The organism is Nereida ignava (assembly GCF_001049735.1).
GTDB lineage: Bacteria > Pseudomonadota > Alphaproteobacteria > Rhodobacterales > Rhodobacteraceae > Nereida > Nereida ignava.
In genome coordinates, this window is sequence record NZ_CVPC01000008.1 from 1 (window position 1) to 57,671 (window position 57,671).

Here is a 57,671-nt window from a genome sequence, read left to right on the forward strand (position 1 = left end):
CTGCCCGAAAGCATGGGCGGCGCCCCTACTGCCGGCTTCACACCCAAAGTTATTGATGGTGACCGACCTGATCAGACGCCACCACGGGCGCAATCTGTGCAAATTCAAGCAGTTGAACTACCTGTAATGGGTAAAATTGCCGCCGGTGTACCGATTGAAGCGATCCAACATGCCTCGCACAACGTGGCTGTGCCCGGAACAATGCTGTCGGGAAACGGTCATCACTATGCGCTTGAAGTTAAAGGCGATTCAATGATCGACGCGGGCATTAACGACGGTGACGTGGTTGTGATCCGCGAGACATCTACGGCAGACGATGGAGACATTGTTGTGGCCTTGGTCGAAGATCAAGAAGCAACCCTAAAGCGTCTGCGCAAAAACGGTGCATCAATTGGGCTGGAAGCGGCAAACCCCGCGTATGAAACACGCATTTTGCCGGCTGATCAGGTCAAAATTCAGGGGCGTTTAGTCGGTTTGATCCGCAGCTACTAATCAGTTCGCCAAAGATTTTTTCCGCGTAGATCGGCCTCAATTTGAGCGTGCACATTAGCTAGCGCTGTTGGATCGTGCGCGCTCCAAGGTCGATTGCTAGAGATCCCGTTTGCGGTTTGGATGCGCCAGCTTACAGATCCACCGTGTAATGTGGCTCTGCTAAGTTGCTCCTTTTGCAGTGCATAGATTGCGACACTACCAGTAATGCGCAGCATGTCTTGTCCCCAAATCGCACAATCACTGCTCTCAGGCGCTTGCACTTTCACAACATAAACATCCTCAGGATCACAGCTTTCCAGCAGCCCGAGTTGTCTTTTTCCAACTAAATTGATGATTACACTATTAGGCAAGTTATCCGCCAAGTCACCACGATCAAACGACAATACCCCATCGTTTTCGAGCCAGTTTTGAACGGCAAACCCCTCCCCCTTCTCGCGGCTTAACCGCCGTGTCCCGTCGTGCATAATGCCCACTAAGCCGCCGGAACTCGCGATTAACACATCTGGTCGTTCTGAATTGCCCCATCCAAACAACGCGCCACACACGACGAACACCCCTGCCCATCTCCCGCGCCCCACCCAAAGCACGGCGACCACCCCGCCAAAGCCGATCAGCGGCAAGACCCACAACGGCGGGGACGGTACGCCAGATACAGCACCGTTCAGCGACGCAAAAAACGCAGCTACTTGCAGGATCCACCAACAGCCAACCGACATTACTTTAAGTCCAATCCACCCCAACCCGATCGGTGCAAAAAGGGCGCTTAACACCGCACCGGGGATCACAACGGCACCCATCACCGGGACTGCGATCACGTTGGCAAACAAGCCCACGTGGACAAATTGATTAAAATGCGCAGCCGCCACCGGCGCTGTGGCCAAACCCGCCACCGCAGAGGTTATCACCACCCCCGCCACGGATTTCACAAAGCGCGACCGCCGTTCAAGCCATGCAATCGGGCGGTCTTTTAGCACCCGAAACGCCACCACAAGCGCGATGGTCGCCGCAAACGACATTTGAAATCCCGGCCCAACCAATGCTTCTGGGCGCAGCACCAGCACGATCAGCGCGGCTGTGGCAACGGACCGAAGGCTTAGCACACGCTGGTCCAAAACGACGGCCAACAACATCACCAACGCCATAGCAAACGCCCGTTCTGTTGCGACCGAACCACCAGAAATTGCCAGATAAACCGCTCCCGCTACCATCGCGACGATTGCCGCGATTTTCTTTGTCGGCAGACGCAACGCGAGGCTTGGGATCAACGCGAGGCCCCCGCGCACCAACGCGAACACAAACCCCGTTAGCAACCCCATATGCAGGCCAGAAATTGCCAAAAGATGCGCCAAATTCGTGCGGCGAAGATTTTGCAGAACCTCTTGGGGCATCGCGGAACGATCGCCCGTAGTCACCGCAGTTGCAAAAGCACCAAGCTCCGGCGCCATATCCCGCTGCACCGCTTGGGAAATTTTCTGCCGTAACGCGGACGTAAATAGCGCCACTCCGCTTCGTTCAGCAGGCGACAAAGTCAGCACTTCGGTGCGGGTATAGCCAAAACCGCCCAACTTCAAAAACCACGCGTGGCGGCGAAAATCAAAACCCTCGGGCTCAACAGGACCATTTGGCGGAGACATATTTGCGGTCAGCAGCACTGTCTGACCAATTTCTAATGCGCCATGTTCCGCGCCCTGCTCAGCCGCGTCGCCGTGCAGACTGACCCGAACGCGGCGTGGTGTGTCCTGCGGAGGCAGTCGCGCCATCACAACGCGGTCCAGTGTCAGCCGCTTAGCATCGGACGTGCTTTTATCCGTATGGATAATGCGGCCCTGCACGCTGCCGTAACTACGCCATTCAAGCACGGGCCCCGCCACAAAATGCGAGCGCGCCGCCGCCGTTAGAAAGCCAGAAAAAATGACGACGGTCAGCACGAGAAGTGGCGCAAACCTTGGGGTTAGAAACGCTGCGACAGCCAGCGTTACAACACCAGCCGCCACCAGACCAAGCAGCATAAAATCCGGCTCGAACAAAAGGCTAAAATACGCACCGATGCCGCACGCAAAGGCCACGGGCACCCACAAAAAGACCCGTTCACGCTGAACTGCGAATGCTTCGACCAGAAGGGCCGCTGCCGCCACTTGTCACCGCCTTCCCGCCAGATTAGACCGATGCGCAACTGCTCCCCTATTCTCTTGCTCAAAGGTTAATTCCACATGACCGTCGTGACCCGTTTCGCACCATCGCCCACTGGTTATTTGCACATTGGTGGCGCGCGGACTGCGCTGTTTAACTGGCTTTACGCGCGCGGCCGTGGGGGCAAATTCTTGCTGCGGATCGAAGACACTGACCGCGCCCGTTCAACACCCGAAGCGACTGCGGCGATCTTGCAAGGAATGGCATGGCTTGGCCTAGACCACGACGGAGATGTCATCAGCCAGTTTGAGCGCGCCGACAGACATGCAGAAATCGCCAACACCCTGCTGGCCGAAGGCAAAGCCTATAAATGCTTTGCGACCCAAGATGAAATTTCCGCGTTCCGTGATGCAGCCCGTGCTGAAGGCAAAAGCACGCTGTACCGTAGCCCGTGGCGCGATGCCCCTTCGGATCAGCACCCCGATGCGCCCTTTGTGGTCCGCATCAAGGCCCTTCAAGATGGCGCCACAGTAATCCACGATGAGGTTCAGGGCGACGTCAGCATTCGTAACGAACAGCTTGATGACATGATCTTGCTGCGCAGTGATGGCACGCCCGTCTACATGTTGGCAGTGGTTGTGGATGACCATGATATGGGCGTGACGCACGTTATTCGCGGGGATGATCACCTCAATAACGCGGCGCGTCAGATGATGATCTATAACGCCATGGGTTGGCCGGTCCCGACATATGCGCACATCCCCCTGATCCACGGTCCCGACGGTAAAAAGCTGTCCAAACGCCACGGTGCGCTTGGCGTTGAGGAATATCAGGTCATGGGCTATCCGGCCGCGGGTATGCGCAACTATCTCGCCCGTTTGGGGTGGAGCCACGGCGATGATGAGGTCTTCACAGACGCCCAAGCGCGCGAGTGGTTCGACCTTGGTGGCATTGGCAAAAGCCCTGCGCGGTTAGACTTTAAGAAACTGGAATCAATCTGTGGCGCACAGATCGCTATGGGCGATGACGCCGCATTGCGGCAAGAAGCAGAGGCATTTTTGGCCGCAGCAAGCCTTCCCGCGCTTACTGACGCGCAGTCAACTGCATTTGAGCGGGCGATGTATTGCCTTAAAGAACGTGCCAAGACCTTCCCACAACTTATTGAAAAAGCGCACTTTGCACTTAGTGCGCGCCCCTTGGATATAGAAGAGAAAGCGGCTAAGGTGCTTGATACGGTATCCATTGGTATACTGGAAGAATTGACGCCGCAGTTGCAAGCTGTTAGCTGGGAGCGTGACCAACTGGAGGCCGTGGCCAACGCGCTTGCGGCATCGCACGACATCGGTTTTGGCAAGCTTGCAGCGCCGCTGCGTGCCGCCCTTGCCGGACGTGCAGCCACACCATCGGTCTTTGATATGATGCTGGTTTTGGGCCGCGAGGAAACGCTCGCGCGCTTGGGTGACGCAACACAATAATAGACGGAGCCGTTTACAAATCTGTAACGAAGCCCGCTCAACATACGAAAATGGCGCACTGCGCCGCTGCTGGATAATGAGGGAACATATGGCCGAAACGACAAAGAACGCGACGCTTACTATTGGCGACAAAACAATCGAACTGCCGATTTACTCGCCTACTGCGGGTCCTGATGTGCTCGACATCCGCAAACTTTACGCCCAAGGCGACGTGTTCACCTACGATCCCGGCTTTACCTCAACTGCGGCATGCGACAGCACCATCACATTCATCGATGGCGCCAAGGGCGAGCTGCTGCACCGCGGCTATCCTATTGATCAGCTCGCGGAAAAATCACACTACCTCGAAGTGTGCTATGTCCTGCTGTACGGCGAGCTTCCCTCCGCGGCCGAGTTGGAATCCTTTGAGAGCATGGTGACAAACCACACCATGCTGCACGAGCAAATGATCAACTTCTTCCGTGGTTTCCGCCGTGACGCGCACCCGATGGCCATCATGACCGGCGTTGTTGGTGCAATGTCTGCGTTCTACCACGACAGTACCGACATCACTGACCCCCACCAGCGCGAAGTGGCAACGATCCGTTTGATCGCCAAAATGCCAACAATCGCAGCGATGGCGTTCAAATATACTGTCGGTCAGCCATTCGTGTATCCGCGCAATGATCTGGACTACGCGTCGAACTTCCTGCGCATGTGCTTTGCAGTGCCTGCCGAAGATTACGAAGTGAACCCGATCCTGAGCCGTGCCATGGACCGTATTTTCACATTGCACGCAGACCATGAGCAAAACGCATCAACATCGACTGTACGTTTGGCTTCATCTTCTGGCGCGAACCCGTTTGCCTGTATCGCCGCCGGTATTGCCTGTCTTTGGGGCCCTGCCCACGGTGGTGCGAACCAAGCATGCCTCGAAATGCTTAAAGAAATTGGCAGTGTTGACCGCATTCCTGAATTCATCGCCCGCGCGAAAGACAAAGACGATCCCTTCCGCCTGATGGGCTTTGGTCACCGCGTTTACAAAAACTTTGACCCCCGTGCGAAAGTTCTGAAACAATCTGCGGATGAAGTTCTGGACCTACTTGGTGTAGAGAACAACCCGATCCTTCAGGTCGCCAAAGAGCTTGAAAAACAAGCGTTGGCCGATCCATATTTTGCAGACAAGAAACTGTTCCCGAACGTGGATTTCTATTCAGGCATTATTCTTGAAGCGATGGGCTTCCCCACATCCATGTTCACGCCGATCTTCGCACTTGCGCGGACTGTTGGTTGGATTTCACAGTGGAAAGAACAGATCAGCGATCCAGCGCTCAAGATCGGTCGCCCTCGCCAACTTTACCAAGGCGAAACCCTGCGCGATTACGTGGACATCGAAAAACGCTAGGCTTTCTGGCAAGTAGACACAAAAAACGCCACCGAGTAACATCCTTCGGTGGCGTTTTTATTTGAGTATTTTTGACCAAAGCGAAGACAACCCGCAGTCATTTTATCGGACGAACTTGCATTAGAGTGCTGATTGCATATCCTGTGCGGGTATTTTGTTCTCAGGTTCCCCGCCATGTTGGCCCTTGCTCTTTTGCTTCTTATCCCTCTTGCCCTTGATGTGGCGCTTCTTGATCAGTCACTTGATGCGCTGCGTGGTGACGATGACACGGGCGGCAGGTCGGAGGATGAGACCATCGATGAGCCCCCTCAAACCACAACCGACACAATTCGTCTTGGCGACCGGTCTGATGACTTTGAAGGCAGCTTTCGTGGAGAGACGATTTTCGGCAATTTAGGGGATGATAAGATCGACGGGCGCGGCGGGGACGATACACTTTTTGGGGGTTCTGGGACCGATCTGTTTGACGGCGGCGCAGGTGATGACGCCCTGAACGGCAATGTAAACGACGACATTCTGGCTGGTGGTCCCGGAGCAGATACGCTGCGGGGCGGCAACAATGACGACACACTTTTTGGGGATAGCGGTTCTGACTTGTTGCTCGGCGAGACCGGCGACGATGTGTTGATTGGCGGCGTAAATGCGGACGTTCTTAATGGCGGCGGCGGAACGGATGTGCTGTGGGGTGGCGCCATTTTTGACAGTGATACTCTTGAGACGGACAACCTTTCAGCGCTGCAATCCGGACCACCGCTAATCACCCGTCCGGAAGGTGAAACACCCACTTGGGGCGGCAATTTCCGTGATGACGGCGTGGAAGACAAGCTGACCGGCGGGGCTGGCACTGACACGCTGTTTTTGGCACGAAATGATATCGGCACAGGTGGCGGTGACGCGGATGAGTTTGTCTTGCTGCTGGAGCCAAGTAGCGATGATGGCAGCGCAAGCGAGACAGGCATGCGCGTCACTGATTTTTCAAACGACGATGTTTTGATGATTGCTACGCAGACCAGCGCGCCCGACCCTGCAGTGAGCGTTACCCAAACAGGTACAGTCGTGACTGTATTCGCCGATGATTTCAAAGTTGCGGAGGTGCAGCTTGGACCTGAGTTTGACCAAAACGCACAGCCATTTGAGAACTATATCCAGTTGGTCAGTTACAGCGCGCCTGTCGTCCTTGCCCCGCCTGTCTGATCCCTAACGGCCTTCGAACTTTGCAGGACGCTTTTCAAGGAAAGACAGTACGCCTTCTTTGAAATCACGCGTTTCACCACAAGCCCCCTGAAGCGATGCTTCAAGGCCCAATTGCGTTTCAAGGTCATTGCCAAAACTTGCCCGAAGCGCAGATTTCACATGTTCATAGGCAACTGTCGGCCCCTTGGCCAAATGCGCGGCACGGCCGCGCCAATGGGCGTCAAATTCGACATCGGGCACAGCTTCCCAAATCATGCCCCAATCACTGGCTTGCTGTGCAGAAATACTGTCACCAAAAAGTGCGGCTCCCATGGCTTTCGCCATCCCCATTTGACGAGGCAGATAGTATGTACCGCCCGCGTCAGGGATAAGCCCAATGCGTGTAAACGCTTGAACAAAAACAGCCTTTTGAGACGCAATCACCACATCCGCAACCAACGCCAGATTTGCACCTGCACCCGCTGCCGCACCGTTAACAGCCGCAATCGTTGGAACAGGACACTCAATAATCGCACGCAGCATCGGGACGTATTCGTCGCGCAAGGTGCGCTCAAGATCAAGCTGGGCCGCTGAACCACCGTCGCCCAAATCTTGGCCCGAACAAAACGCATCCCCCGCCCCTGTCAGGACAACAACACGAGCCTCAGTACTTGCTTTTTTCACGGCATGGGTGATCTCGGCGCGCATCTGACCGTTCAAAGCGTTCTTCACCTTTGGGCGGTTCAAAGTGAGCGTCGCAACACCGTCGTTTAGCTCATATTCCAGCGCGTCGTACATCATGGGAGCATCCTCATTAATCCATTCGTTAGAAGGGACAATAGGGCCATGCGCCAGAGTTGCCAGCGGAACTAGGCACTGTACGCAAGAACGTCACGACACCGCTTTTGTGCCAGCTTATTTATTCAGCAGCTCAGTGAGGCGTTTTGTTTCATCCGCGCTTAGCTCATCCGCAGGTACAGGAGCTGCGCGCCCGCGCAAATAGGCCGCAGCCCCAATGCCGCCGATCAAAAGCATCGCAGGTCCTGCAAGCCACAAAATCAGGGTTGAGCCTTTTGCAGGCGGGTTGAGCAAAACAAACTCGCCGTACCGCGCAACAATGAACGAGAGCGCCTCGTCGTTGCTATCGCCCGCCGAGACACGTTCACGGACCAGCAGGCGTAGATCACGCGCCACCTCCGCATGAGATTCATCGATGCTTTCGTTCTGGCACACAGGGCAGCGCAGTTCTTTGCTGATAACTCGTGCGCGCGCCTCCAGCGCGGGATCATCCAAGACCTCGTCGGGCTGTACGGCAAACGCAGGCATGGCCATCAAAGCGATCAGCCCAACCAGTCCGTATAGGCGTGAAGCAACTGCGATCATGATGTAACCGCCTTTGACCGTTGACCACCCGCAACACGCATCCGCCGATCCGTCAGCGACAACGTACCACCAAGCGCCATGATGATTGCGCCCGCCCAAATCCAGTTGGCGAACGGCTTAATATACGTGCGCACCGCCCATCCCCCATCATTCTGAGGATCGCCAATCACAACGTAGAGGTCACGCAAGATACCGTTTGAGATTGCCGCCTCGGTTGTGGGCATATTCGCCACAGGATAGACGCGTTTTTCAGGGAACAAATGCGCCACTTCGCGGCCACCGCGGTACAGCTTCATCTCGGCCATGGTTGAGATGTAATTTGGCCCATCGACCTCACGCACGTCGATCAGCTCAACCTGGTGTTGGCCAACTTCAAAACGGTCACCGATCTGTGCAATACGAATGTCCTCGATCTGCCAAGCAAGCATCGCGGCAATCCCGAACGTGGTAATTCCCATGCCCGCGTGGGCAACGGCCTTGCCCCAATCGGCGCGAGGCAACCCTTTGAGGCGCGCAATCTTATTGGCCTTGCCCGCTCTCTGCCAGATTTCAAACGCAGCCCCCAAGACGAGCCATGAGCCAAGGATCACACCAATCGGTCCCAAAGCAGAACCGCCAGTTTGGATCGCAAATGCCAATCCACCCAAGGCGACCGACACCACCAAAACAGGCATCAACGATACAGTGATCCGCTTTAGCTTGGCCCGCTTCCACGACATCAGCGCACCGACAGGCAAGATCACCGACAAAGCGACCATGAACGGCGTGAAAGCTGCATCAAAAAACGGGGGACCAACGCTGAGTTTGCGGTCAAAAAACATCTCCGCCACGAGGGGCCAGATGGTGCCGATAAAGACGACGAAACAAGCAACCGCCAGCAAAATGTTATTTGCGACCAATGCGCTTTCACGGCTCACGACAGAAAAGACACCCTTGGCCTCCATCTGCTCTGCGCGCAGGGCGTAAAGCACCAACGCGCCACCCATGAAGATACCCGTGATCAGCAACAGGTAAACACCGCGTTCAGGGTCTGTGGCAAACGCATGGACAGAAGTCAGCACGCCAGAGCGCACAATAAATGCGCCAATCAAGCTGAACCCGAATGCAAGAATAGCGAGCAAAATGGTCCAGCTTTTCAGCGCCTCGCGTTTCTCAACGACAATAGCGGAATGCAGCAGTGCCGCCGCGATTAGCCACGGCATGAAGCTGGCGTTTTCGACTGGATCCCAGAACCAGAAACCACCCCAGCCAAGCTCGTAATAGGCCCACCATGAGCCTAACGCGATGCCAACAGTCAGAAAAACCCACGCTGTCAAAGTCCACGGACGGACCCACCGACCCCATGCCGCATCGACTTTTCCCTCAATCAGCGCAGCAACAGCAAAGCTAAACGCCATGCTGAGCCCGACGTAGCCAACGTATAAAAATGGCGGGTGAAAAGCGAGGCCAGGGTCTTGCAAAAGGGGGTTCAAGTCTTGCCCGTTGAGCGGCGGAAACGCCAAACGTTCAAAGGGGTTAGACGTAAAAATAAGGAAGATAAAGAACGCAACGGCGATGGCTGATTGCACCGACAAGACACGGGCTTTCAACCGTGGCGGCAACCCTTGGCCAAACCAACCCGCCATCGCACCAAACAGTGTCAGGATCAAAATCCACAACAGCATAGACCCTTCGTGGTTCCCCCAAACGCCCGACACTTTGTAGAGCATCGGCTTGGCTGTGTGACTGTTGAGGGTGACCACTCTGAGACTAAAATCCGAGATCACGAACGCGTAAGTAAGTGCGGCAAAACTGGTCAGCGTCAGGCCAAATTGAACAGTTGCCGCGGGGGTGCCCGTTGCCATCCAGCCAGCCCAATTCTTTTGCGCACCAATCATCGGCACGATCATCTGAAAAACAGCCACCATCAGGGCCAAAATCAGGGCGAAATGTCCAAGTTCTGTAATCATAAACTTGGTATAGTCTGCCGCAGCCCCCTCGCCAATGGGCTGCGACAACACGGCCGCGTCAGACGGCTGATTTACGTAACAAATTCACGGATCATTGGGTTTGCCGCGCTGTCTGGCCCAATCGCGCAGGGCTGCGTTATCCTCAAAAATGTCAGGGCCAAATCGTATGGGCGTCCCTGCCGCAATCCCGCTGACCGCGACAGAAACAGGGGCATCTTCGTTGGCTGCAGAATTTTGTCGTGCGACCTCATCTAATGCGGTCAAGTTCTCAATAACGTGCGGTACCTGCGCGGTCGTAGCTTGGATAGAGCGTTGAAAATCCTGACTTTTCACTTGATGGCGGGCGCCAAAATAAAAACTGACGATGGCACCCAACAGCCACCAAAGCGGTTCAGGCACAAGGGCGATGCCCTGCATTCTGCTGGCAAACCACACCGGATCAACCATCGCCGCCACAAACAGCCCCAACGTACCGAGCGCCAATGCGGGGCGTGGCAAGCGGTTCAGCCCATCCATCACACGGTCAAACCTGCCCCTTCGCGGCACGCTGAACTCGGCTGCATATTGATCAAGGGCGTCGGCTTGGCGTTGCGCCGCGCGTATTTCGCCCGCTTCACGGTTTTCCCAAAACACCTCGGCAGTCTCACGGACAACATTTCTGCCGCCTCCGAATATCGCCTCAAATACCCGTTCAATCAGCCCCATGACGCCACCCGTGCGCGATGTTCAGCGTCCGTTAAGTGATATTTTGAGGCGATGAATTCCTCTGCCCGCACGATCCAGCCGCCTTTACCGCCATCCTGACGACGGGCATATTTGCGCGAGCGCTTTCGCCGATCACCCAACGCGTAGTAATAGTTGCGCCGCTCAATACCATAGGCGTCGCCAATATGATCCGGCGCGTTTTGGGTCGCTTGACGCACGGCCGCAATCGTCTGCGGGCCAATCTGACCGTCAACGCCAAGGCGAAACCCGAGACGGCGGACAAGGCGCTGCAAAATCTTAACAGAGTTCGCCCCCGCATTGACGTTCATGTCGAAAACAGACGCCTGCAACACCTGCGGTAACTGTGCAATTTTCGAGCGGTGAAAGTAGTGATCAATGAAAATCTGTGTTGCGCGGTCACGGCTGAGTTTGCGCACATCAGCAACATCCACATCGCCGTCACCGTCTAAATCCAGCCCCAGACGCCGCATCGTGTGGATCGTCACCCCGTATTTGGTAGCACCGCCCGGATCATCGGGGTCGTTCACAAAGCCGCCCTCGCGGGCCACAATATCAGACGCTATCTCATGTATCGATTGCATTAACCTGCCTCACCTTAACCATCGTTCACGTTTCGTAACGGATAATCAAAATGAGGGACGGCGGTTAACAAGACAAAAAGGTTGCGGTCGCAACGTTCCCTTAAGGCTTCAACTTTGCACCACAAGCCTTTGAATTAAGGTGATTATGTTTCCGGCTCAACATAGACGCCCTGCTCTTTCAGCGCGTCAATCACTTCGGCCGGCATGTAGGTTTCGTCGTGGCGGGCCAAAATTTCAGTCGCTACAAATTGACCGTTCACATAACTTCCAGTGCCGACCATGCCTTCGCCTTCACCGAAAAGATCGGGCAGAATACCAGTATAGACGACGGGCACAGTTGCCCCGCCATCTGTCACACTGAACGAGATTGCAGCCCCCTCACCACGCTTCAACGACCCCTCTGACACCAGCCCACCAATGCGAAACACTTCGTTTGAGGGTGGTGGTGCGGCGATCACCTCGGATGGTGCGCGAAAGAATTGAAACGCATCTTGGCTCGCGTACCAAATCAAGCCGAACGAGACCGCAAGCGCACTCGCGGCGAGTGCAATAATCTGGATACGGCGTTGCTTTTTCAGGCTCTTCATTGCGCTACCTAAGGAAAGTCACGGAAAGACAGGGGCCATCGTAAGACCCGCTGTCTCTGGTAAACTTAACATTAGGTTGGCGTTGTGCAATGCTTGGCCGCTGCTACCTTTTGTCAAGTTATCGAGAGCGGCAATCACAATCGCGCGCCCTTCTTTACGGTCTGCAACCACCCCAAGGTGGCAAAAGTTTGAGCCGCGCACATGGCGCACAGACGGGTGTTCGCCAATCGGCAACACTTCAATAAACGGCTCGTCTACATATTGTGAAACAAACGTCTCATGGATCGCGGCGGCATCACCACTGACGTAGCAAGTCGCCAGAATACCGCGGTTGAACGGCGCGAGGTGTGGAGTGAACTGCACCTCAACCTTACGGCCTGCAACCGCTGAAAACTCTTGATCAAACTCAGCCAAGTGGCGGTGCACACCGCCCACTCCATACGCGTGAACGCCTTCGGACAGCTCTGCGTGCAGCAAGTTTTCCTTCAACGCACGGCCCGCGCCGGACACGCCCACTTTCATATCTATGACGATATCGTCCAACCCAATCACGCCCGCTGCAATCAATGGACGCAGCGCAAATTGACCCGTTGCCGCATTACAGCCCGTGCCCGCAACCAAACGGGCCTTGGCAATATCATCGCGGTAAAATTCGGTTAGGCCGTAAACCGCGATCTTTTGCAGATCAGGCGCATCGTGGGGCAGACCGTACCATTTTGTATACTCAGCCTCATCACGCAGACGGAAATCTGCGGATAAATCAACGACTTTCACGGCATCAGGCAGCGCACGGATCACAGCCTGTGACGTTGCATGAGGCAGAGCGCAAAAGACCAGATCAACGTTTTCAAACGACAACTCATCAATTTTAACAAGCTGCGGCAGATTCATATGGCGCAGATGAGGAAAGACATCGCCCATTTGCTGACCGGCTTTACGTTCGGCCGACAGACCAACAATATTGATGTCAGGGTGACCTGCGATCAAGCGCACCAATTCCGCACCAGTATACCCAGATGCCCCGAGGATCACGACGTTCTTGCCCATGATGCGCCTTTCTAAATTACCTTGGTGCCCTTTAAACGCAAAGCAGCCAGCGTTTCAATCACAACTGCCAAATCCAGGCTAGAGCGCCTCAAAGGTGATGCCGCGCTTCATAAATTGGGTTGCGCGGTTTGATACGGTTGCCGGGTCGCCTGTGGTCAAAAAGCTGCGCGCCTTTGCATCCCCAATCATATCAGGGCGACGCTCAAGATAATCAGCAAGGCTATCAGCCACCACGCGCGGTTGGCTGAACACTTTGACATTGCCGCCCAAAGCCTTGGCAAAGATATCTTCTAACAGGGGATAATGCGTACACCCCAGAATAGCTGCATCAGGGCTTGGCATTTTGCGTTGAAGTGCGTCCACGTGACTGCGCACCAAAGCTTCGGCCAGGATCAAATCGCCGTCCTCAATCGCATCGACCACGCCGCCACAGGCCTGCGCTTCAACATCAACGCCGATCGCACGAAATGCCAACTCGCGCTGAAACGCGCGACTTCTAACTGTTGCGGGGGTGGCGAAAAGCGCCACGTGTTTCACATCAACTTCGCGCGGCGGCGAGTTATCGCCCCAGCCCCGTTCGGTCATCGCCTCAATCAAGGGAACAAACACTCCAAGCACACGTTTGCCCTGTGGCACGCCCTCTTCCTGCATCCGGCGGAGCGCCGCAGCCGACGCAGTGTTGCACGCAAGGATCACAAGATTGCAGCCCCGTGACCACAACTCATAAACGGCCTCGCGCGTTAAGCGGTAGACATCATCTGCATCGCGCACCCCGTACGGCGCGTGTTTGTTGTCACCCAGATAGATAAACGGCACATCGGGCAAGCGCTCTTCCAAGGCTTGCAGCACGGTCAATCCGCCTAATCCACTATCAAATACACCTACTGCCATGCGCACCCTCCACGCGGCCTTATCCATTCACACGACTTGCATCGTATGGGATCAGTATACACGCCGTTCAATTAATTGCTCTGCTGTTTTGTGATTATTTTCAAACTCATACCCCAAGGTCTCTCCAACCGATGGATCCCCAAGGGCGTATGTCTGCGCCCGAAGATATCCCATCATCGCGCGGGGGTCTTTGGCACGGGCATCCAGCTCGCTCTGGGGCAATGGCGCACCGATACGTACGCCAACGGCACTATCGACGCGCCGGCGAAACTCATTGATCAAAAGCGCCATTCTGAGATTTGGATGAAGGTGACTAGCGACTTGAAAGAGCCGGCTGTTGGTCCCTTCAAAGTAAATCGGCAGGACAGTGGCACCAGATTTTGCCACCATTTTAGCCGTAAAGCTGCGCCATGCAGGATCAAGCGGGCGACCAAAAGGCCGTGCTGACGTGCTCACGGTACCACCCGGGAAAACGCCAACCGCACCGCCCTGCGCTAAATACTCAAGGCTGTGCTTTCGCGTCTCAAGGTTGATGCGCATAGCTTCTTTGGTTTGATCAAAACTGATCGGCAGCACGATGCGCTGAATATCTTCGGCCTTGTGAAACACCGAGTTCGCCAAAATCCGAAAATCCCCGCGCCGCACGCGCGACAGGATGTAGCCCATCATCATCCCGTCCAGAATACCGAAGGGATGGTTTGCAACTACGATCAACGGCCCTGATTGTGGAATAGCGTCCAAGCTGCCTTCGCGCACGTCGAGCTTTACCCCGTAACGTCGCGCAAGAATTTCCCAAAAATCCCCTCCCGCAGCCACGTCTGCATCATACCCGCGGGCGCGCTGGATCAAACCCAATCGGCCCGTAAAATTTTCAGTGGCACGAACCAGAAACTTACCGCCGCGAGACGCCGCAGAGTGGGCATAAGTGATTTCACGAGCGACTTCATGATCGCGAGACAGCCGGCGTGGGAGGCGTGAAGATACCATGATCTGATCCGTTCAAGAGTACGTTTAGCAACGCACACAGGAATTGGTTACTGCGCGCAGCATTTTACATCAAGCCGCTCAATTCTTGATCATGCCGTAGCGTAATCACCCATATTTCCGATTATTGAGACACCCAAACCAAGCTTGCGTTGCATGTAGGCCGCTAAGTCCCTATTTTAACACTAAATACCGCTCTGAGCAGAGTGGCAAAACACCTACGGCGCGGGGCCTGCGATGGACTGGGATAAATTACGTATTTTTCATGCGGTCGCTGATGCGGGCAGCCTGACACACGCGGGAGACACACTTCACCTGTCTCAGTCTGCTGTAAGCCGCCAAGTTCGCGCGCTTGAGGAATCACTCAATACAACGCTGTTTCACAGACACGCCCGTGGTCTCATTTTGACAGAACAAGGTGAGCTTCTTTTCGATGCGACACAGGCGATGAACAAGCGTCTTGATGCGGCATCCGCCCGTATTCGTGACAGCGAAGAAGAAGTGTTCGGCGACCTGCGCGTCACCACCACTTTGGGGTTCGGAAGTTTGTGGCTGGCCCCTCGCCTGCCCGCCCTTTACGAGGATTTTCCCGACCTAAAAATTGACCTAATGCTGGAAGAACGCGTGCTGGACCTTCCTATGCGTGAGGCGGATGTCGCGATCCGGATGAAAGAGCCATCGCAAGCGGACCTGATCCGCAAAAAGCTGATGACTGTGCGCATGGTTTTATTCGCCAGCAAAAGCTATGTTGAGCAACACGGCGCGCCGCAAGACCTGAAATCTCTCGGGGATCATAGGTTAATCTGTCAGTCGCCTGATTCCATCCAAGTAGGCGCGGGGCAACGGCTTGCGGTCGAATTAATGACCCAAGACATCACCAGCTTGCTGACTGTAAACAACTACTTTGGCGTGTTGCAGGGCGTTTTGAACAACCTTGGGATTGGGGTACTGCCAGATTACGTCCAAGTAGACACGCCCGATTTGGTGCGCGTCTTGCCAGACGTTCAATCAACGGAAGTCCCTGTTTATTTGGCTTTCCCTGAAGAATTACGCCATTCCAAACGTATCGCCGCATTCCGCGATTTTGTTCAAAAACAGATCGCCCTTGATCGCCAAAAGGCTGCAGCACCGGTCATGCGCTAAGAGCGGTACTTTTCAGAAGCCTCAATGACACGTCAGCCATGCAGAAAACGCATAGCAGCATTGCGCAAATTTTAACCACTTAACTCTTGCGGCAATGGGAAACAGTCCCTAATTGGGCGGCATAGTTAAGCGATTGTTTAACTACCTCCCTGTTGGACTTCGCCGGGCCCCCGCAATTTGCGAGCCCGGCTTTTTTTTGCCCCTTGTCCACGTGACTAACGCATCTGGGCAAATGCAAGCGGCGCCTACATACCAGCACGCGGGCATATGGTTACTTTAGTACTACCTTGGCACTAATTTTTACTTCAATTTTAATTGGTAACCCCCCGTTTACCCGCACGCTTTAGCTACGCTAGCTGACCCACCTCACAAATGAGTTAATCGCGCGCCTATGAGTAGCTATATTGCCACAATCACCGGCACCAACGGATCAGACGATATTATCGTATCTGGAAACGGCAATACCTCCATTTCAGGCGGCGATGGTAACGACTGGATTGAGGGTGGCGGCGGAGATGACAGCATTTCCGGTGGTCGTGGTAACGACGCTCTGGGTGGCAATGCTGGTAACGACAACATTCGCGGTGACGACGGCGATGATGATCTGTGGGGCGATTTCGGAAACGATACCCTAAGCGGCGGGCTGGGCAACGATAGCGTTCACGGCGGCGAAGGGGATGATCACATATTCGGTGGCGATGGCGACGACACACTCGATGGGGGTGCAGGCCACGACACTATTTCTGCCGGCCAAGGTAATGATGACATCTGGGGTTCAGACGGCGACGATTCGATCTCCGGTGATGATGGCGATGACGAAATATCTGCAGGGCATGGCAATGACACCGTGTCAGGCGGCGGCCAGAATGACATCATTTATGGTGGCGACGGCAACGACAGCATTGATGGTGGCAGCGGCCGCGACACGATCCGAGGCGAAGACGGTCATGATACACTTTCTGGCGGCAGTGATCACGACTACATCACCGGTGGGCGCGGTGATGACACCCTTTATGGCGGTGACGGCGATGATATTCTGCTCGGCGGGCGCGGCAACGACACAATTTATGGGGGCTCCCAACAAGATACGATCGAAGGCGGACCGGGCGATGATCGCATGGTTGCCGGCAACCTATCCACACATGATGTTTTCATCATTCGCGACGGGCACGGCAGTGACCAGGTTGATGACTTCGATTATACCGAACCTGATATCATCGCCTTTGATATGGCAGAAATGTCATCGTTTTCGGATGTACAAAACCGGCTGAGCCAATGGGGGTCGGACGCGGTCATCACGTATGATAACGCCGACTGCCTCGTCCTTGTTAATGTTGATGCCAGCACTCTAAGCAGCGCAAATTTCCGTTTCTCCGCCGCCCCGCTTTGTCTTGCGGCAGATACGTTGATCCGTACCCCCGATGGTCCGCACCCGATTCAAACGCTCACCAAAGGGCAGCTGATTGCGACCCAAGATGCTGGCCCGCAACCGCTGCTGCGGCTCACCTCGGAGAGGCTACATTTTCACAGCCCCGATGATCCCGCAAAACCCATCCTGATCCGCGCAAATACATTCGGCAACGCACCCAGCACAGACCTTATCACATCACCGCAGCACCGTATCGTCATTAATGGCGCACTGGTGCCCGCGACCAAACTGACCAACCGCAAAGGCATCAGGGCGATGCGCGGGCGGCAAACGGCGCTCTATTACAATCTACTGTTTGAGCGGCATCACATCATCTTTGCCAATGATCTGCCTGTTGAAAGCCTGCTACGCGAAAGCCCAGATCACACGCCCCTCACGCCAGTTCTGCCGCTCTTGCGCCATGATCCCGCCTACTGAAACACAAACCAGAACCACAGGCGTGGCCCCTTCCCCTTTTCTCAAAGCTGCTCTAAGAGATACCCAACGCCACATAGGGGACTTTTTGCGCCATGACCGAACCCGCACTCACGCCTGATCTGATCGCTGCACACGGGCTTTCCCCCGATGAATACGACAGCATTCTTGAGATCATCGGCCGTGCTCCAACGTTCACTGAATTGGGTATTTTTTCGGCTATGTGGAACGAGCACTGCTCGTATAAATCCTCCAAAAAATGGCTTCGCACGCTGCCCACCACCGGCCCCCAAGTGATCTGCGGCCCCGGTGAAAACGCAGGTGTTGTTGATATTGGTGACGGTCAAGCCGTTGTTTTCAAAATGGAATCTCACAACCACCCCAGCTACATTGAACCCTATCAAGGGGCTGCTACTGGTGTGGGTGGTATTTTGCGCGATGTCTTCACAATGGGTGCCCGTCCCATTGCTGCGATGAATTCGCTCTCATTTGGTGAGCCAAGCCACCCAAAAACACCGCAACTGGTCAACGGTGTCGTTGCGGGCGTCGGCGGCTATGGTAACTGTTTTGGCGTTCCAACTGTTGGTGGAGAAGTCCGCTTTCATGCAGCTTACAATGGCAATTGTTTGGTAAATGCATTTGCCGCAGGCCTCGCAGATGCAGACAAAATCTTTTACTCGGCCGCTTCGGGCCTTGGCATGCCTGTGGTCTATTTGGGCGCGAAAACAGGCCGTGACGGTGTGGGCGGCGCAACAATGGCCTCTGCCGAGTTTGACGAAAACATCGAAGAAAAACGCCCCACTGTTCAGGTCGGTGACCCGTTCACCGAAAAACGTTTGATGGAAGCAACGCTTGAATTGATGGCCACGGGCGCTGTGATCTCGATCCAGGATATGGGCGCTGCGGGGCTGACCTGCTCTGCTGTGGAAATGGGCGACAAAGGTGGCCTTGGCATCAAGCTGAACCTTGAAGACGTGCCCGTGCGCGAAGAGCATATGACCGCCTATGAAATGATGCTCTCCGAGAGCCAAGAACGCATGTTGATGGTGCTCAAACCCGAGCTTGAGGCTGAGGCGAAAGCCGTCTTTGATAAATGGGACCTCGATTTTGCGATCGTCGGTGAAACCATCGCCGAAGACCGTTTCTTGATCATGCTCAACGGCGAGATCAAAGCCGATCTGCCGCTCTCGAAACTCGCATCAACGGCCCCTGAATACGACCGCCCTTGGGAACCTACACCAGCGGCCGCCCCTCTTGAAGATGTTCCGCAAATCGATCCGATCGACGGTCTGCGCGCGCTGATCTCAACGCCAAACTACGGCGCGAAATCATGGGTATACGAGCAATATGACAGCATGGTTATGGGCGACACAGTACGCATCCCCGGCGCGGGCGCTGGCATCGTGCGGGTACATGGCACAGGCAAAATGTTGGCCTTCACATCTGACGTGACCCCCCGCTATGTTCGCGCAAACCCTGTTGAGGGTGGCAAACAAGCTGTTGCAGAAGCATACCGCAACCTCACAGCCGTGGGTGCGACGCCGCTGGCAACGACTGACAACATGAACTTCGGCAACCCCGAAAAACCCAGCATCATGGGCCAATTCGTAGGCGCAATTCAGGGTATCTCTGCGGCTGTTGAGGCGCTTGATATGCCCATCGTTTCCGGCAACGTCAGCCTTTACAATGAAACCGATGGTGCTGCTATTTTGCCAACTCCCACGATTGGCGCGGTTGGCTTAATCCCCAACGAAGCAGCACTGATTGCCCGCGACGTGCGCGAAGGCCATGTGTTGCTGCAGGTAGGCCAAGCCGAGGGCCATTTGGGCCAATCCGCCCTACTTGCTGAGGTCTTCAACCGTGAGGACGGTGACGCCCCCGCGGTTGATCTGGCCGCTGAAAAAGCCAACGGTGACTTCATTCGCGCCAACGCAGAATGGATCGATGCCTGCACAGACATTGCAGACGGTGGCCTTGCGCTCGCCGCGTTTGAAATGGCCGAGACCGCCGGTGTTGGTGTGCTTCTCGACAGTGCGGACACTCCGACCCTGTTTGGTGAAGATCAGGCCCGCTATTTGATTGCGACCTCATTCGACAAAGCCGAAGCATTGATGATTGCAGCGGGTCAAGCGGGCGTCACCATCACCTCGGTGGGCCGCTTTACGGGCGACACAGTCAAAATAGGCGGATCAGAAGCCCCTCTTGCGGAACTGTCACAGGTCTTCCGCACCAGCTTCGCGGCTTCCGTGGCCTAAACCGGCCTATACACAGATATGGTCCTGCGGCGCGATGACTTGCATAGAGCCGCAGGCCTGCCTATCTCTTGTCCCAAGCGAAAAGGACCACCACCATGCCCATCACAGCGACTGACATCGAAAGCCTGATCCGCGCCGAATTTCCCGAAGCGACAATTACCGTCCAAGGGGATGACGGCCAGCATTTCGCCGCCGAGGTCGTGGATGCCAGTTTCAAAGGCAAAAACCGCGTCCAACAACAGCGCGCCGTTTACGCAGCCCTGAAAGGCAAGATGGACGGCAGCCACGGTGAGTTACACGCGCTAGCGCTGACCACTCGGGCACCTCAATAACATTAAGATCACCGCCTAAAGCATTACTTCCGAAAGGTAATTTACGATGAGCGACGCAAAGACACGCATTTCCGAAACCAACGCGGCCAATGATGTTGTGCTCTACATGAAAGGCACCAAAGAGATGCCCCAATGTGGGTTCTCATCGCGGGTTGCAGGTGTGCTGAACTTCATAGGCGTTGAGTACGCTGACGTGAATGTGCTGGCTGATGAAGACATTCGCCAAGGCATCAAAGACTTCAGCGACTGGCCGACAATCCCCCAGCTTTACGTCAAAGGTGAGTTCGTCGGTGGCTGCGATATCATTACCGAAATGACCCTATCGGGTGAGCTGGATACGCTTTTCGCAGAAAACGCTGTGACGTTTGACAAAGAAAAAGCAGATCAAATTCGCGAAGCAAACGCGTAAGTATTTGATTTTGCCACGTTCCGAACGCTGGCGCTGAAACAACAAAGCCCGCTGCGAATATTCCTCGCGGCGGGCTTTGTTTATAGTGGCGGGTGAAGCAGACCTAGCCTGCCGCACGTTCCTCGGCTTTTTGGGCAAGGCTTTCAGCACGTGCCGCAAGCTCTTGCAAAGTGTCTGTGATGGACGGCGGCACGACTGCCACTTCAATCCGCTCGGGCTCAGGTGCCGGACGGCCCTTCAGCTCAGCTAATTCTGCTTCCAACTCCGCGATTTTGGCATCTTGGGTTTTGGTCTTATCCTCAAGGGCTGCAGTTTTGTCCGCCAACATCAGGCCAGCCATCAAAAGCATCCGCGCCTCGGGCAACCGTCCGATCTGTTCAATCAATACGTTCGCCTCAACGTCGAGCATGCCCGCCGCCGCCAGCAGATAGCTTTCCTCGCCAACCTGACAGGCCACTTCGAACGTGCGGCCACCAACGGTGATATCAACAGTAGCCATTATGCAGTCTCCTCAATGATCGGGCGTAGGTTGGTCAAAATCATATCCAACTCAGAACGGTCGGCGGCACGCGCCGCGCGCAGGGCCGTTAACTCGGCCTCGGCGGATTGGTTAATCAGTTCTACATCCGCCAGCCCCTGTTCATTGGCGGCCCGCAATGCGGTGTTGTTGTCACGCAACTGCTGGTTCGCCGCTTGCAACGCTTGCACATCCGCGCTGAGCCGCGCCACATCTGCGGTCATGTCAGGATGGGTCGCCTGATGTACCTGTTCGGCTTGGGACGCCTCAAGTTGTGCAACGTGTGCAGACAGCTGCGCATTTTGCGCTTGCGCGGCATCTACCGCAGATTGAAGTGCGGCTACCTGCGCTTCTGCATCGCGGGCTTGCGCAATCGCATTATCAAGCGCCGCTTGATCAATGGCCGCCTCGGTTGCAGGCCTAGCTTGAGGTTGCGTTGGCGCACCACTTTCAATCGCGCGATCAATACGCTCAAGGGCCGCTTTTAGGCGTCGGTCAAGATCTTCGATGTCGCTCATCTGCTCGCATCCTTGTTTTTCTTATCGCCTCAATATCTTTGCTAAGATCACCGAAATTGCAAGCAATTCGCCAGTTTTTGCGTCCAAAGCGGGCCTGCGCGCTTGATATTCACCCCTCTGCGGCCTATCGGGAACGGGAATGCCACTATCAACGCCACTTCAAAGGAATTCACCCAGTGCCTGATACAAGCTTTGAGCCCATCGACATTGCAACGCTCGCCAGCGCGAACCCTGACCACTGGAAGAAAGCCGCCGCGATCCGCGCGCTTGCTTTGGACGGTGTTGCAGCAGCGAATTCCGGTCACACAGGCATGCCTATTGGCATGGCGGACGTGGCAACTGTGCTTTTTGAAAAACACCTGAAGTTTGACGCAAAGAACCCTGATTGGCCCGATCGTGACCGCTTCATCTTGTCGGCGGGTCACGGTTCCATGCTGGTCTATGCGCTGTTGCACCTGACGGGCTACGAGGACATGACCCTTGAGCAGGTGAAAAACTTCCGCCAGTGGGGCGCGATCACCGCAGGTCACCCTGAATTCGGCCACGCCAAAGGCGTTGAAACAACCACCGGCCCGCTTGGTCAAGGTATCGCAAACTCTGTCGGTTTTGCCATGGCAGAAGAAAGCCTGCGTGCACATTACGGTAAGAAAGTTATTGACCACCACACCTATGTTATCGCCGGTGACGGGTGCTTGATGGAAGGTATCAGCCAAGAGGCTATCGCCCTTGCTGGCCGCCAAGAGCTAAGCAAATTGATCGTATTTTGGGACAACAACAACATCACCATCGATGGCACCGTTGAGTTGTCAGACCGCACCGATCAAGTGATGCGCTTCAAATCTGCAGGCTGGCACGTCCAAGACATCGACGGCCATGACGCAGCTGCAATTGATGCGGCTATTGTTGCTGCCAAGAAATCTGGCAAACCCTCTATGATTGCTTGCAAAACCCACATCGCATTGGGTCACGCTGCACAAGACACATCCAAAGGACACGGCGCGCTTACGGACGCCGCTGCAATGGCAGAAGCCAAAGCACGCTATGGTTGGACCACAGGTCCGTTCGAAGTACCCGCAGATATCAAATCCGCATGGGAAGCCATCGGCAGCCGAGGCAACGCGGACTTCACCGCGTGGCAAGAGCGTTTCGCAACCGTGTCAGGCAGCAAGCAAGCCGAATTCAATCGCGCTTTTGTAGGTGACGCCCCCAAGAAACTATCTGCCACGATCAAGGCGCTGAAAAAGAGCATCAGCGAAAAAGCCCCAAGTGTCGCGACACGTAAATCCTCTGAGATGGTGCTGGCTGCGGTCAACCCGATCTGCAGCGAGACAATCGGCGGCTCAGCCGATTTAACTGGCTCAAACAACACGAAGACTGCCGATCTGGGCGTTTTTGATACGGACAACCGCAAAGGCCGCTACGTGTATTACGGTATCCGCGAGCACGGCATGGCCGCTGCAATGAACGGCATGGCGCTACACGGTGGCATCCGCCCCTACGGCGGGACGTTCATGTGCTTCACCGATTATGCGCGCCCTTCTATGCGTTTGTCTGCGTTGATGGGAATTCCGGTGACATACGTGATGACCCACGACAGCATCGGTCTTGGTGAAGACGGCCCAACACACCAACCGGTTGAGCATCTTGCCATGTTGCGCGCAACGCCCAACATGCACGTGTTCCGCCCATGCGACACAGTTGAAACCGCTGAGGCGTGGGAACTTGCGCTGAGCAGCAAAGAGACACCAGCAACCCTGTCGTTGACCCGTCAGAACCTGCCAACCCTACGCACCGAGCACAAAACCAAAAACCTTACATCCCAAGGGGCGTATGTGTTGGCTGATGCAGAGGGCAAACGCCAAGTGATCTTGATGGCAACGGGTTCAGAAGTTGAGATCGCCATGGCAGCGCGGGATATTTTGCAAGCCGAAGGCATCGGCACACGCGTTGTTTCCATGCCCTGCTGGGAGCTTTTCGCAGCCCAAGAGGAAAGCTACCGCAAGCGCGTGCTGCCCGGTGGTCCCGTGCGCGTTGCCGTTGAGGCAGGCGTACAATTCGGTTGGGATCAATGGCTAAGCGGTGAGCGCGGCAAAGCAGCAAAAGCTGGCTTTGTGGGTATGGAAGGCTTCGGCGCCTCAGCCCCTGCAGAAGTGCTTTACGAAAAGTTTGGCATCACGGCACTGGCCGTGGCCGACAAAGCAAAATCACTTCTTTGATCGCACCGCGATAAGCGCGGCCTGTCTCGCGCTTTCAATTGCACAACACACTGCGGCGGCCTCATCATGGGGTCGCCGTTTGTGATTCTATCGAACAGCGCAAATCGTATACAAATGCATACAAAATTTACTGCCGCCGTGCGTAACTTCACACACGACCGCATCCGTTAGCGCAAACCGTTAGCGCGAACAGACACCGCCAAGCCACCTTTATCGCTAACATGTTGATGCAAAACGCCTTTTGTCTTGGCCCCTGCCCCCAGACCCCCTAAGCCCATGGTAAGACGAGCCACTAACCAAAGGATCGGGTCATGACAGTTAAAGTAGGCATTAACGGGTTTGGACGTATCGGACGGTGCACCTTGGCGGCCATCCACGAGATGGGCCGTAACGATGTGCAGGTCGTAAAGATCAACGCCACTGGCCCGATTGAGACAAACGCCCACTTGCTGCGTTATGACAGCGTTCACGGACGCTACAACGGCACGATTACCACTGACGCTAATTCTATTGATCTGGGCCGCGGTCCGATTGACGTTCAGAGCACCTACAACCCGGAAGAGCTGGACTGGAGCGGCGTTGACGTCTTGATGGAATGCACCGGCAAGTTCAACGATGGCCATAAGTCTGCGATCCACCTTGAGCGGGGCGCCAAGAAAGTGCTGCTGTCCGCCCCTGGCACAAATGTAGACCGCACCATCGTATACGGTGTGAACCACCGCGATCTAAAAGCGGACGAACGAATGATTTCAAACGGGTCATGCACCACCAACTGCCTGGCTCCATTGGCCAAAGTGCTGAATGACACTGTTGGGATTGAGCGCGGCATGATGACGACCATTCACAGCTACACAGGCGATCAACCGACGCTAGACCGCCGCCACAAAGACCTTTACCGCGCCCGCGCAGCGGCCATGGCAATGATCCCGACATCCACAGGTGCCGCCAAAGCATTGGGCGAAGTGCTGCCCGAGCTTGCAGGTAAATTGGACGGCACAGCGATGCGCGTTCCCACGCCAAACGTATCAGCGGTTGATCTGACGTTTGAAGCGGGCCGCGACGTTACCGAGCAAGAGATCAACGACATCATGGCCGACGCTGCAGCCGGACAAATGAGCGCCGTTCTGGCCTATGATGCTGAGCAAAAAGTCTCGATCGACTTTAACCACACGCCCCACTCATGCATCTTTGCACCTGACCAAACCAAAGTTGTGGGTGGCCGCACTGTGCGCGTTCTGGCATGGTATGACAACGAATGGGCGTTCTCTGTGCGTATGGCCGATGTAGCAGGCATGATGGGACGTCTGGTTCACTAACCAGCGCCTCGGTTCTTTCCGCTTATTTACAGCATGCCGGAGCGCCTGAATATTTAGGGCGGCCGGCACATGGCAGACGACACATGACTAACAGGCTGGCGATACTTCTTGGTGCTGTGATCATTAGCGCCATCACGTGGGATGTGTTACGTAACGATACTGCCGCGACCGTGTTTATGGCGCAAAAAGGTATCGAGCTTATCGAATACCTCGCTTTTTGGCGCTAATCTTTGCTTACAATTGATCACAAACGGGGTTCAGCCTTGACCTTTGGTCCCAACTCGTTTTGTTAGCGGTAACAGATATTCGAACAGTAAGGGAATGGGTTCCATGACAATCAAAGTAGCCATCAACGGATTTGGTCGCATCGGTCGTAACGTGTTGCGTGCCATCGTCGAGTCTGGCCGCACTGACATCGAAGTTGTTGCCATCAATGACCTCGGCCCTGTTGCGACAAACGCGCATTTGCTGCGTTTTGACAGTGTTCACGGCCGCTTCCCTGCGACCGTCACAACAACCGACACCAGCATTGACGTCGGCCGCGGCCCCATCGCCGTAACGGCAATGCGCAACCCCGCTGATTTGCCATGGGCACACGTCGATGTTGTCATGGAATGCACAGGCATCTTCACCTCAAAAGAAGCGTGCCAAGCACACCTTGAAAACGGCTCAAGCCGCGTTTTGATCTCGGCCCCCGGTAAAGATGCGGATAAAACAATTGTATACGGCGTAAACGACAGTGAATTGACCGCAGATGACATCATCGTATCGAATGCGTCCTGCACCACGAACTGCCTGTCCCCCGTTGCAAAAGTGCTGAACGACAGCTTCGGCATCGTCAAAGGCATGATGACAACCGTGCACAGCTACACCGGTGATCAGCCAACGCTTGATACGATGCACTCGGACCTTTACCGCGCGCGCGCAGCGGCGATGTCCATGATCCCTACATCGACAGGTGCGGCCAAAGCAGTTGGCCTTGTATTGCCAGAGCTTGCAGGCAAGCTGGACGGTGTTGCAATCCGCGTCCCCACACCAAACGTATCGGTTGTGGATCTGACATTTGAAGCGGCCCGCGATGTGACAGCTGAAGAAGTGAACGATGCGATCCGCGCAGCTGCGGCCTCGGGCCCGCTGAAGGGTATTTTGGGCGTAACAGATGATCCGCTTGTCAGCATGGACTTCAACCACGACCCACATTCATCGATCTTCGCGACCGACCAAACCAAAGTCATGGACGGCAACATGGTCCGTATTCTGACATGGTATGACAACGAATGGGGCTTCTCGAACCGCATGAGCGACACAGCAGTTGCGATGGGCAAGTTTCTCTAAGACCACTGCACCAGATCAATGCAAAAGGCGCGTGTTCAACTTTGGATGCGCGCTTTTTCTTTGCGTAAACGCAGTCTATGCCAGTTTTTTGGACAGAGCCTCTGCAACAGTTGGTGTGACGAATTTGTTCACGTCCCCACCAAGACGCGCGATCTCTTTGACAAGCTTGCTTGCGATCGCTTGGTGCTGTGCCTCGGCCATCAGAAATACTGTCTCTATACTGTCATCAAGCTGCCGGTTCATCCCAACCATTTGATATTCATACTCAAAATCCGCAACAGCGCGTAACCCGCGAATAATGACACCTGCTCCAACATCGTGGGCACAATCAATCAAAAGGTTCTCAAAAGGATGGGCAATAATCTCAACGCCCGCGGCCTGCGCCAAGGGTAAAGTTTCCGCCTCGACCATCGCGACACGTTCCTCAAGGCTGAACATCGGTCCTTTGTCACGGTTAATCGCAACCCCAATAACCAACCTGTCCACAAGGGCCGCCGCGCGCCGGATGATGTCCATATGGCCCAATGTGATGGGATCGAAAGTTCCGGGGTAAAGTCCGATGCGCATGGGGGCCGCCTTGTCGTCAATTGTGCCTCAAACTGCACCAAGCCGCCCCACATCCGCAAGCGGTTTATGGAGCAGCCTAGTTTGGATATCTTAAGGGTTAGCTTGGTGCGGAACGAGGTTGCAACATGGGCTTCAAGTAGCGCCCCGTGTGCGAGGCGTCGACCTCCGCCACATCCTCGGGCGTGCCGGTTGCAACAACCGTGCCGCCACCATCCCCACCCTCGGGGCCAATGTCGATGATCCAATCCGCCGTCTTTACGACATCAAGGTTATGTTCGATCACGACGACAGTGTTCCCCGCCTCTACCAACTCGTGCAGCACTTCGAGCAGCTTACGCACATCTTCAAAGTGTAGGCCCGTTGTAGGCTCATCAAGAATATAGAGCGTGCGCCCCGTAGAGCGTTTTGCCAGCTCTTTAGACAGCTTGACGCGCTGCGCTTCGCCCCCCGACAGGGTCGTCGCTTGCTGCCCGACTTTGATGTAGCCCAGACCGACCCGCATAAGCGCGTCCATCTTCTCACGAATTGACGGCACGGCCTTAAAGAACGTCTGCGCATCTTCGACTGTCATGTTCAAAACATCCGCAATCGACTGGCCCTTAAACTTAATCTCAAGAGTTTCGCGGTTATAGCGGGCCCCACGGCACGTCTCACATTCCACGTAAACGTCAGGTAAGAAATGCATTTCAATTTTGATGACACCGTCACCTTGGCACGCCTCACAGCGTCCCCCCTTCACGTTGAAGCTGAAGCGCCCTGGTTTATAGCCACGCGCCTTGGCCTCGGGAAGTCCAGCAAACCAGTCACGGATTGGCGTGAAAGCACCTGTATAGGTGGCAGGGTTACTGCGCGGGGTGCGCCCGATCGCCCGTTGATCAATATCGATCACCTTATCTAGGTGTTCGAGGCCACGAATGGTTTCACACGGTGCCGGCGTTTGTCGCGCACCATTTAGCTGCATGGAGGCCGTCTTGAAGAGCGTTTCAATCGTCAGCGTAGATTTACCGCCCCCCGACACACCCGTAACGCAGACAAATTTACCAAGCGGGAAATCAACCGTCACATCTTTCAGGTTGTTGCCCGTCGCCTTGCGAACGGTAATTTTCTTTTTGTTCCCCTTGCGCCGGTCCGTGCTGTAAGGAATTTCGCGCACACCGGTAAGGTACTGACCTGTCACAGATTTTTTGTTCTTCGCAATCTGCGCTGGCGTGCCTTTAGCAACAACTTGTCCACCGTGAACACCAGCTCCGGGACCAATATCAAAGACATAGTCCGCTTCGCGGATCGCTTCTTCATCGTGCTCAACCACGATCACTGTATTGCCCTGATCACGCAGGTTTTTCAGGGTCGTCAGAAGCCGGTCGTTGTCCCGTTGGTGAAGTCCGATAGAAGGCTCATCAAGCACGTAAAGTACCCCCGTAAGGCCCGATCCAATCTGACTGGCCAAACGGATCCGCTGGCTTTCACCGCCAGAAAGCGTACCCGCGTTGCGTGACAGCGTCAGATACTCCAGGCCAACGTTATTAAGGAAACCAAGACGCTCGCTGATCTCCTTCAAGATCGCTTTTGCAATTTCGTTCTTCTGTTTGCTCAACTCAGAAGGTACGCTTTGACACCATTCAAAGGCCTCACGGATGGACATCTGAACGACTTGCCCAACGTGAAGCCCCGCAATTTTGACTGCTAGCGCCTCTTCACGCAGACGATATCCACCGCACGCGCCACATGGGCGATTGTTCTGGTAACGCTCAAATTCTTCGCGGACCCAAGAGCTGTCTGTCTCGCGGTAGCGGCGCTCCATGTTGGGGATCACACCTTCAAACGTGCGACTGACCTGATAGACGCGGCCGCCCTCATCATAACGAAAGCTAATTTCTTCCTCGCCAGAGCCGCGCAAGAAAACCTGCTGCACTTTGGCAGATAGGTCTTTCCAGCGGGTGTTCTTGTCAAACTCGTAATGTTTGGCAATGGCCTCAATTGTTTGAAGAAAATACGGCGATTTACCTTTGCGCCACGGCGCCAGCGCACCGTCATAAATTTTGAGCGTCGCATCAGGGACCACTAAGCGTTCGTCAAAAAAGAGCTCGTGCCCCAGCCCATCACACGCCGGACACGCACCAAACGGCGCATTGAATGAAAACAGACGCGGCTCAATCTCAGGGATCGTGAAGCCCGAAACGGGACACGCGAATTTTTCAGAAAACGTGAACCTTTCAGGCTCCTGCCCTTCGGCAACGGCGGTTTCAAGAATGGTGATGCCGTCCGCCAGATCAAGCGCGGTTCGGAAACTATCCGCAAGCCGTGTCTCAAGCCCTTCGCGGACCACGATACGGTCAACAACCACGTCAATGTCATGGCGGAACTTTTTATCCAGCGTCGGAGGCTCATCAAGCTCATAAAACGTGCCGTCTACTTTGACGCGCTGAAAGCCTTGCTTGCGCAGTTCTAGAAACTCTTTGCGGTACTCGCCTTTTCGGTCGCGGATAATCGGCGCAAGAAGATAACCACGGGTGCCCTCTTCCATTGCCATGACACGATCGACCATGTCTTGGACTTGCTGGGCTTCAATGGGCAGTCCCGTCGCGGGTGAATACGGCGTCCCGACACGGGCGAACAACAGCCGCATGTAGTCGTAAATCTCGGTCACCGTACCAACAGTAGAGCGCGGGTTTTTAGACGTTGTTTTCTGCTCAATCGAAATGGCGGGACTTAAACCTGAGATGTGATCAACGTCAGGTTTTTCCATCATATCAAGGAATTGACGGGCATAAGCGCTAAGGCTTTCAACGTAACGCCGCTGTCCCTCTGCATAGATCGTATCAAACGCCAAGCTGGATTTACCAGAGCCAGAGAGGCCTGTAATTACCACCAATTGGTCGCGTGGAATATCAACATCAATGTTTTTGAGATTGTGCTCACGCGCGCCGCGTACTTCGATATTTTTCAGCTCTGGCATGTCGCCCCCTTAAGTCTGAAGTAATACATAGGCGGCGTGGTCAAAACGGCCAAGGGAAAAATGCGAACGAAAAGTGAACGTCAATTCTGCGGTGCAACAATCTTTGCGGTCATCCAATAGATCAGGCCCAAACCAACCGCGCAGGCCCCCATGATGACGACCCACAGGCCCGACATTCCTGCGCTTAACATGGTAAATGCAAAGACCGGCGTACCCAGTGTAGTGCCGATATTCCCCATCTGTGACAACGCACCTGCGGCCCTTGACCGGTCACTTGCAGAGGGGTTTAACGACGGGATCGCAGCAAAACACGCAGCAGGCACAATGCCCAAACCGAACGCCAGCAGATAAATCATCCAACCTGAACCCGACCATACCGCCAGCCCCGCCAAGATGATCCAAACATACCCTACGGCCGCCAAAGTATATGGAGCCACGCGGCGGGCGACCCAGCCTGTGGTGAACGTGGCAACAAGGCTAATCAGCGGGATAATCTGAAACAACTCAGGACGTTCAAGTGTGACAGGGAAAAATGTGATGATCGCCAAATATATGAACGTATACGCCCCGAAAGCCAGCGCAGGGGCCATGACCGGCGGGCTGCTGTAAATGGCCAAATGGGTGCCCCAAAACGCAATTTTACCCGGTGTTGCGGGAACAACCGGTAAGCGCCAAATCAACACCGCACAAATCACCGCAAAACCCAGACCGTGTGCTGCAAAAACCACCCCCACACCACCGGCCTGCATCAGTGGCGGCACCACAAGTGCTACAGCAGCAAAAGATGCGCCAAAAAACATGGCCCACAAGCTCATCGCGATTGGACGATCACGGTCATTGGTCACCGCCGCCATGAGCGTTGGACCTGCGACGACGATGCCCAAATGGGTAAGCCCTTCGAGCAGTCGCAACACGATCATACCCGCAAACGGCGGCAATAACGCCTGAAGAATAGATATAATCGCGGCAATGCCTGCCGACCAAATGAACACGCGCGTCGGGCCGGCACGCACAACAACGGCCCCGCTTATCACACCCAAAAAGATACCCAAAAAACCAACTAGAGAGACAAAAAACGAAACACCAGCAATGTCAGTGCCGTAGAGTTCAGCCAATGGGGCAAGCGTCAGAGAGATTTTGCCAAATTGCGCCGCTGCAAAAAGCCCTGTGACAAACACAAGCGCTACCAACGTCCAATCACTTCGCTCAGAGGGGGCGCTTGCCGGCGCAATGTTCATTTTCATGGCGGTGAAATGACAGGGGCGGCTGCAAACTGCAACCGCCCATCAGATGTTCAAAACGAAAGGGTCAGATTTTAGAAATGGATCGCGCGACCATAGGCGTCCAGAACACTTTCGTGCATCATTTCGGACAACGTTGGATGCGGGAAGACTGTTTCCATCAGGTCTTCTTCGGTGGTCTCCAACTTACGGCCCACCACATAGCCTTGGATCAGCTCGGTGACTTCTGCGCCGATCATATGTGCGCCCAATAACTCGCCCGTTTTTGCGTCAAACACGGTCTTGACCATGCCTTCTGGTTCGCCAAGTGCGATGGCTTTGCCGTTGCCAATAAACGGGAAACGTCCCACTTTGATGTCATAACCAAGCTCTTTTGCTTTGGCCTCGGAATAGCCAACTGATGCGACTTGCGGGTGGCAATAGGTACATCCGGCAATTGTTTCAGGTTTGATTGCGTGAACCTTTTTGCCCGCAATCATTTCCGCGACCATAACGCCTTCATGGCTGGCCTTATGCGCAAGCCAAGGGGCACCTGCGATATCACCAATTGCAAAGACACCCTCAACGCCCGTGCGGCAGAATTCATCCGTAACGACATGGGTGCGGTCGATCTTTACGCCCAACTTCTCAAGGCCAAGGCCTTCCACATTTCCAACAATTCCGACTGCAGAAATGACCGTGTCGAACTCTTCAGTTGTAACTTTCCCACCATTCTCAATATGGGCAACAACTTTTCCTTTGCCGCGATCAAGTTGTTTGACCATGGTCTTTTCGCGTATTTTCATTCCCTGCTTTTCGAATTGCTTCTTCGCAAATGCGCTGATTTCGGCATCTTCAACGGGCAATACGCGGTCCATCACTTCTACAACAGTCGTGTCCGCACCAAGTGTGTTGTAAAAGCTCGCAAATTCGATCCCGATCGCGCCAGATCCGATGACCAGCAATTTCTTTGGCATGCGCGGTGGTGTCAGCGCCGTTTTATATGTCCAAACGAGATCACCATCCCCCTCAAGACCCGGCAATTCCCGCGCCCGTGCACCCGTCGCAAGGATGATGTTCTTGGCCGTTAGGTCCTGCACACCTTTGTCAGTCTTGACCGTCACTTTGCCTTTCGCGGGGACTGACGCCTCGCCCATGATGACGGTTACTTTATTTTTCTTCAGTAGGTGACCAACGCCACCGGCCAACTGCCCTGCAACACCACGGCTGCGCTTTACAACTGCATCAAGATCATAATCGATATTGCCCGCAGACAGCCCAAACTCTTTGGCGCGGTGCATCAAATGAAATACCTCGGACGAGCGAAGCATCGCTTTCGTCGGGATACACCCCCAGTTCAGGCAAATGCCGCCCAGATGCTCGCGCTCAATAACTGCGACGGACAACCCAAGCTGCGCGCCACGGATAGCGGCCACATACCCGCCCGGGCCAGCACCAATTACGATTAAATCAAAGGACGTCGCGGCCATAATAATGTCTCCGGCAAATATAGTTTAACGCTAAACTATATTTATTCGCCAGAAATCGCAACACTCTCACACGGATTGTGAATGAGCGTTTAAACCACTGAATTCGCTTGATTATCCTGCAATTGCGCGGACTGCTGCACCATATCCGCCCTCTGCTTCAAACGCTTCTTCGTGAACGGAGTAAGCTCGATCCAGTGCTGCGTTGCGGAAGGGGAAGCGACCAAAGCGGCGGATAACATCGCGGTGCGCCCGCGCGTGCAGTAAATTATCTGCACCAGTCTCTGGCATTCGCGTCATGATTAAGCGCACAGACCGCTCCTGATCGCACAGGTTTTCCGAATGCATCAAAGGCAGGTAGAAAAACTGGCGCGCTGGCTCATCGATTTTCATATCCCAGCCTTTGTTCAAAGCGGCCTTTGCAGCGGCTAAGGCCATGCGGTCACTGGCAAATGCTTGGGCAGTATCGCGAAACATATTTCTGGAAAATTGATCCGCAAGAATAATGTAGGCGAGCGCCCCACTAGGGTAGGTCAGCCACATAGACATCCCACCGGCCATCATTTCATCCCAAGCGGGTTTGAATTTCAGGCGGACTTTGGCATCAAGTGCCTCGCCCCCCGCGTACCAGCCCTTTTCGCCGATTTCATCGAGCCAAAAAGAAAGAACGGTTTCTGGTGAGGTCATGACGCTGCTCCTATGCATGCCTGTTACCAAATCGTTACTGTAATAAAAGAACCGCACAACCCCCTTCTGCGCAATCTTTCAATTAATCCCCACTGCAGTGATGCATTTAGGCCGCAGGAGTTTCCGTTGCGGCACTTTCCGCCTCTTCCAGCTCTGCTTCGATGTAGATTTCTTGGGCAACCTCAACAACCACGGGGCTGGCCGTAGCCAAAATGGGCGAGTACGGCGTGGCCTCGTCCACATCGAACGTTGATGCGCGTTGGGTCATTCGGAAACCTGCGTAGGCCGCAAGCCCAAGCAACAGAACCGCCACAAACAAGAAAAACCCTTCAGGCCCCACCAGCCCCATCATCCAACCCGTGATCAGCGGCCCCGCGATGGCGCCAATACCGTTAATGAATATCAAACCACCACTCGCAGCGGCCATGTCTTCGTGCTCTAAAAAGTCATTGGTGTAGGCAATCAGCAACGCATAAAGCGGGTTCGACATGCCCCCAATAATGAAGGCGGACCCCAGCAAAAGGATAAACACATCATCATAAAGAAAGCCTGCGAAACCGCCCAGACCACCCAAAACAGAAACAGCAAGGATCAAAACCCGCCGGTCCATCCGGTCAGAAAGCCAGCCGATTGGGTACTGCAACAACAGCGCCCCCAGATAAATCGCCGTCACAAAAATTGAAATTTCAGCAACCGTCAGACCCCGCTCGGTGCCGTAAACCGCAGCCATCCCGAACTGTGCCGAGAACACGCCCCCCATCAAGAACATGCCAACACAGCCCAACGGCGAAATACGCGTTAGTTCGCGCAACGTCATAGGTTTGGTGGTTTCAAATGCGGGCGTTGGACTAACCGACAGCAAAATTGGCGCAAAGCTGATGGAAACCAACACAGACGGAATGATGAACAAAACAAAGCCCGATGGATCGCCAGTCAGCAAAATACCTTGCGCGGCCACAATCCCGAACATCTGCACGATCATGTAAAGCGACAGCGCTTTGCCGCGGTGCGCGTTGTCTGCAGAATTATTTAGCCAGCTTTCCGCCGTCACATACACGCCGGAAAAGCAAAACCCGATCACAATGCGGCCAAGCGCCCACGCAACAGGATGCGGAAAAGCCGGATAAAGGATCAAAACGGCCGAGATAAAACTTCCAAGCGCAGCAAAGACCCGGACGTGCCCCACACGGCGGATCATTTCGGGCGCCATTTTGGAGCCGCCCAGAAAGCCAACGAAATAGCACGACATCACGATGGACATCTCGAACGTGCCAAAGCCCTCAAGCCCGCCGCGCACACCAAGAAGCGTCCCCTGAAGACCGTTGCCCACCATCAGCAGCATCATTCCGAGCAAAAGTGCCCACGACCCTTTAAAAACTTGTAGCATGACGCCTCTCTTTACACAGTGCTGCCTTTGAGGCCCGCCCTATCTGAGTCGCGCCAACAATCAACAATCAAAATCGACATTTAGTGTCGTTTTAGAAGCTTCGTTGCATGCAAGCAGCGCCGTCTCAGCCGTTTGGCAATAAAAGCGAGCTGTCACCGTAACTGAAAAACCGATATCCCGTGCGCACTGCGTGGTCGTAGATTTCTACGATCCGCTCTTGTCCCATCAGGGCCGATACAAGCATCATCAGCGTCGACTTCGGCAGGTGGAAGTTTGTCATCAGACCGTCGGTAATCTGAAACTCAAAACCCGGCGTGATGAAAATGTCCGTCTCGCCCCGCCATTCCGCCAGAGTGCCGTTTTTTGCTGCACTCTCGATTAGCCGAAGCGCTGTGGTCCCAACGGGAATAACGCGGCCGCCTTCTGCCTTTGTCTGATTGATCTCGGCTGCCGCGCTTTTGGTAATCTCGCCCCACTCTGCGTGCATCTTATGCTCTGAAATGTCGTCAACTTTGACGGGCAAGAACGTGCCCGCCCCCACGTGAAGCGTTACTTCGGTAAATGTGACGCCCTGTGCGGCCAGCGCTTCCAACAAAGGTTTATCAAAGTGAAGCGAAGCCGTCGGGGCCGCAACGGCACCGGTATGACGCGCAAACACAGTTTGGTAATCCGTCTTATCCTGTGCATCTGCTTTCCGCTTTGCCTCAATATATGGCGGTAAAGGCATGGCACCGGCCGCGTTCAGCGCCGCGTCAAAGTCATCACCAGTAAGGTTAAACTCCAAAATTCCCTGACCGTCGGCCTTGGCGGTAAGTGTCGCGGTGAGATCATCGGTAAATACGATAACTTCGCCTTCTGCTACTTTGCGCAAAGGTTTGATAAGTGCCGACCACCCACCGTCGGGCTGTGGTGTCAACAATGTAACCTCAATCTTAGCACTCACTGGGCCCTGCCCAGCATCGCGCGTCCGCGTCCCCGTCAAGCGCGCCGGAATGACTTTGGTGTTGTTCAAAACCAAGCGGTCACCTTTGCGCAGGTATTTGGTCAAATCGGAGACCCGCGCATCCGTAATGGCGCCTGTGTTTGCACCGCTTGCCACCAACAACTGCGCGCTTGTTCGAGGTACCGCAGGACGTGTTGCAATCAAATTGTCCGGCAAATCAAAGTCAAAATCAGAGAGTTTCAATTTGTCTCAATCCTTTAGTCGTTTTCACGCTGCGGTGGTGGTCGGCGAAATATCTCACGAAACATTCCGGGCGTGAATATCGACAATGGCTGGACTTGCACAGAGGGGTTCGGTGCGTTGCCAGACAAATCGAAATTGAAGCCCAACAGCCCCTCGCCTCTTCTGGTGAAGACCTGACCAATTCCATTCAAAACATAGAGCGGCGATGCCACGCCCTGCATATCAATCGCACGATCGGAAAAGCGGTAAACACCGTCCATGGACAGCCCAATCGACGGACCTGTTGCTGCGCTAGAATAAAGCGTGAGCCCTGCAGGTGAGAGCTGAAATGATGCCTCAACATTACTAAAATAGATGCCGCCCTGCGCCATTTGATCCAGCAATCCAACAACCGAAATCGCGTTCAATAATCCTGCGAGCGTGGGCGCTTCTAAAATGCGCGTGTCCGTTACCAAGAGCGTTCCGTCATACACCCCGGACCTCGGCGTTGGTTGCAATATCAGATCAAGTGCGCCGCCTTTAGCGGTTCCTATTAACTTCGCCGCGGCACCAACGCCGCCCGCATCATCACTGCGCAGCCGAATAGCTGTTCCATTGGCGACCGTCACCAAAGTTCCCGTGACTACAGCGCCGCCATTCACGCGTGCTCTGAAGCTTCCGTTAAGTCCCCCACGGGGAGTTATTTCGCCCCGTAGGTTTGTAAACGAGAGGCTGTCACTCACGATCACTCGGTCAAGGGCAATGTCCATCGCACCACCACTTGCCCCATTCACACCACCGCCATCAACAGCCTGACGGGCACGACGTAAATCCAGCCTTCCTCCGGTCACGTTAACCTGTGGAGGCTGGCCAACACCTTGCCCGACAAGCTCAACTGCGCCCGCGAACCAATCACCAACCTCAACATTTGAAAACGATGCCGCAGAAAGTGCGCCGCTTTTATCAAGTGTGATCTGCCCTGCTACGCGAAGTCCGCTACCGGACAACTCAAACCGGTCCACGATTGCAGGAGTGTCTGCTGTTCCAAGCCTGCCCTCCACGACCAAGCTACCCGTTGAAGCCGCGCCTTTTTGCCAGCCCAATTCAGGAATTGAGAGGTTCGCACCACGCAAATCGGAACGCAGCGTAAAACTTCCCCCGTTTTCGTCTAACGCCACTTCAATATCTGCTTTAGTGGCCCCAACAAAAAGCCCATCCGGCAGTACGATCCCGAACTCCGTCAACGCGTCGCCCGTAAGATCAATGACAGCCCGCAGAGTTGGGTGGGAAGCGACTACACCCTCTTGTGGCCGCCCAATGGGTTGCTGCCAAACTCCGCCGAAGTTTACACTATCAACCTTCGCCTGCCCTTTTATTTCAATACTTTGTGGGGAGACTTTAATGTTTAATTGATCTGCAGAAAGGCGACGCCCCGCAATAAGAGTATCGCTGGTAACACCAGTCAGGACACCTTCAGCATCAAAGGTGATTGGGTCGGTCCTACGGTCTTTTACAAGCGGGACGTCGAGCCTGACATCTACGTCTGCACGCCCATCCGCAAATATCACAGGCAAAGCGCCATCCTTCAATATCTCCAGCGGTTTTTGGTTCAATAAGGCCAGCCCTGAGGTAATTGTACTGTCTGATTTCAGGTCTAGCGAAAGCAAAGCCCTGCCGTCTTTCGGACCGACCCACAGGGTAGAGCCACCCGCATTAATGACCCCAGCTTGGGGCGCCAAAACGGCACCACTGTTAAGCGCTAATGCAAACGCAGCACCCTCAAAGCTCGCCACACCAACACCATTCTTGATCGGCTCCATCGGCCGCAGGTAGTGCACAGTAGCATCTGAAAAATCAAAACCGCCTTGCACAATCGGCTTTTGGTTGGGCGAAATTCGAACTGCCGCGCGGCCATTTTCAAGCGTGCCTCCATCGAGATTGTTAACCAACCAATCGCGGGTAGGTCGAAGGGCCGTCAATGGCCAAAGGCTAAGGGCCGTGGCAACATCCGTTCGGTCCCCTTCAAGATTAAGGGCCACAGACCAACCATCCATGTTTGATGCAACACGCCCATCACTTCGCACCATTGGTGCCACAGCGGCATTATTACCCAGTGGTTGTGGCCTGCCGTAAAGTTGCCCAATATCAACTACGAACGGATCAATTTCCATGCGGAAATCAATACCTGCGTCTCGAATTTCAATCGGCGCATCAAACGCGTCAGGCGGATCAACTAGCAACTTAGAGAACGCAAATTGTCCCAGAAGCGTTTCGGGCACACCATTAGTTTGATCCCGCAAATACGCTGTTCCAGAAGCGACGGCGGTGACTAAATCACTAGCAAAGCGCACCTCATCAAACGTCAGCTTTTCAGCAGGAGCATCATACTGAAAATACGCCCGCGCTGAGTTGAAGGGCAAAGGTTCGCTACCCGCCACAGGCGCCAGCGCCCCTGCACCCAAATCAAGTGTGCCAAACACATCCGCAGCCTCGCCCTCGGACGTAATCGCAAATCGAAGCGCACCTGAAATTGGCGCGTCAAGAACACCGAGCCACGCGAGGCTTGGTACCTGCCCCGCAACAAGGCTGGCCCGCGCATCAGTCAAGCTCAACCCGACAGTGCCAAGTGGCAAAGGTGCCTCTGTTTCTGCCTCCGTAACCCGCCTTGGCACATCATATGTGGCAGTAAGCGTGGTGACATCCGCCCCCCCTGTCAGCACGGCTGCATCCGCACGCATTCGAACACCTGTCCGATCTTGCTCCAGCAGGGCACGTGCCCCATCCACGGTCAGTACTTGGCCGGTGATCGCATCCTCATATCGAACACTCAGGGAGCTCGCCTCAATCGCATCAAGCGTCGTTAGCACCGGCTGTTCAAACACAGTCGCAAGATCAAGCATAAGGCCACCGAAAGAGGCATCCGAGACGCTTTGCGAACCAAAATCAAGGTTAAAGCGACCGTCGATGTTACGGCTGACCCGTGCGCGCAAACCGCTTACCTCAAGACGTTTCGCCGCCAGCTCCCCCCGCGCTAAAGCTCGCCGCAAAAGATCAATACGAACATCCGCTAGCACAGCAAGGCGCGCACCGTCCTCTGATGTAAGCTCCATGTCTTGAAGGGTTATGTGCGTATGCAATTGCCGATCAAGTGTCACCTGAAGACCACGTACAGCGACGTTCGCGCGCGGTAATATCTCGGACAATCGGGCCTCGACGTCCTTGCGAACCCAATCAGGCGCAGTAATCGCGCGGTCCAGATTGGCCCCAACCGCGATCCCCAGACCCACAATGAATAAGAACGTTATCGCGGCAATACCACGCAAAATTCCCAAGAACGGACCACGTCGCTTGGACGCACCAACGGCGGCAGTGTCGGTCAAATCGGGATCGGGAGAAGTGTTCATATCGAAAAGACGGCCGCTGCGCTGTGACGTGGTCTTTATATTCGCCGCTGATGACCTAAAACAAAAGACCAGAAACGCATTGCACGCGGCTAAGCGGTATCCGTAGCGTCCGCACCCGCGAATACAAACAAACACAGGACTGAAATCATGACACAAAAAGAACTCAACATCGGCGACACCGCACCTGCCTTCACCCTGCCCCGCGATGGCGGTGAGCAAGTCTCTTTAACTGATTACGCGGGCCAAGCTGTCGTACTATATTTCTATCCGCGCGATGACACGCCGGGGTGTACAAAAGAAGCGATTGGCTTCACCGAAATGGCCGCAGAGTTTGCCGCCGCGAACACGGTGGTGATCGGCGCATCAAAGGATAGCGTGAAAAAGCATGACAAGTTTCGCGACAAGCACAGCCTTGGCGTTGTGTTGGTGTCTGACGAAGAAAGCGATTTGTGTGAGACATATGGCGTTTGGGTCGAGAAAAACATGTACGGCAAAACCTACTTGGGGATTGAACGTGCAACATTTTTGATTGGGCCCGATGGGAAAATCGCGCAAATCTGGCGGAAAGTGAAAGTGCCGGGGCATGTCGAAGCGGTGCTTCAGGCCGCGCGCGCCCTAGACGCCGCATAACCCTCACGCTAAACGGCCAAAACCACATAAATGGAGCGCCCATGATCCCTCTCACGCAAATGGCAACAGATGTTTTGCAAACAGCAGATGGCGCGGAAAAAACGGCCCTGTCCCGCAAGTATGCGGCGGAGTGGTTTGCCTCACGCGAAGCGGGCGCTCCCATTGAAATTGGCACGGCAGCGCCGCCGTTGCGCCCCGCGCGCCCACAAAAACCCGCGCTGCTTGATCCGCGTGATGTGCCCCGCCGCAAACCTGGCACACCCGAAGGCCGCGTGGCCATGTTGCATGCCGTTGCCCACATCGAGCTTAACGCCGTCGATCTACACTGGGACATCATTGCGCGCTTTGGTGGACGGGTCGACTTCCCCATCGGCTTTTACGATGATTGGGTGAAATCTGCCGATGAGGAGAGCAAACATTTCGGCCTCATGAGCGATTGTTTGGCCAATTACGGCGCGCACTACGGAAGTCTTGATGCGCACGCCGGCATGTGGTCCGCCGCTGAGGATACAGCCGATGACATTCTGGGCCGCCTCGCCGTGGTTCCGATGGTCCTTGAGGCACGCGGTCTCGACGTCACACCCGGTATGATCAAGCTATTCAAACAGGCAAAAGACACCGCCGCGGTTGAAGCGATGGAAGTCATCTACGCCGAAGAAGTGCACCACGTCAGCTACGGCTCCAAATGGTTTCACTTTCTGTGTGGCCGCCAAAACCTTGATCCGACGCCAACATTTCACGGTCTTGTGCGCAAATACTTTCACGGCGCGTTAAAGCCCCCCTTCAACGAAGAAAAGCGTGCGGAGGCCGGTATTCCACCGGATTTTTACTGGCCGCTCAGCGAAAGTGCTGCAGTGCGCTGAGTATCTGTGTGCTGACTAAAGTATTCGGCAAGAACCCGCCAGTTTTGAGCCACCCCAAGCCCAAGCGCCTTTGCACGAGACCAAAATTGTTTGCGGTCCATTAACCACCGCCTTAAACCATTGTGAAAGATGTACTTTGCAGACAGGTCGCAGAGCCATCGTGACGTAACAAACAGAAACGGAACAGTTTTTTGGCGCTACCTTTGATGAACCGTTTAAACCACCGCCTTGAAAACGTCTTCCCAGAGCGGCGGTTGTTTTTGCGTTCAGACAATGAGACCCGCTATATTCTGCTCAAACCCGTGACCCAATTGATTGGCATCGTCGGCAGTACGGCCGTTGTCGCGTGGTCAATCATCGCCACCTCAATTTTGATCATGGATAACATCGGCGCTGGCAATTTCCGCGAGCAGGCGAAGCGTGATCAGGCGTTTTATCTTGAACGGCTGAACGCGCTTGCGGATGAACGTGACATCCGAGCGGCCGAAGCACTTGCCTCTCAAGAACAGTTCAACACTGCCCTGAGCCAGATTTCTGTGATGCAGACGCAATTGTTGGAAACCCAGGAACGGCGCCGCGAGCTTGAAATTGGGATGGAAGCTTTCCAAGAAACGCTGCGCCGTGTGAGCGGAGAGCGCGAAGACGCCCGTGACAAGCTGCAAGAGTTGAACGCGTCCCTTGAGGGTGAAACTGAAACCGGACAAAACCCGCTAAGCGCTGCGCGCGATCTTGAAACCACCGTCGATTACTTGGCCGGTGCACTGTCAGAAACCGCAGGCGAGCGGGACACAATTGTGGCAGACGCGCAGGCCGCGCTGATTGCTGCCGATGAAATGGCCGCAGAGCTTAAAATCCTTGAAGACCGCAACAACGAGATTTTTCGCACCCTAGAAGAAGCGATGACAGTTTCAGTTGAGCCGCTGGACAAGATGTTCCGTAAGGCTGGCCTGTCGACGGACAATCTTCTCAAACAAGTGCGTCGCGGGTATTCCGGACAAGGCGGCCCCCTCGCCCCTTTGTCTTTCTCGACCCGCGGGGAGATTGATCCAAGTACCGAGCGTGCTAACAGCATCATCGACAAACTCGATGAGCTGAACCTCTATCGAATCGCTGCCGAAAAAGCACCTTTCACCATGCCCGTGAAGAACAATTACCGCTTCACCTCTGGGTTTGGCCCCCGCTGGGGCCGCATGCACAACGGCACAGATTTTGCGGCACCGGTTGGCACACCGATCTATGCACCGGCAGACGGTGTAGTAACTTTTGCTGGCTGGTCGTCAGGATATGGACGTTTGGTGAAGATCAAACACGACTTCGGCATCGAGACAAGATACGCCCACCAATCCAGAATTCGCGTAAAAGTAGGCCAAAGGGTCTCGCGCGGAGACCGGATCGGTGATATTGGCAATTCTGGCCGGTCCACTGGACCGCACTTACACTACGAGATCCGCGTTGGCGGGCGTCCCATCAACCCAATGATCTATATCAAGGCTGGTCAAAATGTTTTCTAAAAGCAAAATCAACGATCCTGCACCCAAAAGCGATGACACAACTGCGGCCCCCGCTCCTGCGGCAGCCAAAGCGCCAACGCCCGAATTCAAGCCGTCTGCGCCAAAACCCAAAGCGCCTGCATCGCTGATCTCAAGCGATCTGCACGTCAAAGGCAACCTGCGCACCGCTGGCGACATACAAGTTGAAGGCGAAGTCGAAGGCGACATCCGTGCTCATTTGCTGACCATCGGCGAGAGCGCAACAATTCGCGGCGAAGTGATTGCTGACGACGTTGTCATCCACGGTCACATCGTAGGGCGCGTACGCGGTCTGAAAGTGCGCCTGACATCAACTGCACGCGTTGAGGGTGACATCATCCACAAGACAATTGCAATCGAGAGCGGCGCGCATTTCGAGGGCTCTGTTCAACGTCAGGACGACCCACTGGCAGCCGGTGCTAAATCAGCGCCCGCACCAAAGCCTGCGCCAACCAAACCTGAATAACAGACGACGACAGACAGTTTCAAAAGGCGTCCTTCGGGGCGCCTTTTTTTATTATCCTGCACCGTAGTCAGCCGGATTTTTGCGGGCGGGCATGATCTGAAATTTGCTGAATTTTATACAGGTGCCACGTGGCGTGCCCAAAAAGTGGCAGCACAATAAACATGCCCAGAAATGCGGGAATAATTGCCGTGATTGTGGCAAGACCAATCACCGCCCCCCAGATTATATAGGGCACGGGATAAGCCATCACTTGAGTAATCGATGCAAGGCCCGCAGTCATGAAATCGACGTCGCGATCAATAAGCATCGGCAATCCGAAAAGCGTCATTGAGAAAATTAGCGTCGAAAAGACAGCGCCGACGCCTGTGCCAAGCGCCAGCATGGTAAGGCCGTTGCCGCTTAGAAACACCTCTGCACTGGACGAAATGTTGACCATCGGCTGTAGCCCCAAAAACAGTGCAAAAAGCATATGCCCAAGGAAAAACCAAAACAGCAGCATCACCACAATGATCACCGCAAGCCACGGCACTTGTCCATTTTTAAGCGCCCAGATAGCCCGTAAAATGCCCCACATTGTGATGGGCCGCCCACGATGATGTTGCCAACTGATTAGATAAAACCCAAGTGCCGCAAGTGAGCCAACCATTGGAAATCCCATAACCGCAAGCACCAACCAATAGCTCTGCCCTGAGGCATATGTCAGCGTGGAAATCGCAAGGCCGATGATTACAAAGGCCCCCGCAAACACCAGCGCAAACGCTGGGTAGCGCACCATATCAACCGCCCCTGCCCGAAGCGCACGCATAAAATCACGGCGCTTAGGGGCACGAAATTTAGTCACACCGTGCGGTCTATTTTTCAGGTAGTCATCCATAAAACGAGCGTAGCGCGCAGCGGATCAAGCAGTCAATCTTTGCCACGGAGCAGCGTCTATTGGCCAGCTAACTAGGGGGCTGCGTTAGTCTTCCGCGTTGGCTTCTGCGCGCGATTTACCAGAAACATTCATCGCCAGCGTCGCCCCCATCAAGCCATCAAGATCACCGTCGAGGACCCCTTTGGTATCGGACGTCTCAAAGCTGGTGCGCAGGTCTTTCACCATCTGGTAAGGTTGCAGCACATACGAGCGGATCTGGTTGCCCCACCCTGCATCGCCTTTGTTTTCATGCGCTTCATTGATGGCCGCGTTACGGCGGTCCAATTCCATTTGATACAACCGCGATTTCAACGCCTTCATCGCAATATCGCGGTTCTGGTGTTGGGATTTCTCAGAACTGGTCACGACAATGCCTGTTGGGTTGTGTGTAATCCGGACGGCCGAGTCAGTCGTGTTCACGTGCTGCCCGCCCGCACCAGATGAACGATACGTATCAATCCGGATATCAGCGGGGTTCACCTCAATGTCGATGTTGTCATCCACAACCGGATAGACCCAGACAGACGTGAAGGACGTGTGCCGCTTGGCGGCGCTATCAAACGGGCTGATGCGCACCAAACGGTGCACGCCGCTCTCGGACTTCAACCAACCATAGGCATTCGGACCGCTGATCTTGTAAGCCGCAGACTTGATACCCGCTTCGTCACCTGCCGATTCCGATTGCAGCTCAACTTTATAGCCCTTCTTTTCGGCCCAACGGACATACATCCGCGCCAGCATGCTTGCCCAATCACACGACTCTGTTCCGCCGGCACCTGCGTTAATTTCAAGAAAGGTATCGTTGCCGTCCGCCTCGCCGTTCAGCAATGCCTCAAGCTCCTTCGCAGCGGCCGTTTCTTTCAGGTCGCGCAGGACTTGCTCGGCTTCTGCCACCACATCCGCGTCGTCTTCCATTTCGCCCAATTCGATCAACTCAATGTTGTCTGCCAAGGCTTGGGTCAGGTTTTTCTCAACGGTCATGGCATCCACCAGAACCTGTCGTTCGCGCATCAATTTTTGCGCGTTGTCCGGATCATTCCAGAGATCAGGATCTTCCGTGCGGGCATTGAACTCTTCAAGGCGGTACGGCGCAGTCTCGATATCCATACGTTGGCGGACCAACTCAAGGGACTTTTCGATTTCAGTAACGATGTTCTGGATTTCTGCGCGCATAGAATTTAAGGCCTTCAACTTGTCTGCCCCTGCTCTAGCCTAGGGGCGCGCGCCCCACAAGCCGGACCCGCAGAGGCGCCGCCCGCAGGCGGCAGTCATTTGTCTAATACAGCCCACCAGATGAGAGCGAGCCAAAACTTGCTTTGGGCGCAACACGGGCCTTTTTGCCGCTGGATGTGGTAACCTCGCGACTGGTGGCCTCCGCCACATCATCAAAAAGCGGAAGGTCACTGCCCATCGCAAAGCCACCATCAAACGTCACCCCAAAGAGCGGCTCTTCGCCCTCGCGGAAACATTCCGAGACGATACCCTCACCAGACGCATCTTGGGGTAAACGCGCACCCGTGATCCGGTCGATCTTGAGAAACTGACAACTGCTTGGCACATCAAAAGAACCACCACCGTATTTCTCAACCGCTTTTGTCATGAACTGATTGAAAACCGGTCCGCACATACCGCCACCTGATGCCCCACGGCCAAGGCCGCGCGGTGTATCATGCCCGATGTAGCACCCCGCCACGATGTTCGACGTGAACCCCACAAACCAGACGTCTTTGGCGTCATTTGTCGTACCGGTCTTACCTGCCACGGGCACCGACAGATTTACCGTCGAGCGCGCTGTGCCCCGCTCAACCACGCCGCTCAGCATCGATGTCAGCTGATAGGCGGTGATAGGGTCCAGCACCCGCTCGCGGTTTGAAGTGATCCGCGGCGCAAAACCGGCTTCAAGGCTCGCAAATTGACAATCCTCACAGATCCGCTGGTCATGCTTGTAAACTGTGCGCCCAAACCGGTCCTGCACGCGGTCAACCAATGTAGGCTCAACACGCTCACCGCCGTTGGCAAACATTGCATAGGCCGCGACCACATTGAACAACGTGGTTTCCTGACTGCCCAAAGAGTTTGCCAAAAAGCGGCGCATCTCATCGGGGCCGTAGATGCCAAAACGTTCCGCATAATCACCCACAACATCCATGCCGGTTTCTTGGGCCAGACGGATCGTCATCAAGTTACGAGACTGCTCAATCCCTGTGCGCACAGGCGTCGGGCCATAGAATTGCTTCGAGGCATTCTGCGGACGCCACAGCCCTTGGGGGGTATCAATTTCAATTGGCGCATCGACCACGATTGTTGCGGGCGTGTAGCCACTATCCAAGGCTGCTGCATAGACGAACGGCTTAAATGACGAACCTGGCTGGCGCTTGGCTTGGGTGGCACGGTTGAATACTGAATGCTGATATGAAAACCCACCCTGCATGGCCAGAACGCGGCCCGTGTTGACGTCCATTGCCATAAAGCCGCCCTGCACTTCTGGGACTTGGCGCAGGGTCCAGCGGATGAAACGGCCATCTGCATCTGCGGTCATGCGGCGGACGTGCACAACCTCACCCACCTTTAGCAAATCCGAAGGCACGCGGGCTTGGCGGCTGGTACTGCCATCGGCATTTTGGCGGCGCGCCCATGTCACGTCATTAGCCGCGATCACACCACCCGCTTCAGGATCTGTGACCCCTTCGATCCCAAGACGTGCACTGTCACCAGACACACTAAGGACCACCGCCGGATACCATTTATTCTCAAGCGAGATATCGCGCGAAATATCAACGTTGCTCAGCGCCTCGCGCCACGCCGCCTCATCCCCCAGTACGTCTTCGGACAGTGTTTTACCCGTAGGTCGCCAGATACCGATGTTGCGATCGTAGGCTTCCAAACCGCGCTGCAGGGCATCAGCGGCCTCAACCTGCATCTCCGGATCGACTGTGGCGCGGACTGACATGCCGCCGCTGAAAAACTCGTCCTCGCCAAAATCGCGGCTCAATTGGCGGCGAATTTCATCTGTGAAATAATCGCGGTCCGGAAGTTGCGCCTTAAAGCCTTCGTAATCGCCACTTTGTACAGTGCGAAGGGGTTCTTCTTTGGCCAACTCATATTGATCGCGGGTGATGTAGCCGTTCTCCATCATCTCGCGCAGGACAAAATTGCGGCGCGTCACAGCGCGCTCAACCTGCCGGACCGGATGATAGCGCGACGGCGCTTTTGGCAGCACTGCAAGATAGGCCGCCTCACTGACAGTCAGTTCAGAAAGACCCTTGTTGAAATAGGTCTGCGCCGCAGCGGCAACACCGTAAGAGTTCTGCCCAAGGAAAATCTCGTTCAGGTAAAGCTCAAGAATTTTGTCTTTGCTAAGTGTGTCTTCAATGCGCGTGGCAAGGATCAACTCTTTGATCTTGCGCTCGGCCGACCTGTCCCCCGACAGCAAAAAGTTTTTCATCACCTGTTGCGTGATCGTCGAAGCCCCGCGCACATCAGAGCCGCGCGATTTCACCGCATCAACCGCAGCCGCCGCCATCCCGCGCGCATCATAGCCAGCATGGGTGTAGAAGTTCTTATCTTCTGCAGAAATAAACGCACCCTTGACCAGTTCTGGGATCTCATCTGCGGGCGAGAACAACCGCCGCTCGCGCGCGAATTCATCAATCACGCGGCCTTCGCCGGAATAAATCCGGCTAATCGTCGGCGGGGTGTATTGCGCAAGACTTTCGTGGCTGGGCAGATCACGGCCGTACATCCAAAAGACGGCCCCAATGGTCAGCGCCCCAAAGAAAAGCGCCAAAGTCACACTGCTGAAAATCGCACCAAAGAAAGAAAAAATCGACCGCAGCATTTAATCCACCTGAATGCCCTGAACTCTGAATAGGCTATATAGTGGGGGCGCAGGCGCGTCAAAACAACCCGTATCACGGTTGTGCGAAAGACCGCCGCTCATTGACGTGTCCGTTTGGCCAATTCCGCGTCCTCAGCCGCCCAAAGGCGAACGCCGGCCACCAGCCCCAAAATTGCTTGGGCGCGCCATTCGGGGTTGGTTAAATTCGCAAGGTCTTGGGCGTCCGACATGAACCCCAACTCGACCAAGACAGATGGAATATCTGGCGCCTTGAGCACCGCAAAACCCGCCTGTCTGCGCGGGCGCGAGTTGATCCCGTCAACGCTGGCTTTGATGCCGCCCACTAATAATTCCGCTAACCGATCCGCGCGCGGTTGGGTTTCACGCCGCGCCAGATCAATCAAAACGCCGGCTACTGTGTCGTCTTGCCCCACAAGGTCCACGCCGCCCAAAATATCACTTCGGTCATGGCCGCGGGCCAACTGTGCGCTGGCCGCGTCCGTTGCTTCATCCGCAAGGGTGTACACCGTAGCGCCCCGCGCCCTACCGCCACTTAGCGCGTCTGCATGTAGCGATATCAACACATCCGCTTGCGTTTTATGGGCAATCGAGACCCGTTCACGCAAGGACACAAACACATCATCGTTGCGGGTCAAAATAACGCGGTGTCCATCGCGTATCAGCGCCTCGCCCAAAGCCCGTGCAAAGCTCAGCATAAGAGCTGCTTCTTGGTAGGACCCCACCTCGGCGCCCGGATCAATACCGCCGTGCCCAGGGTCCACAACAATGGTCAGGCCCTGCTCGGGTACATTCGTAGCGCTGTCTTGGACACCTGCCGTATCCGCAAGTGCCAATGCAACTCCGCGCCCATCTGCTTCAACAGCCGCGGCAAAACCGTCCTCATCCGTCTGGCGTAGAACAAAGCTAAGCATCGCACCGCTGCCGTCTTGTTTGATCCGCATCTGCGATTTGCCAACGGTCATAGGCCCATCCAGCGTGAGCACCATCCGCGACCATCCAGCGCGAATTTGGCCAAACCCAATATCCGTTACACGCTGTGAGCGGATTATATCATCAACATTAGCTTCGCCAGACAGTCCATTGAAATCAATGATAACTCTATGGGGAGCGTTCACATGTTTGATACGAAAAGGGACACCTTGGGTCAGTGACAATTGTACATCAACCCCGCGCCAAATCGGAGAAATAGAACTGTCCTGCACCCGCAAATCCGCCCGTGCCGTCAGCGTTTGTGCCGACAGACCGAATGGCTGCACAACCAAAGCGAGACAAAAAATAATTGCCAAAAAGAGACAGTTTGAAAAACGGGGCATGACTAACCGTGCTGGTGTTTCTTCAACTGTAGCGGACATGCAGCGTGGGCGCAAAGCTTAGCCCGCACGCGCGGACATAAAGGCAGTCAGTCGCGCCAACCCTTCGATGATGTCGGCCGTGCCGCGTGCATATGAAAACCGCAAAGTCGTCGCACCGCGCACGGGGTCGAAATCCAAACCGGGGGTTACGGCAACGCCAGCCTCATTCAAAATTTCTGACGCAAACGCACGACTGTCATCTGTGTACTCACTGACATCCGCGTAAACATAAAACGCACCATCGGGCGGTGCGATCTTGTCAAAGCCCGCCTTGGGCAACCCTTCCAACATCAAGCGGCGGTTTTCGCGGTACACATCCATATTCGCCTGCAGTTCTTCATCGCAATCCATTGCGGCCAGTGCAGCAACTTGGGCCACATGAGGGGCGCAAATAAACATGTTTTGGGCCAAGCGTTCAACGCGGCGAACCTGATCTTGGGGGACAACCATCCAGCCCACGCGCCAGCCGGTCATGCTGAAATATTTGGAAAACGAATTGATGACCCACGCATCGTCGCTGATCTCCAACGCCGTCACCGCTTTGGCCTCATACTCAATGCCGTGATAGATTTCGTCACTGATAAAGGCAGCGCCCTCTGCCGCGCAGGCCTCAATGAGCGCGCGCATCGCATCGTGGTCCAACATGGTGCCAGACGGGTTGGCCGGCGAGGCCACCAACATGCCATCAAACTTACGCCCACCGTCTTTGGCAGCGTCTAAAATATCGTGCGCCACGGGCTGCAGGCGGTTTTCCGCGCGGGTTTGCAGATCAACAGGTTCCACATTGAGGGCTTTGAAAATCTGGCGGTAGCTCGGATAGCCCGGCGCCCCAATCGCCACGCGGTCACCTGCATCAAAAAGCGCTGTAAATGCCAATACAAACGCGCCGCTGCTACCGGGGGTGATGATGATGCGTTCAGGATCTACCACAACACCGTACCAATCCATGTATAGCTGGCTGATACGCGCACGAAGCGCCGGCAAACCTTTGGCGACAGTGTAGCCAAGCGCGTCGTCTTCCATCGCTTTTGCCGCTGCAGCGCGTGCGCCCGCAGGTGCACCTGTACCCGGCTGACCGACCTCCATGTGGATAATTGTTCGGCCCTCGGCCTCAAGGCGCGCGGCTTCTGCCATCACGTCCATCACAATAAAGGGATCAACGGTGCCTCGCACCGATCCTTGTCTTGAAGTTCCCATGATGCCCTCCGATACTGCTTGTGAGTTCAAGACCAAACCCATGCGCGAAGGTCAATCATCATGTGGGCGAAAGTTATCTTGGCGTGTGCGTTGTGTATTGCCGCCATCCCCAGTTACGCCGTGACATTGCTGCGCGACGCAGAAGTTGAACGCGGCCTGCGGTCGATTGCGCAGCCCATTTTCCAAGCCGCTGGCCTAAGTGCGTCACGGACCAAAATTCTGCTGGTCGACAACCAATCGCTCAATGCGTTTGTGATTGATGGCTCGGCTATTTTTATCCATTCAGGTCTGATCATGCGCATGGGCCGCGTCGAGGAATTGCAGGCCGTTATCGCACATGAAGCGGCCCACATTGCCAACGGGCATCTGGCACGCCGCGCCGCCAACTTTCAAAACGCGCGCACCGCTGCGGGCATCGGAACGGCTTTGTCATTGATCGTCGGAGCCGCAGCAGGCAACCCCGAGGCAGGTGCGGCTGCCGCTGTCGGTTCATCAGGGTCCGCTCTTCGCCGCTTTTTCGGCCACACCCGCGCCGAAGAAAGCAGCGCCGATCAATCCGGAGGCCGCTATATGGTGCGCGCAGGGATTGACCCAAGTGCCGCCGTTGATGTGATGCGCCTTTTTCGCGGGCAAGAGGCGCTAAACATTGGACGTCAGGACCCTTATGTGCGCACCCATCCGCTGACCCGTGACCGTATTCGGGCCCTTGAAGCATTTGCCGCAGGCAACGCGGGAGACTACCCAACCCCTGCACTAAACGCCGCGTGGTTCGAGATTATCCAAGGCAAGATCAGCGCCTACTCCCGCGCACCAAGCTGGACGTTGCGCCGGACCCGCGGCAAGAACGACCACGTCGCGCTGATGCGCCAAGCAATTGCCCACCACCGCAAACCCGACCGCGACAAAACCCGCGCCACACTAAAGCGTCTTGTCGCCAAAGCACCGGATAACCCTTACGTGCACGAACTTGACGGACAACTGAAACTGGAAGGCCGTGACTTTAACGCGGCCGTTGCTGCCTACGGCCGCGCTGTGCGCCTTGCACCAAATGAGCCACTTATTCTGGGCGGCTACGGGCGCGCTCTGCTGGCGGTGGGTCAAAATGCGAAGGCCCGCGACACACTTGAACGGGCGCGCGCACGCGACCCTCTTGATGGGCGCATTTTGCGTGATCTTGGTACCGCTTACGCCAAAACCGGAAACAACGGGATGGCGTCCCTTAGCATTGCCGAACGCTATGCGTTGCGGGGCCGTTTGAAAGACGCCGCCATACATGCAAATCGTGCAGTAGGGTTGTTGCCCCGTGGCTCTGCCCCTTGGCAACGGGCCAATGATGTGCTTGCTGCTGCCAAGACCTCAGAAAAAGGAAAACGTTGATGATCCGCCAAACTGCCAAAGCCCTCGCCTTTACGGTGGGAACCGCCCTGCTGGGAACTGCCGCACAGGCAACTGATTTATCTGCGTTAACCCCCGCTGAACGGGCTGATTTTCGGGCCGAAGTTCGCGCCTACCTACTCGAGAACCCAGATGTGTTGATGGAAGCTTTTGCAGTTTTGGAGCAACGCCAAGCGCAACAAGCCGCCCAAAACGATGCGCAGCTTTTAGCCGTAAACGCCAAGGCGCTTTATGAAGACCCCAACGCATGGGTCGGCGGCAACCCTGAGGGTGATGTGACGATCGTTGAGTTTATCGACTACCGCTGTGGCTACTGCCGCAAAGCGCACTCGGAAGTTGAGCAGCTGGTCCAATCGGACAAAAACATCCGCCTCATCGTGAAAGAATTCCCGATCTTGGGCCAAGACAGTCTACGCAGTTCGCAATTTGCGATTGCTGTAAAGCTTCTGCATGGAAATGACGCCTACAAACTGGCCCATGATGCGCTGATTAGCCTGAAGCAAGGGACGTCTGACACCACGTTGAGCCGTCTTGCAAGCAGCCTTGGCTTCAACGGTGATGAGGTGCTAGCAAAGATGAACGGTGTGGAGGTCAAGGCGATCATCGATGACAACCGTCTGCTGGGCCAGCGTCTATCCATCACGGGCACGCCGACATTTGTGATGGGTGATCAAATGGTACGCGGTTATGTCCCCTTGGACGGGATGCGCAATATCGTGGGCCAGGAACGCAGCTAAGCGGCGGACACGGGCATCGGAAGTTCATCACCGGTGTAGACGGGAAAATGCAGGCCTACACGGGTACCCTCGCCCACTGTGCTGACCAGATCGAGGCGGCCATTTGACTGCTCCATAAAGCCGCGCGCCATGGACAGACCCAAACCGGACCCCTCGCCGACTGGCTTGGTGGTGAAATACGGCTCGAACACTTTTTCCAGCAAATGCGGCTCGATCCCATTTCCGGTGTCACTAATCCAAAGGCTGAGTGTTTCTTGATCCAGTAGGCGGGTTGCACTTGCATCAATCATGATGTGCCCCCCGTTTCTCATGGCATCGCGGGCATTAAGGATCAGGTTTAGCACAACCGTTTCAAGCTTACCTGCATCCACGTAAATCGCGGGCAGTCCCGTAAAGATGCCAAGTACAATCTGATGTCGGTCGCCCAGCAAACGTGCCGCAAGGGTGGTGACCGTGTCACAAATCTCGCTGACAGAGGTCTTGCGCGGCAAAAGGGTTGAACGGCGCGAAAAGGCCAGTAACTGGCTTGTCAGATCTGCCCCGCGCCACGCCGCGTCCTCGGCCTCACGCAGCAGTATTTCCAACTCCCACGGGTTCTTGGCCGTATTGCGCATCTCAAGGTTGCCCAAAATCACTGCGAGCAAATTGTTGAAATCATGGGCAACACCACCCGTCAGTTGCCCCACCGCACGCAAACGGTCTGCATCACGCTCGCCTTCCTGAACGATGGTGATGGTGTCGCGAAATTTCGACAATCTAAGCACAGCATAAGCAAGATACATCCCAAAGCCAGCCACTGAAACGGCCATGATTAGACCATTTGGGTAAAACCCAACCCGCGCTGAATGCACAGCCCCCATGCCAGCCGCACATAGGATCAAAAGCATCAGTTCAAGGCGCAAAAACGTCGTTGTCATCGCCCTCATGGAGACCAGTCGCGCAGTCTCACCCGCAAACAACAGCATCCCCAACACCTGTGCTGTGGGTTGCGGGTAGGCGAACAGATACAAGATCAGGCCAAGCAGGATGATGACCGTGACCGCAAACAAAAAGCCAACCCACAAAAACAGCCCAAAGCTGACGTACCGCGGCATCAAGCTGACCGTGGTCGCATATACAACAACCGCAATTCCGTACGCGCCGAACATCAGCACAAACGCCGCATCATCCAGCCAAAAAGACAACATAATTGAGGCTGTCGCCATGATCGGAAGGCGCAGCCACATCTCGGGATTGCTAAAATTATCGTTGGACTTTACGCCGCGCAAATCAAAGCGACGCTGCACTAAATTAACTACCATCACGCAGCAGTTTATACACCGCTTTGACAGCTGTCAGATGTTAATTACGCGCAATTTGAAAGTTATTCGGCGGCAGGTTGATCCGCTTCAATCGCCTCTGCACGTTTTTCAACTTGCGCAACGATATGATCGACCATTTCCGCGTTGTTCATCTTGTGACTGGCCTTACCCGCCAGATAAACCATACCGCTACCCGCGCCGCCACCGGTAAACCCGACATCGGTCATCAGCGCTTCGCCGGGCCCGTTCACGACACACCCAATAATCGACAGCGACATCGGCGTTTTGATATGTTCAAGGCGGCGCTCAAGGGTCTCAACGGTTTTGATCACGTCAAAGCCTTGGCGAGCACAACTGGGGCACGAGATAATATTAACGCCGCGGTGGCGTAGACCCAGTGATTTTAGAATTTCAAAACCGACTTTGACTTCCTCAACAGGATCGGCAGACAGGCTGACGCGAATGGTGTCACCTATGCCCATCCACAACAGATTGCCCAAGCCAATCGCCGATTTGATGGTGCCGCTGACCAAGCCACCTGCCTCAGTAATCCCAAGGTGGATCGGCGCATCCGTTGCATCCGCTAGCTTCTGGTAGGCGGCAGCAGACATAAAGACGTCACTGGCTTTGCAGCTGATCTTGAATTCGTGAAAGTCGTTGTCTTGCAGAATTTTGATATGATCGAGACCACTTTCAACCATCGCATCGGGGCACGGCTCGCCGTATTTCTCAAGTAAATGCTTTTCCAGACTACCCGCGTTGACACCAATCCGAATTGAACAACTGTGGTCGCGTGCCGCTTTGATAACTTCCTTGACCCGCTTTTCATCGCCGATATTGCCCGGATTAATCCGCAGACACGCGGCACCAGCCTCAGCCGCCTCAATGCCGCGTTTATAATGAAAGTGAATATCCGCAACGATCGGCACGGGGCTTTCGCGGCAAATCTCTTTCAACGCTTTTGACGACGCCTCATCAGGCACCGAAACGCGCACAATATCAGCACCCGCCTCAGCCGCCGCCTGTACTTGCGCGATGGTACCTTTGATATCCGTGGTCAGCGTGTTCGTCATGGTTTGCACCGCAATCGGCGCATCGCCCCCCACCGGAACCGAGCCCACCATAATCTGGCGGCTCTTGCGACGGTAAATGTTTTTCCATGGACGAACGTGATTGATGGACATCTGGCGGCCTTCTTTAAGTGTCAACCTTACCTTACAGTGCCGCGCGGGCAAGCGCCACGTCAGAGTTCACCGCAAGCGGATTTTCTGCACAGTGATACGAAATTTCACGCCAGAGAAAAGTGGAATTTAGCACCTTAGCCAGCCGTCTATTGATCAAGCAGCGCTTTCAATGACGGTGATGCGTCCGTGTCCACAACCGAATATTTCGCACTGATATCTGAAGCCGTAAGCGACACATTGCGCGCAGTTGCCGAACCGGAGCCAACAGGGCCAACCAGCGCGTCACCAAGCTTGAGGTAGAGCGCGCCTGAATTACCTGCCCGCAACAGCGGAGCGTCCACATCCGCAGGAAGAGTGTATTGCTCGCCGGGCTGCAAAGTCTTTTCAAACACGCGCGTTCCTTTTGCATCCGTAATGCGAACCCATGAAGGTTGCGATGCAACAAGGCTTACACTGCCTTTTGCCACAGCGATGCTCTCAATAGGGCGGGTGCGCGGGCGCGGCAAAACATCAGGCGCATCAAGGTTTTCAAGCAGTGCGAAGAGCTCACTATCCTCCAGAGGGTCAGCAACAGAATAGGCTGCACTCAGGTCAGCAGACGCAAGCTGCACATTGTTTACAGTCGTTGCGCCCTGCCCTGCGGGCCCAACGATTTGTCCGTTCACCTTGAAATAAAGCGACCCCGAATTGCCTGCCCGCAAAACGGGTGTCTCTTCGGTCACTGGCAGCGCATAGTTTTCACCTTTTTCGAGGACTTTCTCAAACAAGATAGAACCATCGGCGCTTCGCACGCGCACCCATGTTGGGTTCACGGCAAACAGAACCACTTCCGGCGCGGGTCCGTCTACGACCTGAACCTGCGGGGCCTCCGCGGGCACATTCAAGGCGGCAAAATCAACACCACCTGTGGCAAATGTTCCGACTGTGCCTGGATCAATTGTAGCAATCGGCGCGTCACGCGGGGTGAAGACTGGCACATCAAGCGCCTCGGGGCGGTACAGCCGGTCTAGCGCATCGTTATTGCGCGTCGGCGCAAGTGCAGCGGTTTGGGTGCCAGAGCCAGACGCGCCAGTATTTAGCTGCGGCGCAGGAGCAAGAGGGTCGATGCTTGAGGCGACTACGGGGGTCTGTTCAACCGGTGTGAATTCAACTTGCTGGACTTGGCGCAAAATGGACATGCCACCGAAACCCATACCACCAATTAGCGCAATCATAACGGCGACAGTACCAATGGCACCCGCATCAATACGCGCAAAAAATGGGTCGGCTTTGGGCACAAACGGCGTAGCAGGGTCGTTGAATACATTACGGTGTGCTGAGGCGGCCAAGGGGGCTACGGGACGCGGGCTTGACGCTTCAGACGACATCCCGTGCGCCGTGGTAAAACCGCTTTCCTCACAAAACTTCTGAAAGGCCCACTCGGGGTCCATCTGTAAATAGCGTGCGTAGGAGCGCACATAGCCTGCGATGAAACCGGGGCTATCAAACTCGGTGGGATCACAGTTTTCGATTGCAGAAATATAACCTGCTTTGATCTTAAGCTCACGCTGTACATCAAGAAGGGATTTTCCAAGGGTAGCCCGCTCGCCGCGCATCATGTCGCCGAGCTGGAGCTCGAAATCATCAAACCCTTTTGGGGCGACGATTTCTTCTTCGACATCCTGCGGTGCAAAAATGCGCCCGATCATACACTGCCCTACCACAATTACCAAAATCGCACGCGCGATTCGAGGCGTCCCCACGCCATTGAAAACTTAATAACACATAACGAACAGGATTACAGCAGTATGTTTCTAACCGGTTAAGTCAGCACGATTCAGCGCACAATGGGACCACAGACTGTCCAATGCGCCTACTAATGCATCAATTTCTGAACGCCCATGAACAGGTGACGGCGTAAAGCGCAGACGCTCGGTACCGCGCGGAACGGTTGGGAAATTAATGGGCTGCACGTAAATGCCATGATCTTGCAACAAGTGATCAGACAGCACTTTCGTATGCACCGGATCGCCCACGATCAGCGGCACAATGTGGCTGCCGTGGTCAATTACCGGCAGGCCAAGCGCCTTGAAGCGTGTCTTCAAAATAGCTGCTTGCGTCTGGTGGGCATCGCGCAGGTCTTGGCGGCGCTTCAGAACCTCCACTGACTTCGCCGCCCCCGCAGCAACCGCTGGCGGAAGTGAGGTCGTGAAAATAAAGCCCGGCGCATAGGAGCGTACCGCATCCGCCATCTTTGCAGAGGTCGCGATATAGCCGCCCATCACGCCGTACGCCTTAGCCAACGTGCCGTTGATAATATCGATCCGTCCCATCAACCCGTCACGTTCCGCCACACCGCCACCGCGTGGGCCGTACATGCCAACGGCGTGCACTTCGTCGATGTAGGTCAGCGCGCCAAATTCGTCAGCAATGTCGCAGATTGCTTCGATTGGTGCAAAATCGCCATCCATTGAATAAATTGATTCGAACGCGATCAGTTTCGGTGTGTTCGCAGGCAGCGCAGTCAGTTGCGCACGTAAATCATCCAAATCATTATGCTTGAAAATACGTTTGTCGCCACCATTGCGGCGAATGCCCTCAATCATAGACGCGTGGTTTAACGCATCAGACAAAATTACCAATCCAGGGAACAGCTTGGGCAACGTTGAAAGTGTGGCATCATTCGCGATGTAGGCGGACGTGAACA

48 protein-coding genes (1 of these 48 running past the window's edge) are annotated in these 57,671 nt (G+C 55.1%); 19 read left to right on the forward strand and 29 right to left on the reverse strand.

Annotated elements, in window-relative coordinates:
- The coding region (gene lexA / locus NIG5292_RS08270; protein WP_048599064.1) for a transcriptional repressor LexA at nt 1-492 on the forward strand (492 nt) is incomplete at its 5' end.
- Here lexA and NIG5292_RS08275 read toward each other — a convergent pair.
- Nucleotides 489-2,627: a ComEC/Rec2 family competence protein gene (locus tag NIG5292_RS08275; protein ID WP_074842060.1), complete on the reverse strand. Its 2,139-nt coding sequence runs from the start codon at nt 2,625-2,627 to the stop codon at nt 489-491. The genes lexA and NIG5292_RS08275 overlap by 4 nt on opposite strands.
- A 75-nt stretch (nt 2,628-2,702) precedes the next feature.
- On the opposite strand from NIG5292_RS08275, the gene gltX reads away from it, so the two are divergent.
- From gltX to NIG5292_RS14490, 3 genes are all read left to right on the forward strand, one after another.
- The gene (gene gltX, locus NIG5292_RS08280) at nt 2,703-4,097 is read left to right on the forward strand and encodes a glutamate--tRNA ligase (protein ID WP_048599065.1); all 1,395 of its coding nucleotides are present in this window, start codon (nt 2,703-2,705) and stop codon (nt 4,095-4,097) included.
- An 88-nt stretch (nt 4,098-4,185) separates the two neighbouring features.
- A complete protein-coding gene (locus tag NIG5292_RS08285; protein ID WP_048599066.1) occupies nt 4,186-5,481 on the forward strand; it encodes a citrate synthase in 1,296 nt (431 codons plus the stop codon).
- Between the two features lie 174 nt (nt 5,482-5,655).
- The gene (locus tag NIG5292_RS14490; RefSeq protein ID WP_053084864.1) at nt 5,656-6,675 is read left to right on the forward strand and encodes a calcium-binding protein; all 1,020 of its coding nucleotides are present in this window, start codon (nt 5,656-5,658) and stop codon (nt 6,673-6,675) included.
- Nucleotides 6,676-6,678: 3 nt separating this feature from the next.
- Here NIG5292_RS14490 and NIG5292_RS08295 read toward each other — a convergent pair whose 3' ends face one another.
- The 9 genes from NIG5292_RS08295 to NIG5292_RS08335 form a co-directional block, all read right to left on the reverse strand.
- Nucleotides 6,679-7,455, reverse strand: a complete 777-nt coding sequence (locus tag NIG5292_RS08295) for an enoyl-CoA hydratase-related protein (RefSeq protein ID WP_048599067.1) — start codon at nt 7,453-7,455, stop codon at nt 6,679-6,681.
- A gap of 114 nt (nt 7,456-7,569) precedes the next feature.
- Nucleotides 7,570-8,037, reverse strand: coding sequence for a cytochrome c-type biogenesis protein (locus tag NIG5292_RS08300; RefSeq protein WP_048599068.1), 468 nt, complete (start codon nt 8,035-8,037; stop codon nt 7,570-7,572).
- Nucleotides 8,034-9,986, reverse strand: a complete 1,953-nt coding sequence (locus NIG5292_RS08305; RefSeq protein ID WP_048599130.1) for a heme lyase CcmF/NrfE family subunit — start codon at nt 9,984-9,986, stop codon at nt 8,034-8,036. The genes NIG5292_RS08300 and NIG5292_RS08305 overlap by 4 nt, the downstream gene beginning before the upstream one ends.
- Nucleotides 9,987-10,070: 84 nt before the next feature.
- Nucleotides 10,071-10,691 carry a holin family protein gene (locus NIG5292_RS08310; protein WP_048599069.1) on the reverse strand — a complete coding sequence of 207 codons (621 nt, stop codon included), beginning with the start codon at nt 10,689-10,691 and terminating at the stop codon, nt 10,071-10,073.
- Nucleotides 10,682-11,293 carry a holin-associated N-acetylmuramidase gene (locus NIG5292_RS08315; protein WP_048599070.1) on the reverse strand — a complete coding sequence of 204 codons (612 nt, stop codon included), beginning with the start codon at nt 11,291-11,293 and terminating at the stop codon, nt 10,682-10,684. The genes NIG5292_RS08310 and NIG5292_RS08315 overlap by 10 nt, the downstream gene beginning before the upstream one ends.
- A gap of 143 nt (nt 11,294-11,436) precedes the next feature.
- Nucleotides 11,437-11,880, reverse strand: a complete 444-nt coding sequence (gene ccmE, locus NIG5292_RS08320; RefSeq protein ID WP_048599071.1) for a cytochrome c maturation protein CcmE — start codon at nt 11,878-11,880, stop codon at nt 11,437-11,439.
- Between the two features lie 18 nt (nt 11,881-11,898).
- Entirely contained in the window at nt 11,899-12,927 is a 1,029-nt protein-coding gene (gene argC / locus NIG5292_RS08325; protein WP_048599072.1) for an N-acetyl-gamma-glutamyl-phosphate reductase, read from the reverse strand.
- 78 nt (nt 12,928-13,005) lie between these two features.
- Nucleotides 13,006-13,818, reverse strand: a complete 813-nt coding sequence (locus tag NIG5292_RS08330; protein WP_048599073.1) for a glutamate racemase — start codon at nt 13,816-13,818, stop codon at nt 13,006-13,008.
- Between the two features lie 51 nt (nt 13,819-13,869).
- A complete protein-coding gene (locus NIG5292_RS08335; RefSeq protein WP_048599074.1) occupies nt 13,870-14,805 on the reverse strand; it encodes a lysophospholipid acyltransferase family protein in 936 nt (311 codons plus the stop codon).
- Nucleotides 14,806-15,039: 234 nt separating this feature from the next.
- Here NIG5292_RS08335 and NIG5292_RS08340 point away from each other — a divergent pair, with 234 nt between their 5' ends.
- The 5 genes from NIG5292_RS08340 (at nt 15,040) to grxD (ending at nt 20,784) form a co-directional block, all read left to right on the forward strand.
- On the forward strand, nt 15,040-15,945 hold the full coding sequence (locus tag NIG5292_RS08340) for a LysR family transcriptional regulator (RefSeq protein ID WP_048599075.1): 906 nt from the start codon (nt 15,040-15,042) through the stop codon (nt 15,943-15,945).
- 391 nt (nt 15,946-16,336) lie between these two features.
- Nucleotides 16,337-17,791: a Hint domain-containing protein gene (locus tag NIG5292_RS08345; RefSeq protein WP_048599076.1), complete on the forward strand. Its 1,455-nt coding sequence runs from the start codon at nt 16,337-16,339 to the stop codon at nt 17,789-17,791.
- A 92-nt stretch (nt 17,792-17,883) separates the two neighbouring features.
- Nucleotides 17,884-20,043 (forward strand): phosphoribosylformylglycinamidine synthase subunit PurL, encoded by a 2,160-nt coding sequence (gene purL / locus NIG5292_RS08350; protein WP_048599077.1) that lies wholly within the window; start codon nt 17,884-17,886, stop codon nt 20,041-20,043.
- A gap of 95 nt (nt 20,044-20,138) precedes the next feature.
- Nucleotides 20,139-20,375: a BolA/IbaG family iron-sulfur metabolism protein gene (locus tag NIG5292_RS08355; protein ID WP_048599078.1), complete on the forward strand. Its 237-nt coding sequence runs from the start codon at nt 20,139-20,141 to the stop codon at nt 20,373-20,375.
- Between the two features lie 46 nt (nt 20,376-20,421).
- Nucleotides 20,422-20,784 (forward strand): Grx4 family monothiol glutaredoxin, encoded by a 363-nt coding sequence (grxD, locus tag NIG5292_RS08360; protein ID WP_048599079.1) that lies wholly within the window; start codon nt 20,422-20,424, stop codon nt 20,782-20,784.
- A 103-nt stretch (nt 20,785-20,887) separates the two neighbouring features.
- Here the strand turns inward: grxD and NIG5292_RS08365 are convergent, their stop codons facing one another.
- Nucleotides 20,888-21,283, reverse strand: coding sequence for a cell division protein ZapA (locus NIG5292_RS08365; RefSeq protein WP_048599080.1), 396 nt, complete (start codon nt 21,281-21,283; stop codon nt 20,888-20,890).
- A complete protein-coding gene (locus NIG5292_RS08370; RefSeq protein WP_048599081.1) occupies nt 21,283-21,819 on the reverse strand; it encodes a hypothetical protein in 537 nt (178 codons plus the stop codon). Before NIG5292_RS08370 ends, NIG5292_RS08365 begins: the two co-directional genes overlap by 1 nt.
- 200 nt (nt 21,820-22,019) lie before the next feature.
- Here NIG5292_RS08370 and tkt point away from each other — a divergent pair, with 200 nt between their 5' ends.
- From tkt to gap (NIG5292_RS08390), 4 genes are all read left to right on the forward strand, one after another.
- On the forward strand, nt 22,020-24,035 hold the full coding sequence (gene tkt, locus NIG5292_RS08375) for a transketolase (RefSeq protein ID WP_048599131.1): 2,016 nt from the start codon (nt 22,020-22,022) through the stop codon (nt 24,033-24,035).
- Nucleotides 24,036-24,346: 311 nt separating this feature from the next.
- A complete protein-coding gene (gene gap, locus NIG5292_RS08380) occupies nt 24,347-25,351 on the forward strand; it encodes a type I glyceraldehyde-3-phosphate dehydrogenase (RefSeq protein WP_048599082.1) in 1,005 nt (334 codons plus the stop codon).
- Nucleotides 25,352-25,434: 83 nt separating this feature from the next.
- Nucleotides 25,435-25,578: a hypothetical protein gene (locus NIG5292_RS15050; protein WP_048599083.1), complete on the forward strand. Its 144-nt coding sequence runs from the start codon at nt 25,435-25,437 to the stop codon at nt 25,576-25,578.
- 103 nt (nt 25,579-25,681) lie between these two features.
- Complete coding sequence (gene gap, locus NIG5292_RS08390) at nt 25,682-26,686, forward strand: type I glyceraldehyde-3-phosphate dehydrogenase (protein ID WP_048599084.1); 1,005 nt, start codon at nt 25,682-25,684, stop codon at nt 26,684-26,686.
- A gap of 75 nt (nt 26,687-26,761) precedes the next feature.
- Here gap (NIG5292_RS08390) and coaD read toward each other — a convergent pair whose 3' ends face one another.
- The 8 genes from coaD to NIG5292_RS08430 form a co-directional block, all read right to left on the reverse strand.
- The gene (gene coaD, locus NIG5292_RS08395; RefSeq protein ID WP_048599085.1) at nt 26,762-27,253 is read right to left on the reverse strand and encodes a pantetheine-phosphate adenylyltransferase; all 492 of its coding nucleotides are present in this window, start codon (nt 27,251-27,253) and stop codon (nt 26,762-26,764) included.
- 97 nt (nt 27,254-27,350) lie between these two features.
- A complete protein-coding gene (gene uvrA, locus NIG5292_RS08400) occupies nt 27,351-30,209 on the reverse strand; it encodes an excinuclease ABC subunit UvrA (protein ID WP_048599086.1) in 2,859 nt (952 codons plus the stop codon).
- A gap of 80 nt (nt 30,210-30,289) precedes the next feature.
- A complete protein-coding gene (locus NIG5292_RS08405) occupies nt 30,290-31,453 on the reverse strand; it encodes an MFS transporter (protein WP_048599087.1) in 1,164 nt (387 codons plus the stop codon).
- A gap of 71 nt (nt 31,454-31,524) precedes the next feature.
- The gene (lpdA, locus tag NIG5292_RS08410; RefSeq protein WP_048599088.1) at nt 31,525-32,919 is read right to left on the reverse strand and encodes a dihydrolipoyl dehydrogenase; all 1,395 of its coding nucleotides are present in this window, start codon (nt 32,917-32,919) and stop codon (nt 31,525-31,527) included.
- Nucleotides 32,920-33,030: 111 nt separating this feature from the next.
- Nucleotides 33,031-33,603 (reverse strand): DUF924 family protein, encoded by a 573-nt coding sequence (locus NIG5292_RS08415; RefSeq protein WP_048599089.1) that lies wholly within the window; start codon nt 33,601-33,603, stop codon nt 33,031-33,033.
- 106 nt (nt 33,604-33,709) lie between these two features.
- Nucleotides 33,710-34,990 carry an MFS transporter gene (locus NIG5292_RS08420; protein WP_048599090.1) on the reverse strand — a complete coding sequence of 427 codons (1,281 nt, stop codon included), beginning with the start codon at nt 34,988-34,990 and terminating at the stop codon, nt 33,710-33,712.
- Nucleotides 34,991-35,114: 124 nt separating this feature from the next.
- The gene (gene queA / locus NIG5292_RS08425; protein ID WP_048599091.1) at nt 35,115-36,176 is read right to left on the reverse strand and encodes a tRNA preQ1(34) S-adenosylmethionine ribosyltransferase-isomerase QueA; all 1,062 of its coding nucleotides are present in this window, start codon (nt 36,174-36,176) and stop codon (nt 35,115-35,117) included.
- Between the two features lie 14 nt (nt 36,177-36,190).
- Nucleotides 36,191-39,559 carry a YhdP family protein gene (locus NIG5292_RS08430; RefSeq protein WP_048599092.1) on the reverse strand — a complete coding sequence of 1,123 codons (3,369 nt, stop codon included), beginning with the start codon at nt 39,557-39,559 and terminating at the stop codon, nt 36,191-36,193.
- Nucleotides 39,560-39,706: 147 nt separating this feature from the next.
- On the opposite strand from NIG5292_RS08430, the gene bcp reads away from it, so the two are divergent.
- The 4 genes from bcp (at nt 39,707) to NIG5292_RS08450 (ending at nt 43,047) form a co-directional block, all read left to right on the forward strand.
- A complete protein-coding gene (gene bcp / locus NIG5292_RS08435) occupies nt 39,707-40,189 on the forward strand; it encodes a thioredoxin-dependent thiol peroxidase (protein ID WP_048599093.1) in 483 nt (160 codons plus the stop codon).
- A 41-nt stretch (nt 40,190-40,230) separates the two neighbouring features.
- Nucleotides 40,231-41,052: a ferritin-like domain-containing protein gene (locus tag NIG5292_RS08440; protein ID WP_048599094.1), complete on the forward strand. Its 822-nt coding sequence runs from the start codon at nt 40,231-40,233 to the stop codon at nt 41,050-41,052.
- 206 nt (nt 41,053-41,258) lie between these two features.
- Nucleotides 41,259-42,563 carry a M23 family metallopeptidase gene (locus tag NIG5292_RS08445; protein WP_048599095.1) on the forward strand — a complete coding sequence of 435 codons (1,305 nt, stop codon included), beginning with the start codon at nt 41,259-41,261 and terminating at the stop codon, nt 42,561-42,563.
- Complete coding sequence (locus NIG5292_RS08450; RefSeq protein ID WP_048599096.1) at nt 42,553-43,047, forward strand: bactofilin family protein; 495 nt, start codon at nt 42,553-42,555, stop codon at nt 43,045-43,047. The genes NIG5292_RS08445 and NIG5292_RS08450 overlap by 11 nt, the downstream gene beginning before the upstream one ends.
- A 67-nt stretch (nt 43,048-43,114) precedes the next feature.
- Here NIG5292_RS08450 and NIG5292_RS08455 read toward each other — a convergent pair whose 3' ends face one another.
- The 5 genes from NIG5292_RS08455 to NIG5292_RS08475 all read right to left on the reverse strand — a co-directional run bounded on the left by NIG5292_RS08455 (nt 43,115) and on the right by NIG5292_RS08475 (nt 50,368).
- On the reverse strand, nt 43,115-43,888 hold the full coding sequence (locus NIG5292_RS08455; protein WP_233488200.1) for a DUF2189 domain-containing protein: 774 nt from the start codon (nt 43,886-43,888) through the stop codon (nt 43,115-43,117).
- A gap of 117 nt (nt 43,889-44,005) precedes the next feature.
- Nucleotides 44,006-45,133, reverse strand: coding sequence for a peptide chain release factor 2 (gene prfB / locus NIG5292_RS08460; RefSeq protein ID WP_048599097.1), 1,128 nt, complete (start codon nt 45,131-45,133; stop codon nt 44,006-44,008).
- A gap of 103 nt (nt 45,134-45,236) precedes the next feature.
- Nucleotides 45,237-47,798, reverse strand: a complete 2,562-nt coding sequence (locus NIG5292_RS08465) for a penicillin-binding protein 1A (protein WP_048599098.1) — start codon at nt 47,796-47,798, stop codon at nt 45,237-45,239.
- A gap of 98 nt (nt 47,799-47,896) precedes the next feature.
- Nucleotides 47,897-49,132 carry an N-acetylmuramoyl-L-alanine amidase gene (locus tag NIG5292_RS08470; RefSeq protein ID WP_074842072.1) on the reverse strand — a complete coding sequence of 412 codons (1,236 nt, stop codon included), beginning with the start codon at nt 49,130-49,132 and terminating at the stop codon, nt 47,897-47,899.
- A gap of 57 nt (nt 49,133-49,189) precedes the next feature.
- Nucleotides 49,190-50,368: a pyridoxal phosphate-dependent aminotransferase gene (locus tag NIG5292_RS08475; protein ID WP_048599133.1), complete on the reverse strand. Its 1,179-nt coding sequence runs from the start codon at nt 50,366-50,368 to the stop codon at nt 49,190-49,192.
- Between the two features lie 60 nt (nt 50,369-50,428).
- On the opposite strand from NIG5292_RS08475, the gene NIG5292_RS08480 reads away from it, so the two are divergent.
- Together NIG5292_RS08480 and NIG5292_RS08485 are read left to right on the forward strand one after the other, a co-directional pair.
- Nucleotides 50,429-51,745: a M48 family metalloprotease gene (locus NIG5292_RS08480; RefSeq protein WP_053084866.1), complete on the forward strand. Its 1,317-nt coding sequence runs from the start codon at nt 50,429-50,431 to the stop codon at nt 51,743-51,745.
- Nucleotides 51,745-52,500, forward strand: a complete 756-nt coding sequence (locus NIG5292_RS08485; protein ID WP_048599100.1) for a DsbA family protein — start codon at nt 51,745-51,747, stop codon at nt 52,498-52,500. Before NIG5292_RS08480 ends, NIG5292_RS08485 begins: the two co-directional genes overlap by 1 nt.
- On the opposite strand, the gene NIG5292_RS08490 is transcribed toward NIG5292_RS08485, so the two are convergent.
- The 4 genes from NIG5292_RS08490 to hemA form a co-directional block, all read right to left on the reverse strand.
- On the reverse strand, nt 52,497-53,801 hold the full coding sequence (locus NIG5292_RS08490; RefSeq protein WP_048599101.1) for a sensor histidine kinase: 1,305 nt from the start codon (nt 53,799-53,801) through the stop codon (nt 52,497-52,499). The genes NIG5292_RS08485 and NIG5292_RS08490 overlap by 4 nt on opposite strands.
- 62 nt (nt 53,802-53,863) lie before the next feature.
- Nucleotides 53,864-54,985, reverse strand: a complete 1,122-nt coding sequence (ispG, locus tag NIG5292_RS08495) for a flavodoxin-dependent (E)-4-hydroxy-3-methylbut-2-enyl-diphosphate synthase (RefSeq protein WP_048599102.1) — start codon at nt 54,983-54,985, stop codon at nt 53,864-53,866.
- Between the two features lie 146 nt (nt 54,986-55,131).
- Nucleotides 55,132-56,673, reverse strand: a complete 1,542-nt coding sequence (locus NIG5292_RS08500; protein WP_048599103.1) for a helix-turn-helix domain-containing protein — start codon at nt 56,671-56,673, stop codon at nt 55,132-55,134.
- A gap of 105 nt (nt 56,674-56,778) precedes the next feature.
- Nucleotides 56,779-57,671 carry the 3' portion of a 5-aminolevulinate synthase gene (hemA, locus tag NIG5292_RS08505; RefSeq protein ID WP_048599104.1) on the reverse strand. 331 nt of this gene lie beyond the right edge of the window, so the window shows 893 of its 1,224 coding nt (coding positions 332-1,224); the start codon falls outside the window, past its right edge; it ends in the stop codon at nt 56,779-56,781.

Coding starts and splice junctions, on each gene's coding strand:
- gltX (WP_048599065.1), top strand. CDS start 2,703: ATGACCGTCGTGACCCGTTTCGCACCATCGCCCACTGGTTATTTGCAC.
- NIG5292_RS08285 (WP_048599066.1), top strand. CDS start 4,186: ATGGCCGAAACGACAAAGAACGCGACGCTTACTATTGGCGACAAAACA.
- NIG5292_RS14490 (WP_053084864.1), top strand. CDS start 5,656: ATGTTGGCCCTTGCTCTTTTGCTTCTTATCCCTCTTGCCCTTGATGTG.
- NIG5292_RS08295 (WP_048599067.1), bottom strand. CDS start 7,455: ATGATGTACGACGCGCTGGAATATGAGCTAAACGACGGTGTTGCGACG.
- NIG5292_RS08300 (WP_048599068.1), bottom strand. CDS start 8,037: ATGATCGCAGTTGCTTCACGCCTATACGGACTGGTTGGGCTGATCGCT.
- NIG5292_RS08305 (WP_048599130.1), bottom strand. CDS start 9,986: ATGATTACAGAACTTGGACATTTCGCCCTGATTTTGGCCCTGATGGTG.
- NIG5292_RS08310 (WP_048599069.1), bottom strand. CDS start 10,691: ATGGGGCTGATTGAACGGGTATTTGAGGCGATATTCGGAGGCGGCAGA.
- NIG5292_RS08315 (WP_048599070.1), bottom strand. CDS start 11,293: ATGCAATCGATACATGAGATAGCGTCTGATATTGTGGCCCGCGAGGGC.
- ccmE (WP_048599071.1), bottom strand. CDS start 11,880: ATGAAGAGCCTGAAAAAGCAACGCCGTATCCAGATTATTGCACTCGCC.
- argC (WP_048599072.1), bottom strand. CDS start 12,927: ATGGGCAAGAACGTCGTGATCCTCGGGGCATCTGGGTATACTGGTGCG.
- NIG5292_RS08330 (WP_048599073.1), bottom strand. CDS start 13,818: ATGGCAGTAGGTGTATTTGATAGTGGATTAGGCGGATTGACCGTGCTG.
- NIG5292_RS08335 (WP_048599074.1), bottom strand. CDS start 14,805: ATGGTATCTTCACGCCTCCCACGCCGGCTGTCTCGCGATCATGAAGTC.
- NIG5292_RS08340 (WP_048599075.1), top strand. CDS start 15,040: ATGGACTGGGATAAATTACGTATTTTTCATGCGGTCGCTGATGCGGGC.
- NIG5292_RS08345 (WP_048599076.1), top strand. CDS start 16,337: ATGAGTAGCTATATTGCCACAATCACCGGCACCAACGGATCAGACGAT.
- purL (WP_048599077.1), top strand. CDS start 17,884: ATGACCGAACCCGCACTCACGCCTGATCTGATCGCTGCACACGGGCTT.
- NIG5292_RS08355 (WP_048599078.1), top strand. CDS start 20,139: ATGCCCATCACAGCGACTGACATCGAAAGCCTGATCCGCGCCGAATTT.
- grxD (WP_048599079.1), top strand. CDS start 20,422: ATGAGCGACGCAAAGACACGCATTTCCGAAACCAACGCGGCCAATGAT.
- NIG5292_RS08365 (WP_048599080.1), bottom strand. CDS start 21,283: ATGGCTACTGTTGATATCACCGTTGGTGGCCGCACGTTCGAAGTGGCC.
- NIG5292_RS08370 (WP_048599081.1), bottom strand. CDS start 21,819: ATGAGCGACATCGAAGATCTTGACCGACGCCTAAAAGCGGCCCTTGAG.
- gap (WP_048599082.1), top strand. CDS start 24,347: ATGACAGTTAAAGTAGGCATTAACGGGTTTGGACGTATCGGACGGTGC.
- NIG5292_RS15050 (WP_048599083.1), top strand. CDS start 25,435: ATGACTAACAGGCTGGCGATACTTCTTGGTGCTGTGATCATTAGCGCC.
- gap (WP_048599084.1), top strand. CDS start 25,682: ATGACAATCAAAGTAGCCATCAACGGATTTGGTCGCATCGGTCGTAAC.
- coaD (WP_048599085.1), bottom strand. CDS start 27,253: ATGCGCATCGGACTTTACCCCGGAACTTTCGATCCCATCACATTGGGC.
- uvrA (WP_048599086.1), bottom strand. CDS start 30,209: ATGCCAGAGCTGAAAAATATCGAAGTACGCGGCGCGCGTGAGCACAAT.
- NIG5292_RS08405 (WP_048599087.1), bottom strand. CDS start 31,453: ATGAAAATGAACATTGCGCCGGCAAGCGCCCCCTCTGAGCGAAGTGAT.
- lpdA (WP_048599088.1), bottom strand. CDS start 32,919: ATGGCCGCGACGTCCTTTGATTTAATCGTAATTGGTGCTGGCCCGGGC.
- NIG5292_RS08415 (WP_048599089.1), bottom strand. CDS start 33,603: ATGACCTCACCAGAAACCGTTCTTTCTTTTTGGCTCGATGAAATCGGC.
- NIG5292_RS08420 (WP_048599090.1), bottom strand. CDS start 34,990: ATGCTACAAGTTTTTAAAGGGTCGTGGGCACTTTTGCTCGGAATGATG.
- NIG5292_RS08430 (WP_048599092.1), bottom strand. CDS start 39,559: ATGAACACTTCTCCCGATCCCGATTTGACCGACACTGCCGCCGTTGGT.
- bcp (WP_048599093.1), top strand. CDS start 39,707: ATGACACAAAAAGAACTCAACATCGGCGACACCGCACCTGCCTTCACC.
- NIG5292_RS08440 (WP_048599094.1), top strand. CDS start 40,231: ATGATCCCTCTCACGCAAATGGCAACAGATGTTTTGCAAACAGCAGAT.
- NIG5292_RS08445 (WP_048599095.1), top strand. CDS start 41,259: ATGAACCGTTTAAACCACCGCCTTGAAAACGTCTTCCCAGAGCGGCGG.
- NIG5292_RS08450 (WP_048599096.1), top strand. CDS start 42,553: ATGTTTTCTAAAAGCAAAATCAACGATCCTGCACCCAAAAGCGATGAC.
- prfB (WP_048599097.1), bottom strand. CDS start 45,133: ATGCGCGCAGAAATCCAGAACATCGTTACTGAAATCGAAAAGTCCCTT.
- NIG5292_RS08465 (WP_048599098.1), bottom strand. CDS start 47,798: ATGCTGCGGTCGATTTTTTCTTTCTTTGGTGCGATTTTCAGCAGTGTG.
- NIG5292_RS08470 (WP_074842072.1), bottom strand. CDS start 49,132: ATGCCCCGTTTTTCAAACTGTCTCTTTTTGGCAATTATTTTTTGTCTC.
- NIG5292_RS08475 (WP_048599133.1), bottom strand. CDS start 50,368: ATGGGAACTTCAAGACAAGGATCGGTGCGAGGCACCGTTGATCCCTTT.
- NIG5292_RS08480 (WP_053084866.1), top strand. CDS start 50,429: ATGTGGGCGAAAGTTATCTTGGCGTGTGCGTTGTGTATTGCCGCCATC.
- NIG5292_RS08485 (WP_048599100.1), top strand. CDS start 51,745: ATGATCCGCCAAACTGCCAAAGCCCTCGCCTTTACGGTGGGAACCGCC.
- NIG5292_RS08490 (WP_048599101.1), bottom strand. CDS start 53,801: ATGGTAGTTAATTTAGTGCAGCGTCGCTTTGATTTGCGCGGCGTAAAG.
- ispG (WP_048599102.1), bottom strand. CDS start 54,985: ATGTCCATCAATCACGTTCGTCCATGGAAAAACATTTACCGTCGCAAG.
- NIG5292_RS08500 (WP_048599103.1), bottom strand. CDS start 56,673: ATGATCGGGCGCATTTTTGCACCGCAGGATGTCGAAGAAGAAATCGTC.